This is a genomic window from Denitrobacterium sp. (assembly GCF_056180635.1).
Genome location: NZ_JAZZJS010000066.1, coordinates 1 through 43,028, shown reverse-complemented (window position 1 = coordinate 43,028; position 43,028 = coordinate 1). Strand labels below are relative to the sequence as shown.

Annotated in this window: 42 protein-coding genes and 2 pseudogenes; 26 read left to right on the top strand and 18 right to left on the bottom strand. The window is 60.3% G+C overall.

What is annotated here, in order from left to right; all coding sequences use genetic code 11:
• From AC04P6_RS05960 to AC04P6_RS05945, 4 genes and pseudogenes are all read left to right on the top strand, one after another.
• Positions 1 to 288: pseudogene (locus AC04P6_RS05960) on the top strand (ABC transporter permease); the annotation flags it as partial.
• On the top strand, positions 278 to 1,120 hold the full coding sequence (locus AC04P6_RS05955; RefSeq protein WP_475565704.1) for an ABC transporter ATP-binding protein: 843 nt from the start codon (positions 278 to 280) through the stop codon (positions 1,118 to 1,120). The pseudogene AC04P6_RS05960 and the gene AC04P6_RS05955, both read left to right, overlap by 11 nt.
• 73 nt (positions 1,121 to 1,193) lie before the next feature.
• A complete protein-coding gene (locus AC04P6_RS05950; RefSeq protein ID WP_475565703.1) occupies positions 1,194 to 1,919 on the top strand; it encodes an IspD/TarI family cytidylyltransferase in 726 nt (241 codons plus the stop codon).
• The gene (locus AC04P6_RS05945) at positions 1,912 to 2,937 is read left to right on the top strand and encodes an alcohol dehydrogenase catalytic domain-containing protein (RefSeq protein ID WP_475565702.1); all 1,026 of its coding nucleotides are present in this window, start codon (positions 1,912 to 1,914) and stop codon (positions 2,935 to 2,937) included. The genes AC04P6_RS05950 and AC04P6_RS05945 overlap by 8 nt, the downstream gene beginning before the upstream one ends.
• A gap of 15 nt (positions 2,938 to 2,952) precedes the next feature.
• On the opposite strand, the gene AC04P6_RS05940 is transcribed toward AC04P6_RS05945, so the two are convergent.
• Entirely contained in the window at positions 2,953 to 3,624 is a 672-nt protein-coding gene (locus AC04P6_RS05940) for a Crp/Fnr family transcriptional regulator (RefSeq protein WP_475565701.1), read from the bottom strand.
• A gap of 139 nt (positions 3,625 to 3,763) precedes the next feature.
• On the opposite strand from AC04P6_RS05940, the gene AC04P6_RS05935 reads away from it, so the two are divergent.
• The gene (locus tag AC04P6_RS05935; RefSeq protein ID WP_475565700.1) at positions 3,764 to 4,483 is read left to right on the top strand and encodes an ATP-binding protein; all 720 of its coding nucleotides are present in this window, start codon (positions 3,764 to 3,766) and stop codon (positions 4,481 to 4,483) included.
• 33 nt (positions 4,484 to 4,516) lie between these two features.
• Here the strand turns inward: AC04P6_RS05935 and AC04P6_RS05930 are convergent, their stop codons facing one another.
• On the bottom strand, positions 4,517 to 4,858 hold the full coding sequence (locus AC04P6_RS05930; RefSeq protein WP_475565699.1) for a winged helix-turn-helix transcriptional regulator: 342 nt from the start codon (positions 4,856 to 4,858) through the stop codon (positions 4,517 to 4,519).
• Between the two features lie 119 nt (positions 4,859 to 4,977).
• Here AC04P6_RS05930 and AC04P6_RS05925 point away from each other — a divergent pair, with 119 nt between their 5' ends.
• The 3 genes from AC04P6_RS05925 to AC04P6_RS05915 all read left to right on the top strand — a co-directional run bounded on the left by AC04P6_RS05925 (position 4,978) and on the right by AC04P6_RS05915 (position 8,069).
• On the top strand, positions 4,978 to 5,370 hold the full coding sequence (locus tag AC04P6_RS05925; RefSeq protein ID WP_475565698.1) for a pyridoxamine 5'-phosphate oxidase family protein: 393 nt from the start codon (positions 4,978 to 4,980) through the stop codon (positions 5,368 to 5,370).
• Between the two features lie 108 nt (positions 5,371 to 5,478).
• Positions 5,479 to 6,360, top strand: coding sequence for a LysR family transcriptional regulator (locus AC04P6_RS05920; RefSeq protein ID WP_475565697.1), 882 nt, complete (start codon positions 5,479 to 5,481; stop codon positions 6,358 to 6,360).
• 98 nt (positions 6,361 to 6,458) lie between these two features.
• Positions 6,459 to 8,069, top strand: a complete 1,611-nt coding sequence (locus tag AC04P6_RS05915; protein ID WP_475565696.1) for an FAD-dependent oxidoreductase — start codon at positions 6,459 to 6,461, stop codon at positions 8,067 to 8,069.
• A 114-nt stretch (positions 8,070 to 8,183) separates the two neighbouring features.
• On the opposite strand, the gene AC04P6_RS05910 is transcribed toward AC04P6_RS05915, so the two are convergent.
• The gene (locus tag AC04P6_RS05910; RefSeq protein WP_475565706.1) at positions 8,184 to 9,134 is read right to left on the bottom strand and encodes a LuxR C-terminal-related transcriptional regulator; all 951 of its coding nucleotides are present in this window, start codon (positions 9,132 to 9,134) and stop codon (positions 8,184 to 8,186) included.
• Positions 9,135 to 9,441: 307 nt separating this feature from the next.
• On the opposite strand from AC04P6_RS05910, the gene ptcA reads away from it, so the two are divergent.
• From ptcA to arcC, 4 genes are all read left to right on the top strand, one after another.
• Entirely contained in the window at positions 9,442 to 10,482 is a 1,041-nt protein-coding gene (ptcA, locus tag AC04P6_RS05905; protein WP_475565695.1) for a putrescine carbamoyltransferase, read from the top strand.
• A gap of 57 nt (positions 10,483 to 10,539) precedes the next feature.
• On the top strand, positions 10,540 to 12,000 hold the full coding sequence (locus tag AC04P6_RS05900) for an APC family permease (protein ID WP_475565694.1): 1,461 nt from the start codon (positions 10,540 to 10,542) through the stop codon (positions 11,998 to 12,000).
• A gap of 90 nt (positions 12,001 to 12,090) precedes the next feature.
• Positions 12,091 to 13,251 (top strand): agmatine deiminase, encoded by a 1,161-nt coding sequence (gene aguA, locus AC04P6_RS05895; RefSeq protein WP_475565693.1) that lies wholly within the window; start codon positions 12,091 to 12,093, stop codon positions 13,249 to 13,251.
• Between the two features lie 6 nt (positions 13,252 to 13,257).
• Complete coding sequence (gene arcC, locus AC04P6_RS05890; RefSeq protein WP_475565692.1) at positions 13,258 to 14,220, top strand: carbamate kinase; 963 nt, start codon at positions 13,258 to 13,260, stop codon at positions 14,218 to 14,220.
• 84 nt (positions 14,221 to 14,304) lie between these two features.
• Here the strand turns inward: arcC and AC04P6_RS05885 are convergent, their stop codons facing one another.
• The 7 genes from AC04P6_RS05885 to AC04P6_RS05855 all read right to left on the bottom strand — a co-directional run bounded on the left by AC04P6_RS05885 (position 14,305) and on the right by AC04P6_RS05855 (position 22,468).
• Positions 14,305 to 15,054 (bottom strand): ABC transporter ATP-binding protein, encoded by a 750-nt coding sequence (locus AC04P6_RS05885; RefSeq protein WP_475565691.1) that lies wholly within the window; start codon positions 15,052 to 15,054, stop codon positions 14,305 to 14,307.
• Positions 15,055 to 15,062: 8 nt separating this feature from the next.
• Positions 15,063 to 16,001 carry an ABC transporter ATP-binding protein gene (locus AC04P6_RS05880; protein ID WP_475565690.1) on the bottom strand — a complete coding sequence of 313 codons (939 nt, stop codon included), beginning with the start codon at positions 15,999 to 16,001 and terminating at the stop codon, positions 15,063 to 15,065.
• A 36-nt stretch (positions 16,002 to 16,037) separates the two neighbouring features.
• The gene (locus tag AC04P6_RS05875) at positions 16,038 to 17,600 is read right to left on the bottom strand and encodes an ABC transporter substrate-binding protein (protein WP_475565689.1); all 1,563 of its coding nucleotides are present in this window, start codon (positions 17,598 to 17,600) and stop codon (positions 16,038 to 16,040) included.
• Between the two features lie 78 nt (positions 17,601 to 17,678).
• Entirely contained in the window at positions 17,679 to 18,542 is an 864-nt protein-coding gene (locus AC04P6_RS05870; RefSeq protein WP_475565688.1) for an ABC transporter permease, read from the bottom strand.
• Positions 18,514 to 19,500 carry an ABC transporter permease gene (locus AC04P6_RS05865; protein WP_475565687.1) on the bottom strand — a complete coding sequence of 329 codons (987 nt, stop codon included), beginning with the start codon at positions 19,498 to 19,500 and terminating at the stop codon, positions 18,514 to 18,516. The genes AC04P6_RS05870 and AC04P6_RS05865 overlap by 29 nt, the downstream gene beginning before the upstream one ends.
• Before the next feature lie 13 nt (positions 19,501 to 19,513).
• Positions 19,514 to 21,022, bottom strand: coding sequence for a class I SAM-dependent methyltransferase (locus tag AC04P6_RS05860; protein ID WP_475565686.1), 1,509 nt, complete (start codon positions 21,020 to 21,022; stop codon positions 19,514 to 19,516).
• Between the two features lie 48 nt (positions 21,023 to 21,070).
• The gene (locus tag AC04P6_RS05855) at positions 21,071 to 22,468 is read right to left on the bottom strand and encodes an MATE family efflux transporter (protein WP_475565685.1); all 1,398 of its coding nucleotides are present in this window, start codon (positions 22,466 to 22,468) and stop codon (positions 21,071 to 21,073) included.
• A gap of 240 nt (positions 22,469 to 22,708) precedes the next feature.
• Between AC04P6_RS05855 and AC04P6_RS05850 the strand changes: the two genes are divergently transcribed.
• The 6 genes from AC04P6_RS05850 to AC04P6_RS05825 all read left to right on the top strand — a co-directional run bounded on the left by AC04P6_RS05850 (position 22,709) and on the right by AC04P6_RS05825 (position 29,463).
• The gene (locus AC04P6_RS05850; RefSeq protein ID WP_475565684.1) at positions 22,709 to 23,236 is read left to right on the top strand and encodes a cysteine hydrolase family protein; all 528 of its coding nucleotides are present in this window, start codon (positions 22,709 to 22,711) and stop codon (positions 23,234 to 23,236) included.
• Between the two features lie 192 nt (positions 23,237 to 23,428).
• A complete protein-coding gene (locus tag AC04P6_RS05845) occupies positions 23,429 to 24,049 on the top strand; it encodes an MOSC domain-containing protein (RefSeq protein WP_475565683.1) in 621 nt (206 codons plus the stop codon).
• A 203-nt stretch (positions 24,050 to 24,252) separates the two neighbouring features.
• Entirely contained in the window at positions 24,253 to 25,533 is a 1,281-nt protein-coding gene (locus AC04P6_RS05840; RefSeq protein WP_475565682.1) for an O-acetylhomoserine aminocarboxypropyltransferase/cysteine synthase family protein, read from the top strand.
• A gap of 112 nt (positions 25,534 to 25,645) precedes the next feature.
• Positions 25,646 to 26,590: a homoserine O-acetyltransferase MetA gene (gene metA / locus AC04P6_RS05835; protein ID WP_475565681.1), complete on the top strand. Its 945-nt coding sequence runs from the start codon at positions 25,646 to 25,648 to the stop codon at positions 26,588 to 26,590.
• A 249-nt stretch (positions 26,591 to 26,839) separates the two neighbouring features.
• Entirely contained in the window at positions 26,840 to 28,357 is a 1,518-nt protein-coding gene (locus AC04P6_RS05830) for a transporter substrate-binding domain-containing protein (protein WP_475565680.1), read from the top strand.
• Positions 28,354 to 29,463: an amino acid ABC transporter ATP-binding protein gene (locus AC04P6_RS05825; RefSeq protein WP_475565679.1), complete on the top strand. Its 1,110-nt coding sequence runs from the start codon at positions 28,354 to 28,356 to the stop codon at positions 29,461 to 29,463. Before AC04P6_RS05830 ends, AC04P6_RS05825 begins: the two co-directional genes overlap by 4 nt.
• A gap of 107 nt (positions 29,464 to 29,570) precedes the next feature.
• On the opposite strand, the gene AC04P6_RS05820 is transcribed toward AC04P6_RS05825, so the two are convergent.
• The 3 genes from AC04P6_RS05820 to AC04P6_RS05810 form a co-directional block, all read right to left on the bottom strand.
• A complete protein-coding gene (locus AC04P6_RS05820) occupies positions 29,571 to 30,023 on the bottom strand; it encodes a 2-thiouracil desulfurase family protein (protein ID WP_475565678.1) in 453 nt (150 codons plus the stop codon).
• Between the two features lie 68 nt (positions 30,024 to 30,091).
• Positions 30,092 to 30,502 (bottom strand): hypothetical protein, encoded by a 411-nt coding sequence (locus tag AC04P6_RS05815; RefSeq protein WP_475565677.1) that lies wholly within the window; start codon positions 30,500 to 30,502, stop codon positions 30,092 to 30,094.
• Positions 30,503 to 30,517: 15 nt separating this feature from the next.
• Positions 30,518 to 31,783, bottom strand: coding sequence for an MFS transporter (locus tag AC04P6_RS05810; RefSeq protein ID WP_475565676.1), 1,266 nt, complete (start codon positions 31,781 to 31,783; stop codon positions 30,518 to 30,520).
• Between the two features lie 213 nt (positions 31,784 to 31,996).
• On the opposite strand from AC04P6_RS05810, the gene AC04P6_RS05805 reads away from it, so the two are divergent.
• From AC04P6_RS05805 to AC04P6_RS05770, 8 genes are all read left to right on the top strand, one after another.
• Positions 31,997 to 32,932, top strand: coding sequence for an ABC transporter ATP-binding protein (locus AC04P6_RS05805; RefSeq protein ID WP_475565675.1), 936 nt, complete (start codon positions 31,997 to 31,999; stop codon positions 32,930 to 32,932).
• A 9-nt stretch (positions 32,933 to 32,941) separates the two neighbouring features.
• On the top strand, positions 32,942 to 34,129 hold the full coding sequence (locus AC04P6_RS05800) for an ABC transporter permease (protein WP_475565674.1): 1,188 nt from the start codon (positions 32,942 to 32,944) through the stop codon (positions 34,127 to 34,129).
• Entirely contained in the window at positions 34,116 to 35,342 is a 1,227-nt protein-coding gene (locus tag AC04P6_RS05795; RefSeq protein WP_475565673.1) for an ABC transporter permease, read from the top strand. Before AC04P6_RS05800 ends, AC04P6_RS05795 begins: the two co-directional genes overlap by 14 nt.
• Positions 35,297 to 36,364: a sensor histidine kinase gene (locus tag AC04P6_RS05790; RefSeq protein WP_475565672.1), complete on the top strand. Its 1,068-nt coding sequence runs from the start codon at positions 35,297 to 35,299 to the stop codon at positions 36,362 to 36,364. Before AC04P6_RS05795 ends, AC04P6_RS05790 begins: the two co-directional genes overlap by 46 nt.
• Positions 36,365 to 36,436: 72 nt before the next feature.
• Positions 36,437 to 37,063: a response regulator gene (locus tag AC04P6_RS05785; protein ID WP_475565671.1), complete on the top strand. Its 627-nt coding sequence runs from the start codon at positions 36,437 to 36,439 to the stop codon at positions 37,061 to 37,063.
• Between the two features lie 99 nt (positions 37,064 to 37,162).
• Positions 37,163 to 37,612: a zinc ribbon domain-containing protein gene (locus AC04P6_RS05780; RefSeq protein WP_475565670.1), complete on the top strand. Its 450-nt coding sequence runs from the start codon at positions 37,163 to 37,165 to the stop codon at positions 37,610 to 37,612.
• Positions 37,613 to 37,804: 192 nt separating this feature from the next.
• Positions 37,805 to 38,014 (top strand): helix-turn-helix transcriptional regulator, encoded by a 210-nt coding sequence (locus AC04P6_RS05775; RefSeq protein WP_475565669.1) that lies wholly within the window; start codon positions 37,805 to 37,807, stop codon positions 38,012 to 38,014.
• A gap of 2 nt (positions 38,015 to 38,016) precedes the next feature.
• On the top strand, positions 38,017 to 38,571 hold the full coding sequence (locus AC04P6_RS05770; RefSeq protein WP_475565668.1) for a hypothetical protein: 555 nt from the start codon (positions 38,017 to 38,019) through the stop codon (positions 38,569 to 38,571).
• 158 nt (positions 38,572 to 38,729) lie between these two features.
• On the opposite strand, the gene AC04P6_RS05765 is transcribed toward AC04P6_RS05770, so the two are convergent.
• From AC04P6_RS05765 to AC04P6_RS05745, 5 genes and pseudogenes are all read right to left on the bottom strand, one after another.
• A complete protein-coding gene (locus AC04P6_RS05765; RefSeq protein WP_475565667.1) occupies positions 38,730 to 39,254 on the bottom strand; it encodes an S-ribosylhomocysteine lyase in 525 nt (174 codons plus the stop codon).
• A gap of 143 nt (positions 39,255 to 39,397) precedes the next feature.
• Positions 39,398 to 39,772, bottom strand: coding sequence for an ATP-binding cassette domain-containing protein (locus AC04P6_RS05760; protein WP_475565705.1), 375 nt, complete (start codon positions 39,770 to 39,772; stop codon positions 39,398 to 39,400).
• A gap of 51 nt (positions 39,773 to 39,823) precedes the next feature.
• Positions 39,824 to 40,063 (bottom strand): annotated as a pseudogene (locus tag AC04P6_RS05755) (oligopeptide/dipeptide ABC transporter ATP-binding protein); the annotation flags it as partial.
• A 103-nt stretch (positions 40,064 to 40,166) separates the two neighbouring features.
• Positions 40,167 to 42,410, bottom strand: coding sequence for a DNA gyrase subunit A (locus AC04P6_RS05750; RefSeq protein ID WP_475565666.1), 2,244 nt, complete (start codon positions 42,408 to 42,410; stop codon positions 40,167 to 40,169).
• Between the two features lie 9 nt (positions 42,411 to 42,419).
• The coding region (locus AC04P6_RS05745; protein ID WP_475565665.1) for a toprim domain-containing protein at positions 42,420 to 43,028 on the bottom strand (609 nt) is incomplete at its 5' end.

The following is a 43,028-nucleotide window of genomic DNA, read 5'->3' as shown; positions in this document are numbered from 1 at the left end:
TTCGGCCAGCTCATGAAGGCGCTGAACAACCCCTTCTTCTGGCTGTCGGGCATCCTATTCAACATGGAGATTCTGGGGCCCGCGGGCTTTGGCTGGGCGGCCGACATCATGCTCTTCAATCCCATCACCTTCTTCGTCACGGCGTTTCGCGATGCCCTGTGCGAGAAGGTCTGGTTCTGGGATGACCCGGTTTTCTTCGGGTGCTTCTGCATCGTCTTCTTCGCCACGCTCGTCGTGATGCTCCTCGTGTACAAGCACTTCAACGAGGAGGTGTCCGATGCCCTCTAGCGCCGAGGAAAAGCTCCATCAGGTGCGTCTGGTACGCGATGCCCATACGGCAACCAGCAACGAGACTGCCATCCTGTTCGAGCACGTAACCAAGCAGTACAAGCTCTACAAGAACGAGCGCAGCCGCTTCCTGGGCATCTTCAACACGAAGTCGCGCTCGCTCGTAGGCGTGGTGAACGCCAATGACGACCTTTCCTTCGAAGTGAAGAAGGGCGAGGCCGTGGCCCTGGTGGGCCGCAATGGCGCTGGCAAGTCCACTGCGCTGAAGATGATCACGGGCGTGAGCCATCCCACGAGCGGAACCATCACCGTGAATGGCAGGGTGAGCGCGCTGCTCGAGCTGAACGCCGGCTTCGACGGCCAGCTCACCGGTCGCGAGAACCTCGCCCTGCGCAGCCAGGTGCTGGGTATGAAGAAGTCTGAATTCCAGGAACTGGAAGAGCAGATCGTCGACTTTGCCGAACTGGGCATCTACATCGACCAGCCCATGAAGATGTACTCGAGCGGCATGAAGGCGCGCCTTGGCTTCGCGCTGGCAGCTACGATCGAGCCCGACATCCTGGTGGTTGACGAGGCGCTTTCCGTGGGCGACCGCAAGTTCCGCGCCAAGTGCATCGAGCGCATGTCCGACATCATGTCGAACAAAGACGTCACCATCATGTTCGTGACGCACGAATCGAAGGCCGCTCAGGAGTTCTGCACGAGGGGCATCGTTCTCGAGCAGGGCAAGATGATGTACGATGGTGCCATCGAAGATGCCGTCGATTATTACAACAACGAGATTATTCAGCTACCCGACACGGGAAGTAAAGCGCCGAATGCCTCGGCGTAAATATGTTAGGGGGAGCGCGGGGTCTTGCCCGCGCTCATTATTTGCAGGTCACGTGCGATAGATAGAGGATTCAATGGTATACGCAGCTATTTTGGCGGGTGGTTCGGGGACCCGCATGGGAAACCCCAACAAGCCGAAGCAGTTTTGGATGATGGGCGACCGCCCGGTAATCGTGCATACCATCGAGAAGTTCTGCCTCGTCGATGAATTCTCGAAGATCATCGTGCTTTCCCCGGCCACGTGGCTGCAGCAGACGCACGATATCGTGAGTCGCTACCTGGGCGCGTTCCAAGATCGCATCGACATCGTGGCTGGCGGTGCCGAGCGCAACGATACCATCATGAATGCCATCGGGCATATCGAGCGCGAATACGGCCTAAGCGACGATACCATCATCGTCACGCACGATGCGGTGCGCCCGTTCGTCGATTACCGCATCATCGTCGAGAACATTGCCGCAGCGCGCGAATACGGTGCCTGCGATACCGTGGTGCCCGCAACCGACACCATCGTGCACAGCGTCGATTCCCAGATGATCGCAGCCATTCCCAATCGCGCGGAATACTACCAGGGCCAGACGCCCCAGTCGTTCAACGCCAAGCGCCTCAAGATGCTCTTCCAGGAGCTCACCGACGAGGAGAAGGCCATTCTCACCGATGCTTGCAAGGTCTTCGTGCTGAAGGGCGAGCAGGTGGCCATGGTGCGCGGCAGCGAGAGCAACATCAAGCTCACGTACACCAGCGACATGCGCATTGCCCGTGCGATGATGGAGCAGGAGGAAGAGGCGCATCATGCTTAATTGCGTGTACCGTCTTGTTTCGCCGCGCACTATCGAGCCCGTGCAGGTGGACGTATCGGTGGGCGAGGGCGATGTCGTCATTCGTCCCACGCACCTTTCCATCTGCAATGCCGATCAGCGCTACTTCCAGGGTCGTCGTTCGGCGCGCGCAATGGCGAAGAAGCTGCCCATGGCGCTTATCCACGAGGGCATCGGCCGTGTGGCCTGCGATGCGAGCGGCGCGTTCACGCCAGGCCAGCGCGTGGTGATGCTTCCGAACAATCCCGTTGAAACCGACGAGGTCATTAAAGAGAATTACCTGCGCAGCAGCCAGTTCTGCGGCAGCGGGTACGACGGCTTCATGCGCGAGCTGGTGGTTCTGCCCGCATCGCGCGTCATCGCCCTTCCCGATTCCATCTCCGACGAGGTGGCCGCGTTCACGGAGCTCGTGAGCGTTGCCGTGCATGCCGTGACGCGATTCGGCGAGATTGCCCATGCGCGCCGCCAGACGGTGGGCGTGTGGGGCGATGGCAATGTGGGCTTCATCGTGTCGCTCGTGCTGCGCGTACTGTACCCCGATATGCGCATCGTGGTATTCGGGCGCAACGCCTACAAGCTTTCCGACTTCACGTTTGTCGACCAGACGTTCCTCACCACCGATGCCGCTAACGCCCCGCTTATCGACCACGCGTTCGAATGCTGTGGCGGCGACGGTGCCGCATCCGCGATTGGCCAGATCATCGACACCATCAAGCCCGAGGGAACAATTTCCCTCATGGGCGTGTCCGAAAATCCCGTGCCCGTGAATACGCGCATGGTACTGGAAAAGGGCCTGCGCCTGTTTGGCAGCAGTCGTAGCGGCCGCGAGGATTTCGAGCGCACGCTGCAGCTGTATTGCGACCATCCGCAGGTGGCGAACTACCTGTGCTCTCTCGTGGGGTCGGTCGTGGATGTCGCTTCGATTCGCGACATCGCTCACGCATTCGATACCGACACGCGCAAGCCCATGGGCAAGACCATTATGAAATGGAATATGTAAGCGCCTGAAGCGCGCCTACAGCGTGGCGTTCGCGTTCAGCACGAAGTGGCTGCGGCTGCTTTCCAGAATGCCCTCGTCGCGCATCTTGGAAATCTCATTTGACATGGCGCTTCTGTCTACGCCCAGATAGTCGGCCAGCTGCTGCCGGTTGAAGGGGATGTCGAATTCGCTTGAACCCGCGCGTTCCGATTCGTACGACAGGTACGAGAGGAGCTTCCCGCGAATCGATTTCGGCGTGGTGTGGAAGAGCTGCTGGGAAAGCCCCAGGCTGCGTCGTGCGATGAGCGTCGTGAGCTTCAGCGAGAGACGGCGGTGATGTGGGCATGCGTGCGGGCAGGTGGAAAGCACCTTGCTTGCGTTCAGGAACATGATGCGGCAATTCTCGCGCGCGACTACGTTCACCAGAAGCGGTTCACGGGGGATGGCCGCCTGCTCCTCGCAGAAGAGCTCGCCGATCGAGCAGGTGCGCATTACGCGCGCGTCGCCCCATACGTCGACGTTTTCCACGGACACGCTTCCCTCCAGAACGAGGCCCACATCGGGCGTGATGTCGCCCATGTGCAGGATGTACTCGCCGTTGCGGTACGTTTTCACGCGCGACCCCAAGCAGCCGAGCATCGACTTGATTTCCTCTTCGGTGGTTCCCCCGAAGAGCTCGCATGTCGTCAATAGGGATGCGTCGTGCATCGTCGTCCCCTCACCGTGTCCCGTAATGGTTCGTTCACATGATGCTCTATATCGTATGGCCTGTATGTTGTTATGACAACATACGCGCGTGAATCATTTGGATAGGCTGCTTGTGGAAGCCAACGAAAAGGAGCTGGAAATGATTCGCAAGATTATTCAAATCGACGAGCAAGCGTGCAATGGATGCGGCATCTGCGTCGATGCATGTCATGAGGGCGCAATCGCGATTGTGAACGGCAAGGCGCGCCTTATGCGCGACGATTTCTGCGATGGCTTGGGCGACTGCCTGCCCGAGTGCCCGACGGGAGCCATTACGTTCGTGGAGCGCGAAGCTGCCGCATACGACGAGGCTGCGGTGGAAGCCGCCAAGGCCAAGCGGGCTGCCTCTGCTTCGGCGCATCACGCGGGAGGCGGGTGCCCGGGTGCGGCCGTGCGTAGCTTCGCGCGTTCCGCTGCTGGCGAAGCGCCCGTGAGCGCCTCTGGGGCCGCGTCCGAGTCCCGCTTGGGCAACTGGCCCGTGCAGATCAAGCTGGCGCCCGTGAATGCCCCGTATTTCGATGGGGCGCACCTGCTCATCGCCGCCGATTGCTGCGCCTATGCCTATGGCGCGTTCCATGACGAGTTCATTGGCGGGCGCGTGTGCCTCATCGGCTGCCCGAAGCTCGATATGGTGGATTACACGCAGAAGCTGCAGCAGATCATCGAAGGGAACGGCATCAAGAGCGTGACTATCGTGCGCATGGAGGTGCCTTGCTGCGGCGGGTTGGAGCAAGCGGCGGTGGAGGCCCTGAAGGCGAGCGGAAAATTCATTCCGTGGCGCGTGGCGACCATCTCCCTCGACGGGCGCATTCTCGACTAGCTCGTCGCTGCCTGGGTTCGCTTTGGGTGGGTGCTATTCGGCGCGTTCCTTCAGGTGCTCGATGTACTTGTTGCCCCATAGTTCGAGCGCGGAAAGCACAGACTTGAATTCGCGGCCGATGTCGCTGAGTTCGTATTCGACCTTCGGGGGAATGTCGGATTGCACGTTGCGCACGATGAGCCCATTGTTCACCAGGCTCTTCAGCTGGCGGGAAAGGGTGGTGTGCGTCATTTCCTCGGGCATGCGGCGCTGCAGTTCGTTGAAGCGCAGCGGGCCGTTTGCCAGCAAGTGCAGGATGAAGAGCGACCATTTCCCCGAAAGGACTTTCTGGGATGTGACGTATGGGCAAATGCCGAAGAGGTCTTTCTGTTCCACGATGCTCCTAGGTATCGTAAATGATACTGGTATCAAAAAATAACGTACTTGTTTGAGCCATCCTATATACGTTTAATACGTTGTGCAAGGGAACAGAGACACATCACGAAAGGATTCCCATGGAAAAGGTTCATGACTATCTGGTTAAGTGCGGTACGTTCTACCTGGCCACCGTCGACGGCGACGTTCCCCAGGTGCGCCCCTTCGGCGCGGTGAGCGAGTTCGAAGGCTCCCTGTACATCGTCACCGGCAATCAGAAGGACGTGTACAACCAGATGAAGGCCAATGGCCACATCGCCATCAGCGGCATGGTCGAGGGCACGTGGATTCGCCTGCGTGGCGTGGTCGAAGAGGATACGCGTCGCGAGGCCCGCGTGGCCATGCTCGAGGCCAATCCCGCGCTGACGCAGATGTATTCTGCCGACGATGGCGTCATGACCGTCTTCCGCTTCACCGAGGGCACCGCTTCCGTGTGCTCCTTCACGGAAGCTCCCGTGGAGTACGCGCTGTAGCGCATAATCCAGAGGTGCTGCGTGCGGGGTCGTCGAATAGGCGGCCCCGTTTTCGTTTGCGCGCATGCGAGGGTAGAATGCCTATGCACGATAACGAGGAGGGGTGCAATGAGGACGACGCAGCTCGAATACTTCAAGGCGGTGGCGCGCACGCTGAGCTTCACGCGCGCTTCGGAAGAATGCCACGTTGCGCAGCCGGCTATTAGCCAGCAGATCAAGGCGCTCGAAGATGAGCTGGGCTTCCCGCTGTTCGTGCGTTCTACGAAGGGCGTTCGCCTTACCGCGGCGGGACGTGCGTACTACCACGACACGCTGAACGTGATCGAGGCGCTCGACAAGTCGGCGAAACGCGCTCGCGCCATTGCCGATGGCTCGGCAGGCGAGCTAACGGTGGGCGTGGCGAATTCGGGCCAGACGACGTATTTCGATGCACTGCGCGATTTTACCTCGTGCTATCCCGAAGTCGACCTCAAGCTGCGCCGCTCGCGTTCGCGCACGCAGCTGCAGGAGCTGCAAGACGGCTACTACGACACCATGGTCACGGCGCTGGGCAGCGAGACGCGTCCTGGCGTTTCCTATACGGGCGTGGAGGGCAATCCGCTTTGCCTCATCGTGAGCGCCGACCATCCGCTTGCGAACGCGAAGGGGCTTTCCGTGCGCGACCTTCTTTCGTTTCCCCACATCATCGCCGACTGCGAGAACGACCTCTATCTGTACGAGACATACCCGTATCTGGCCGATTCCCCGGAAACGCCCATCATTCGCGCGGAGGACCAGGATATCGCGCTCGCGACGATGATGATGGGGTTTGGCGTGGAAGCCATGCCCACCGACGTTTCGCAGGCCATTGGCGGCGATTACTGCGTGCTGGATGTGCCCGACTACAAAGCCGACATCGTGGTTGGCTGGGCGTACCTCACGTCGAACGAGAACCCAGCCCTGGCGAAATTCATCGAGTTCATGGAAGAGGCCTATAACGTCGGACTATAAGTTTCCCTTATCGCTTTCCCGCAAACCGATATTTCACGTATGGCTCGCGCGGCAATAGGGTGGAGCCATATTGGTATCACGGAGGGAAAGAGGAAACTATGGCCGAAATGTCACGCCGTAATTTTCTAACGGGTGCGGGCCTTGCGCTCGCAGGTATCGCGGGCGCCGGTGCGCTTTCCGGTTGCGCGCAGTCGAAGAGCGCTTCCGATAAGGCTGCCGCAGCCAGCGAAGCCGCGGAAATCAAGACCGCCGACGAAACGCGCGAAGCCGACATCGTCATCGTCGGTTCCGGCGCAACGGGTTGCTTCGCCGCCTACGAGGCGAAGAAGCAGGGCGTTCAGAACGTGCTCGTCGTCACGAAGTCGGGCAACGCCACCGACTCGAACTTCAACGAGATTACGGGCACGTGCGCCGTGGAAACCGAGGGAACCGCGGCCATTGGCCAGACGTTCACGCTCGTCGACCTGTACAAGCACATGATCGCGTACGCCCACTGGACGGTGAACGCCAAGCTTCTGCGCAAGTGCACCATGATGCTGGCCGAGGATATCGAGATTCTGGCCAAGATGGGCGTGGAAGTGCAGCTGCTGGGCGACCGGTACAACGTGGGCTTCGTGGACGTTCACGGCTTCATGACGCCCGATAAGGGCCTGCCCGTCGAGCAGTACCTCACGGGTCAGGGCGTGGAATTCCTCTATGGCGCTCCCGCAACCCACATCCTCATGGAAGATGGCGTTGCCAAGGGCGTGCAGTGCGAGCAGAAGGGCAAGGTCATCGATGTGAAGGCCAAGGCCGTGCTGGTGTGCACGGGCGGCTACATGGCCAACGAGGACATGCTCAAGGACGTCTACGGCGCGGTCGAGATCGCCAACATGGGCTCCAAGAACAACACGGGCGACGGCCAGAAGATGGTGCTCGAGGCGGGCGGCGTGGAAGACCGCATCCATGGCCTGGGCATGAACGACATCTACGGCATGAACAAGAAGTCGACCCTTTCGGTATTCAATGCCAACCCGCTTATGCAGCTTGCGTTCTACGGCGGCCTGGTAACCGACCCGTCTGGCAAGCGCTTCCTCGACGAGTACATGCTCGCCCAGCAGCCCATGAGCGGTGGTGGCGAGGCCACGCTGCATCAGAAGAGCTACTACGCCATCTTCTCGGGTAACGTGGTGGAATCCATGGCCAACCAGAGCTACTTCGCGTCCATCGGCTCGCCCGAGGTGTGGACGTCGGCCATGACGATGTTCAACGCGCCCATTCCCGACCTGCAGGCCAACCTGGAAAAGGGCAAGGCCGAAGGCTGGATCTACGAGGGCAAGACCATCGACGAGCTGGCCAAGGCCGCGGGCCTGACCGACCTTGCCGAGACGGTGAAGACGTACGATGCCATGGTGGCTGCCAAGAACGACACGGAGTTCTTCAAGCGCGAGGAGTTCCTGTGGCCCGTGGAAGACGGCTCGAGCGTGTACTACGCCTTCGAGTACAACCCCAGCGCCTTCAATACCTTCGGCGGCGCTCGCACCGACGACGACTGCCGCGTGCTCGACGTGAACTTCGAGCCCATCCCGGGCCTGTACGTGGGCGGCGTTGAAAACGGCAGCCTGTTCTGCACGCCGTACTATGACTGCGGCGGCTCTTGCTCGGGTCTTTCCATGGCATCGGGTCGCGTTGCGGCACAGCATATGGCCGAATACATCAAGCAGGCATAGCCTGGTTCGGCCACCTTACTTTTTGGCATAACCCTCCCTTATGCAATCGGCTCGATGGGTCTGCAGCCCCGTCGAGCCGAACCATTTTTCGGGAGCGTTCCGGATGGGGAAGCGCTAGCCGCGCCAGAAGTCGCGCTTTAGGCTCTCGCGGTTTTCCTGGTTCGTCTTCTTCAGGATGTTGTGCACGTGCGCCTTGATGGTGCCCAGAGCCAGCGTGAGCTCGTTGGCGATGTTCTGGTTGTCGCGCCCCAGCAGGATGAGGTGCAGCACCTCGCCTTCGCGGTCGGACAGGTTGTAGCGCTTGCAATAGACGGGGAGCAGCTCCTCGATATGGTGCTCGATGGGCGTGTCCTCGCGTTGGGGCGGGCGTTCGAACCTGATGGCGAGCGTATGCGCCGACGAGCGAATGCTGAACCAGGCCAGCAAGATGAGCATGATGTTCTCGCTGAAGTTGCGCTCGGAAAGGTAGAGCGGGAAATCGGCGGAAATGAAACCCGGGTTGAGTGCGAGGATGACGATGGAGTCCTCGCAGAGAATGCAGAGCACCAGGATGGAGCAGATGATGAAGGGCTTCTTGAAGCGCTCGAACCTCATGCGCTCTACCGGGTCGGTTGCATGACGGTAGCGGTGGATGCAGTACAGCGACACGAAGATGAGGAACGCCTGCCTCATGGAGTAGTAGAGGAACTGCCTCCAGGCGGCGTCTTGCACGAACAGCACCGCCAGGCTTCCCGCTACGAAGGCGATTGCGGGCCCGAAGACGAGCGAGTGCTTGCGTACGTCGAGGTAGTCGCAGACAATGAGCCACAGGCATTGCAGGAAGCCCCCGCCTGCCACGATCTTCAGATAGGGGTAGTTGATCGAGTAATACAGCGATTGGTCGAATGCCAGATTCTGCGAGAGGAACTCTTCCTGGAAGATGAACGACACGTCGAAGAGGTAGAAGAGGAACATGCCCGCGGCGTAAAGGAATACCTTCCTGTGGCATACCAGATGCGCGGATACGCATACCGAAGCGCTGAGCGCGCAGATGACTAGAAGCGTAAGCGTGTATGTGAAGAACACAAGGCTCAAAACGCATCCTCCCCAAACGATGCAGCCATTGAAGCAGAGTTTATCGCATGTCCCGCACGGTAAACCCTTAGACTTTCCCGATATAACCCAGTTGAAATTGATCCCAGCTCAGCGGCTGGGTTAATTTGGTTATAGGGGTGCGTGCCGCAAATTAATCCCGATTATTTCTTTTCATCTTTGCCGCTCTTTTCGATGCTGTGCCTAGGAGGCGTGCATCGCGGGTTCGATGCGCTTGCGGCGGCGGGAGAGAACCGCCGCATGGAACGCCAGGTTCTCGGAGTAAGAAAGGGAGAACGAAATGGTTAAGGATTATCTGGATACCAACGACTTCACGAAGGAAGAGCTACTCGACATGGTCGATTTGGCTCTCGCGATGAAGAAGAGCATCAAGGAGGCCGGCACGTACCCGCAGCTGCTGAAGAACAAGACGCTCGGCATGATCTTCCAGCAGGTGTCCACCCGCACGCGCATCAGCTTCGAAACGGCCATGACCGACCTGGGCGGCCATGCTCAGTTCTACGGCCCTGGCACCATCCAGCTGGGCGGTCATGAGTCAATCGAGGATACCGCACGCGTCATGGGTAGTCTCGTAGATATCATGATGGCTCGCGTCGACCGCCATAAGGACGTCGTGAATCTGGCGAAGTACTCTGCCGCTCCCGTTATCAATGGCATGAGCGAGTACAACCATCCCACTCAGGAGCTGGGCGACCTGCTCACCATGATCGAGAACCTGCCCGAGGGCAAGAAGATCGAGGACTGCAAGCTCGCCTTCATCGGCGATGCGACGCAGGTATGCGTGTCGCTCATGTTCATCTGCTCGAAGATGGGCATGGACTTCGTGCAGTTCGGCCCCAAGGGGCATCAGATCACCGATGGCGGCCTGCAGGTGGAGAACAAGGTCGACCTGCTTGCCATCGGCCAGGCGAACTGCGAGGTTTCCGGCGGCACGATTACCATTTCCGACGACATCGAGAGCATCAAGGGTGCCGACTTCATCTACACCGACGTCTGGTACGGCCTGTACGACGAAGAGGTCGAGGGCGCGAGCTACATGGACGTCTTCTATCCGAAGTACCAGGTGACCATGGACATGATGAACTTCGCGAATCCGAATTCGAAGTTCATGCACTGCCTGCCCGCCACGCGCGGCGAGGAAGTGGTCGACGAGGTCATGGACGACCCCGAGCGCTCCCTGTGCTGGGTGGAGGCCGAGAACCGCAAGCATTCCATCCGCGCGATCCTGGCCGCGCTGTGCCCCGTAACGCCCGTCGACGAGAAGCTTGCCGCCGAGGCCGCCAAGGAAACCGAAGCGGCGCTCGCCAAGTTCGGCAAGTAGCGTAGATGCTGCCATGCGGCGGGGCGACCCGCCGCATCCTAGAGAAGGGAAGCCATCATGGCATCTGATAAGAAATTCTCATTCGCAAGCGTCATCCTCACCGTTATCTGCGTCGTGTTCGTGGCCGAGGCGGCAGCCCCCGCATCGGCTATTGGCAATCAGCAGTTCTTCTGGTGGATATTCCTCATCATCACGTTTCTCTTGCCCTATGGCCTCATTTGCGCCGAACTGGGTACGACGTACGAGGGCGACGGCGGCCTGTACGACTGGGTGCGCAACGCCTTGGGAGACAAATGGGGCGCACGCGTGAGTTGGTACTACTGGATCAACTTCCCGCTGTGGATGGCGAGTCTGGGCACGCTGTTCCCCGACATCATCACCATGTGCTTCGGCATCGAATTCGACGTGGCGGGAACGCTTGCCATCGAGCTGGCGTTCGTGTGGGTCGTCGTGTTCCTGTCGTTCTTCAAGGTGAGCGATTCGGAGTGGATCCTGAACGGCGGTGCCGTGCTGAAGGTTCTCATCGCCGTCACCGTGGGCGTGATGGGCATCTGGTTCGCGCTTACCTATGGCTTCGCGAACGACATGTCCGCCGAGACTTTCCTGCCCGATCTGACTAGTTATAACTCGATTCAGTATCTGTCGATTATCTTGTTCAATTTCATGGGTTTTGAGGTAGTTACAACGTTCGCTAGCGATATGAAGGACCCCAAGACCGACATCCCGAAGGCCATCATCTTGGGCGGTATCGCCATTGCGGCCATCTATCTGTTTGCGAGCTTCGGCATTGGCGCCGCCATTCCCGCCGAGGAAATCGACCCCGATTTCGGCATGATCGTGGCCGTCATGACGATGCTGGGCGAGAACTCCTGGCTGTTCATCGTCATCTCGCTCGTGTTCCTGGTAACCCTGTTCGCCAACATGACCAGCTGGTCGTTCGGCGTGAACTTCGTCGCCGAATACGGCGCCAAGCACAACAACATGCCTGCCGTGTTCGCCGTCGAGTCGAAGAAGACCGGCATGCCCGCCGGCGCTGCTATCGTGAATGGCATCGTGGCCACGCTTGCCCTGCTAATCCAGCTCATTCCCATCGAGGAGATTTCCGATGGCCTGTTCTGGTCGATCTTCAGCATGAACGTGTGCTTCCTGCTGCTGGCCTACATCCCCATCTTCCCGGCGTTCCTGAAGCTGCGCAAGGTCGACCCGAATCGCAAGCGCACCTATGTCGTGCCCTTTAAGGGAGCGCTCCTGAAGGCGGCTTGCATTATCCCCGCCATCGAGCTTGTTTTGGCCATTATCGCAACGGTAGTTCCCTTTGGCGCCATCGCGGAAGGCACGGTTGGATTCGTCGATCTGTTCCCGCTCATCGGCGTCGTGGTGGGCATTGCGATCGGCGAAGTGATGCGTGTCATGTGCGCCGGCAAGCGCGAGCGCGAGTTCGCTGGCCTTACGCCCGAGCTTTCGGAGGCATGGCTTGCCAATCCCGAATGCGATGACCCGGCGAAGCTGGTTGACTAGTCGCATAGCCACTGCTTTCCACTGCGCTTATTTGGCGGGGCGCGTGTATGCCCGCCCCGCCTCACCCGAAACAAGAGAGAGGGTTTCAGCATGAAAACCATTACCGAAGATATCTCCACGCCCAAGGCCGACGGCTTCCGCATGCCCGGCGAGTTCGAGCCCCACAGCCGCGTCTGGATGGGCTGGCCCCATCGCACCGACACGTGGTCGTTCGGCGCCAAGCCTGCGCAGAAGCAGTACGCTGCCGTTGCGCGTGCCATTGCCGAATTCACGCCCGTTACCATGTGCGTTAATCAGGTCGATTACGCGAACGCCAAGGCCGTGTTCGAGAACGACGAGAACGTTCAGGTCGTGGAAATGACCACCGACGACGCATGGTTCCGCGACACGTGCGCGACGTTCGTGGTGAACGACGAGGGCGAGGTGCGCGCCAACCACTGGCATTTCAACGCCTACGGTGGTTTCGAAAACGGCCTGTATTTTCCCTGGGATAAGGACGAGCAGATTGCCGTGAAGGTCGCCGAGCTGGCTGGTGCGCGCACGTATCGCCCCGAGAGCATGATTCTGGAAGGAGGCTCCATTACCGTCGACGGCGAGGGCACGGTCATCACCACCGATATGTGCCTGCTCGACCCCGGTCGCACGGCTAGCGCTACGGGCCTCGAGCCCTGGAGCGAGGAGCTGCGCGCCTACATGACCGAGCATCTGAAGGAATACCTGGGCTGCGAGAAGGTCATCTGGGTGAAGGATGGCATCGACCCCGAGGAGACCAACGGTCATATCGACGACGTGGCCACGTTCATCAAGCCTGGCGTTGTCGCCTGCATCTGGACGGACGACCCCGAGTATCCCTTCTACAACGAGTGCCATGCGGCATACGAGACGCTTTCCAACGCGACCGACGCGAAGGGGCGCAAGCTGAAGGTCTACAAGCTCCCCATGCCCGTACGCCCGCTGTTCATGACGCAGGATGCCTGCGACTCGATCGACATCGACGAGAACGCCGAACCGCGCGTGGCCGACGAGCCGCTCATCGCCTCGTACATGAATTACCTGGTTACGAATGGCGGCGTCATCGTTCCGCAGTATGGCGACGAGAACGACGAGCTTGCGGTTCGCACGCTGCAGGAAATCTACGACGCCGAGTGGGGCGCGGGCGCCTACAAGGCCATGGGCGTGCAGTCCGAGCAGGTCGTGTACGGCGGTGGTAACATTCATTGCATCACGCAACAGCAGCCTTCGGGAAGGTAGGTATCTATGGCTTTCGTCGATAACGATACGCGCGTTGTGGTGGCGCTTGGCGGTAACGCGCTGGGCGACACGCCGGAAGAGCAGATCGAACGCGTTCGCGCTGCCGCGCCCGAGCTTCTGAACCTCATCACGCAGGGCAACGAGATCATCATCACGCACGGCAACGGGCCCCAGGTGGGCATGATCCAGAAGGCGTTCACGTACGCGCATCAGGCGGATGCGAGCATTCCCATGCTCGACCTGCCCGAATGCGGAGGCATGAGCCAGGGCTACATCGGGTATCACCTGCAGCAGGCGCTTGGCGTTGCGCTGCACAAGGCCTACAAGCGCTGGCATGTTGCCTCGGTGGTGACGCAGACCGAAGTCGACCCCGACGACCCGGCGTTTTCCAATCCCACGAAGCCCATCGGCGCCTTCCTTTCGGAAGAGCAGGCGAAGGCCGAAATGGCCGCTCATCCCGAGCAGACGTTCGTGGAGGATTCTGGACGTGGCTGGCGTCGCGTGGTGGCGTCTCCCGAGCCCAAGAAGATCGTCGAGGCGGAGTCGATCCTGAATCTGCTCGACAACGACTTCATCGTCATCTGCACGGGTGGCGGCGGCGTGCCCGTCGTGCGCGATTACAACGACAAGGGCGCGTACAAGGGCGTTGCCGCGGTCATCGACAAAGACCTGGGTGGCGAGCTGCTTGCAGAGGACTGCAAGGCCGACGTTCTCATCCTCCTTACGGCCGTCGACCATGTGGCCATCAACTTCGGAAAGCCCGACCAGGAGGACCTCGAGGACATCACCGTCGAAGAAGCCGAGCGCTATCTGGCAGAAGGCCAGTTCGGCAAGGGCTCGATGGAGCCCAAGGTGCGCGCGGGCATCCGCTTTGCGAAAAGCCGACCCGGTCGCGTGTGCATCATCGGCAGCCTCGATAAGGCGGGCGATGCCATGGCAGGGAAGAGCGGCACGCGCATTCACGCGTAGCGGCGTTCGGCCCTAACGTTTCGAACATGAAAACGGGCAGGTCTCGCGACCTGCCCGTTTCGTTTGCGGCGTGTGTTTCGCGCGCTACAGCACCGCGCTAAGCAGGCGCTGCGTGTATTCGCTGCGAGGGTGTTCGACGACTTCGCTCGCCGTGCCCTCCTCGACGATCTTTCCCTCGTGCATGACCATGATGCGGCTGCACAGGCCCTGCACGAGGGCGATGTCGTGGGAGATGAACAGCACGGCGGTGTTCGTCTTCTCGCATGCGTCTGCCAGCAGCTCGACGACTTGCGCCTGAACGCTCACGTCGAGCGCGCTCGTAATCTCATCGCAGATGAGAACCTCGGGCGATACGGAAAGCGCGCGTGCGATGGCGGAACGCTGGCACTCGCCGCCGCTTAGCTGGTGCGGGTACTTCTTCGCATATGAGGCATCGAGGCCCACGCACGAAAGAAGCTCCAGCGTGCGCTGGCGCGCTTCGCCCTTGGGCGTGCCGAGGTTCCTCTGGATGGCGGTGATGCTGCCGCCAATCGTGCGTTTCGGGTCGAAGGAGTCGCGCGGCATCTGGAACACCATCTGCAGGCTGCGATACGTCTTCTTCCCGTAGGGGTAGGAGAGCGCTTGCCCCTTGAGCTCGATCGTGCCGCTATGAGGGCGTTCGAGGCCCATGATGGCGCGCGAGAGGGTGCTTTTGCCGCAGCCGCTTTCACCCACGAGCCCCAGCAGCTCGCCAGGCCTCAGGCCGAATGACACGTCGTCTACGGCGCGGAAGGGCTCGCGGCGGATGCCCTGCTTGTAGCTCACGCAGATGTTCTTGATTTCCAGGATGTTCATGACGTTCCCTACTGAACGGCCTTGATGCAGCGGGCCATGTGGTTTCCATCGACGCTTGCGAGCGGCGGGACGCTGGCCTTGCAGGCGGCTTCGCATGCGGGGCACTCGTTTTGGTACGGGCACCCCACAAGGGTGCGGTCCTGGCCGTTGGTGCGGATGTTGCGCGGCGCCTTCTTGCCCATGCGGGGAATGGCTCGGATGAGGTTCTTCGTGTAGGGGTGCGCCGGATTCTCGATGACCTGGTTGGCGGGGCCGCATTCCAGCACGCGCCCGGCGTACATCACCACCACGTCGTCGGCCAAGCTCGAGATGACGCCCATGTTGTGCGACACGACGAGGATGGCGACGTTCGCGTCTTCGCGTACGCGGGCGAGTTCGTCCACCACCTGGGCCTGCGAAACCACATCGAGCGCGCTCGTTGGCTCGTCGGCAAGGAGCAGGGCCGGGCGCAGGCACATCGCCATGGCGATGGAGACGCGCTGGCACATGCCCCCCGAAAGCTCGAACGGGCGGCTGTTCAGGATCTTGTGCGTGTCCGGCAGGCCGAAGGCGGCCATGAGCTGGCACATGCGCTCTTCGGCTTCGTCGTAGCTTGCTCCCTTATGGCAGGCTACGAGCTCCTTGAGCTGCGTGCGGATCTTGCGCGTGGGATGGAACGAGCTCTCGCTGTTCTGCGCGATGAGCGCCATGTCGCGTCCGCGGACTTGGCGCAGCTGCGAGCTGGGGAGGGTGGTGAGGTTTCGGTCTTGGTAGCGAATCGACCCAGACGTCACCTCGCCGCCCTCCAGGATGCCGAGCGTCGAGTAGATGACCGTGCTCTTGCCGCTGCCCGATTCGCCCACGATGCCGCAAATGCGGCCGGGGGAAACGGAAAGCGAGACGTCGAAGAGGATCTGCTTGTCCCCATATGCCACGTCGATGTGCGATATATCCAGCAGCGTTTTCATCGGTCCTCTATCTTGCGCTTGGTGCTCGTATCTTGGCTAGTTGTTCTTGTCGATGGCCCAGAGGTACAGCCCCACGGTCTTGTTGGCGCCAAATACGGTCTGGGTGGTGGAGATATCGGAATTCACGTACGTGTAGGTAATCGGACGCATGATGTAGATGTACTGGTTCGAGGAAAGCACCTCGGCCTGCACCGTCTGGGCGAGCTCGATGCGCTTGCTGGTGTCGGATTCGGCAGCCATCTTGGTGAGCGCGTCGTCTACCGTCGCATTGGAGTAGTTCGTGAAGTTCGAGTTGCCACCGGTCTTGAAGACGGGGGCGAGGTAGTTCAGCGCATCGCCGTAGGTGAGCGTGTTGTAGCCATAGGTGGCGATGTTGAAGTTGCCGGCCTTCAGGTCGTCCATGATGGAGTCGGAGACCGTAATCTCGCTGTCGATGCCGATGTTCTTGAACATGGCCTGCAGTGCCTCGCTGAGCTTGGGGAACTGGTTGGCGGAGTAGCAGGTGATGTTCAGCGTGAGCTTCTCGCCGTTCTTGTCCAGGAAGCCGTCGCCATCGGTGTCGGCATAACCGGCGTCAGTCAGAATCTTCTTGGCCTTGTCCGCATCGTAGTGCGGCTGGTCGTTCTTGTCGCTGTAATAGGGCGAGTAGCTGGGGAAGATGGAGTACGCGGACTCGCCGGCGCCAGCGTAGAGGCCGCTCACGATGGAGTCGCGGTCGATGGCGTAGGTGAGCGCCTCGCATACCGCGGAATCCTGGGTGAACGTGTAGCTGGGGTTCAGGTACAGGTAGTACACGCGGCCGTTGCTCGTGGAGGAGTATTCCTTGAACTCGGGATTGTTCTGGAACAGGCTTGCGTCGGTGCTGGCCACGGTGCCCCAGTCGAGTTCGCCCGACTGCAGCGCGCTTGCGATGGCCGTGGCGTCGAGGCCGCACTTGGAGTGCACCTTCTCGGCGATGGGGGTGCCGCGCCAGTAGTTGTCGTTGCGCACCATCTCGCAGTTGCCGTCGGAGTCGACGCTCTCGAGGATGTAGGCGCCGGTGCCGACGATGTGCTTCGACAGGTCGTCGGCTTCATGGGTGTCGAACACCAGCAGGTTCGTGTCGGAGAGGATCTTCGGCAGCGTGGGAACCGCGGTGCTCGTGGTGATGGTGAGCGTCTGGCCTTCGGCTTCGATGCTCGAGACGCTCAGCATGGAAGCCAGGCGCTCCACGCCATTCAGCTCGTACTCGAGCGATTCCTTCACGGCCTGCGCGTCGAGGTCGCGGCCGTTCGAGAACTTCACGTTCTCGCGGATGTTGATGGTCCAGGTCAGGCCGTCGTCGGACATCTCGTATCCGGTGGCGAGGATGCCGTTTGCGTCGGTTTCGTCTTCGGTGAGCTCGAAGAGCGTCTCGCAAATGCCCAGGGTCACCGAAGAGCCGCCCTGATACTGCACGGCGGGATCGAGGGTGAACGCGGTGGTCGTGTTGCTGGTGTTGCAGACGATGTTCAGCTCGGTGCTTCCGCTATCCGCGGTGCCGCTGCTGCAGCCTGCAAGGGCGATGCATGCCGTCATGGCGCATGCGAGTGCCGCTCCAATCAATGCCTTCTTTTTCATTACGTGAAACATTCCTTCCTTGTAACTCTCCCAGGGTTGTTGCGTAGTGCTTTTCTATCTAGTCGCGGGCCTCCCTTTCTATCGCGCTCGTTCACGTTCGCGCGGATTGAGCACCGCGTTGACGCTGTCTCCGAACATGCCCAGCACCATGACCACGATCACGATTGCCGCGCCGGGGAAGAATACGGTCCAGGGGGCTACCTGCAGCGTTGCGCGTCCGTCGTTGAGCATGTTGCCCCACTCGGGGAAGGGCGGGGTGGTGCCCAGTCCCAGGAACGACAGGCCGGCGAAGCTTAGGATCGAGCCGCCGATATGCATGCTCGCGTACACCACGAGGGGCGTGAGGGCGTTGGGCAGGATGGTTTTCACGAGGATGGAAACCCTGCTCATGCCCGAAATCTTTGCGGCTGCCACGAAGGGGCGCTCCTTCAGGCGGATGCTCTGGCTGCGTGCTAGGCGCGCATAGCCCGTCCAGCCCACGGCGCACATGGCGATGATGCAGTTCTCGATGCCGCCGCCCAGCATGGCGGCAACGGCGATGGAGAAGATGAGCGACGGGAACGCCTGCACCGCGTCGACGAAGCGCATGACGATGGTGTCGAATTTGCCGCCGATGTAGCCGCAGATGATGCCAATGGCGCTGCCGATGCAGAGCGTGATGGCCACGACGACGTAGGCGCTGATGATGGAGCGTGCGGCACCGTAGAGCAGCCTGCTCTCGATGCACCGTCCGATGTAGTCGGTGCCCATGGGGTATTCGCTCGAGGGCGCGGCGGTGACGTTCGCCAGGTTGATCTCGTACGGGTCGTGCGGCGCGAAGAACGGCGCGACGAATGCGAACACGGTCATGAGAAGGACGACGGTGAACCAGAAGAGGAAGCGCGCCTTGGCCGAGATCGTAAAGCGACGGCGTTTAGCTGTTTTGGCTGATGAACGGCGCAACGTTTCCTCCTTGTTCCTGTTCGGTCTCAATGCGTTTTGCGATTCGCGGGTCGGCGTAGGCGTTCGCGATGTCCACGACGAGGTTCACGAGCACGTACGTCGCGGCCGTGACGAGCACGAAGCCCTGCATGAGCGGGTAGTCGCGGTTCGTGATGGCGTTCACCGCGAGCCTGCCCAGGCCCTGGTACGTGCACACGATTTCGATGATGGCGGTGCCTCCCAGCAGGGCGCCCATCGTGAGGCCCACAAGCGTGAGCAGCGAGGGCAGCACGCTCTTCAGCGCGTTGCGGTACAGAATGGTGCGTTCGCGGATGCCGCGCGCCCTGAGCGTGCGGATGTAGTCTTCCGACATCTCGTCGATGATGGCCGCGCGCGTCTGGCGAATGTAGGATGGCGAGATGGTGAGCGCCAGGGTAAGGGCAGGCAGCACGATGCCGATGCTCTTGCCCGAGCTTACGGTGGGCAGCCACTGCAGCTTGATGGCGAACACGTAGAGCAGGATCATGGCCGCGAAGAAGCCAGGCAGCGAGCCGCATACGAAGGAGCATGAACGAATCAGCAGGTCGATGAACCTGTTTTCGTGCGTGGCGCAGACGATGCCAAGCGGGATGGAAATGAGCAGCGTGAGCGCCATGCCCAGCGCCGCGAGCCTGAGCGTGTTGGGGAAGTAGTTCGCGATTTCGCTTGCCACGGGATTGCCCGTGTAGAACGAAGTCCCGAAGTCGCCATGTAGCACGCCCACGATCCAATTGAAGTATTGCTCGAGGAAGGGCTTGTCGAGTCCCAGTTGTTCGTGGATGGCGGCGATCGCCTCGTCGCTGGGCGCATCGCCGTTCTGCGTGAGGTAGATGACCGCCGGGTCGCCCGGGGAAAGGTACATGAGCGCATAGGCCACGAGCGAAATGAAGAGCATGACCGGTATGAGCCAGAGTATGCGGTTGATGATGTAGCGAACCATGGAATACGACCTGCTATTCGGCGTGTTCGGATGCGGTTGCGGGCTGCTTGTTGTTGCGGGCCGCAATGAGGAAGCTCGTGTAGTACCCCATGTCGTAGACTCCCTGTTCCAGGAGCTTCTGCGGGGTGAACACCTCTTTGCCTATGATGTCGAATCCCATGGCGGGAAGCGCGACCTCGTCCCATTCGCCGGGGCGATCGAACTTCGAAAGGGGCAGGTCGCGTGCCGTTTCGTCGCACAGCGAGTAGTCGATTTTCAGCGCGCCTTCCTTGCCGTGGGGCGAACCGGTTTTCTCCTCCACGAGCTCACGTGCGCGGCGAGCCTCCTCGTCGTGGAAATACAGGTAGTGGTTGCCGTCGAGGTAGATTACCGTGCCGCCCGGCTTCACGACGCGCTGCCATTGCGAGAATGTGCGCTCGGGGTCGGGCAGGGCCCACGTGAGGTTGCGCGACACGACCACGTCGAAGGTGTCGTCATCGAAGGGCAGCTCGTCGGCGCGCGTGTTCAGGAAGCGGATGCTCAGTCCCTTGGCGGCCGCCGTCTTGCGTGCGCGCTCGACCATTTCCGAAGCCAGGTCGATGCCCGTGACGTCGTGCCCCATAAGCGCCATCGCGCAGGCAATGCTGCCCGGGCCGGTGCCCACATCCAGTACCTTGAGGGGCCTATTGGGCAGGTATCGGCAGATGCGCCTGCCAATGCCGCGCAGGTCGTCTTCGTCGCTCGTGAAGCCGAACGTGCTCGAGCGCCTGTTCCAGTACGTGCGCATGTTGTCGAGCGCGACGCCTTCGGGCTGCTTCGTGGCGCAGACCTCGAACAGGGGCGATTCGCCGTAGAGGTCCTTCTCCCATTCCTCGTACAGATGCTCGCCAACGTTTTCGCTGATCTTCACGTCGAAGCCAAGGCGCTCGAGCGTCTTGCGGTCCCATGCGGGACGATACGTGCTGGTGAGCGGCGCCGTCTTGTAGTACTCCATGTCGCCGCACGAGACCACTTCGCGGCGGCCGTATTTCTGGAAGTAGCGCTCTTCGCGTGCGCGAACCTTCTTCATGAGCTCGTCGTCGAAGAAGTGCATCTGCCAGTTGGCGTCGTATACGAGCAGCGTGCCGTATGGCTTGAGGATGCGCTTGAACTGGGCGTACGTTTCCTCGGGGTATTGAAGCGTCCAGGTTACGTTGCGCATGACCAGCACGTCGAACGTGTTGTCGGCGAAGCGTAGGTCGGTGAGGTCCATGTGGATGAAGGTGGGGGATACGCCCAGCTTGCGGGCGTTTTCGCGTGCGCATTCGAGCATGCCGTCGGAGCTGTCGATGGCGGTGACGTTGTGTCCCTCCTCGGAAAGAATGCACGAGAAGAATCCCGGTCCGCAGCCCACGTCGAGGATGTTGAGCTGCGTGCGGTTGGGGAAGTGGTCGAGAATCTGGCGCTTCCACGCCTCCTTGCGGAACGACTCGAATTCGGACGTGATGTAGCGGTTGTATCCGTCGCCGTTTGCCCAGCGCTTTGCTCTCTCCTTGTTGTTCACGTTCCTCGTCTCCTTCGAAGTTGCAATCCTGCGGTTCGTTCTTGCTGATTACTCGATGGGTTTGGCGTGGCCAGCCACGCTTGGATGGGCGCTCGTCTTCGGAAGGAACGACGATGCCCCAAGCTGGCGGATGTGGTACCAGATGTAATAGGCGAGCATGCAGACCGAGGTGAGCGTCCAGGTAATGGGGTAGGTGACGCCCACGCTTTCGATCGTGGGATTACCCGGTACGATGGCGAAGAGCAGCAACGTGCGGATGACGCAGATGTTCAGCATGATGATGGCCATGGGAACGCGCGATTGTCCCAGGCCACGCATGCTGTCGCCGGTAATCTGCAGAATGCAGTAGATGAAGTAGAACGGGAACGTGACGCCGATGAGGCGCTGGCCCTGTTCGATAACGGCGGGGTCGCCTGCGAATACGCGGAAGAGGAACCAGCCCGCCGCGAGGGCCGCAACCGAGGTGGCCGCTGCGATGGCCATGGAGATGGCGGTGCAACGGAGCGTGCCCTGGCGGATGCGCTCGTATTCGCCTGCACCGAAATTCTGCCCCGCGAAAGTCATGATGGCCTGGCCGAACGCCACGATGGGCAGGTAGATGACCAGCTCGATCTTGAAGTACGCCGCGAACGCCGAGATGGCGTCGGTGCCCAGCGAGTTGATGAACGATTGGGCGATGACGTTGGAAAGCGTGATCACGAGCGATTGCGCTCCCGCGGGCACGCCAATGGCGATGACCCTCTTCAGGATGTCGCTATCGAACGCGATGCGACTAGCCTTCAGGGCGTAGGCATCGTCGAGTTTGGTCATGCGCCATAGCACGTAGATGGCGGCGATACCCTGCGAGAAGAGCGTCGCGAACGCGATCCCCGCGATTCCCATGCCCGCCACGGCAACGGTTACGTAGTCGAGCACGACGTTCGCAAGGCCACCCGCTATTTGCGCATAGAGCGGATGCTTCGAGTCGCCGAGCGCTCGCAGCGCCCCGGCACCCAGGTTGTATGCGATAACGGGGAAGAGCGAAATCGCGTAGACGCGCAGGTAGAGCACGCCGTCGTCGAGGATGTCCGCGGGGGTGTTGATAACCTGCAGGAACCAGGGGGCCAGCAGGAAGCACGCCGTCATGAGGATGGCGCCTCCTGCGAGGCTGAGGGCGATGTTGTTATGCAGCGCCCTGCTCAGGCGTTCGCTGTTGCGCGCGCCGAACGTCTGGGCGATTATCGCCCCCGAACCAACCGACATGCCGCCGAAGAAGCCCACGAGGCACGTGATGAGCAAGCTTGACGCGCCGATGGCGGCGGAGGCCTGCGTGCCAATGAGGTTTCCCGCGAAGATGAGGTCGACGGTGTTGTAGAGCTGCTGGACGAGGGTGCCCAGGAGGAGCGGAAATGCAAAACGCAGCAATGGCCTGGTGATGGGGCCTTCTGTGAGTATTCCGCTGCTCATGTACGTCTGTCCATTTCCTACAGGTGTGTTACTAATCGCGGGATGATAACACATCAATGGAGGAATCGAGGGGCAACTAATAATTGATTGGTGTGAAAAATTTTTTTTCGGTGTGCGGCGTGCTGCGGGCGCCTTTGCGCATCGCAGGTTCTTTTGAGTGCATTTCCCGTTTCGTCGCGCCTTTCCCGCGTGCCTAGGCGTAGAGTATTCGCAATTGCAGCCTAGGCAGAGGAGTGAGGAATGAAAGCCCTGGTAGTTGTGGATGTGCAGAACGATTTCGTATCCGGTTCCCTGGGTACCGCGGAAGCGCAGGAGATGATTCCCCGTTTGGCGGGGAAGATCGAGGCGTTCGACGGCGCCCTGTTCGTGACGTACGACACCCACAATGCCGATTATCCGCAAACGCAGGAGGGCAAGATGCTTCCCGTATCCCATTGCCAGAAGGGCACGTGGGGCTGGAATCTCGTCGACGAAATCGAGTCGCTTGTGAAGGACAAGGGCGCTATCGCGTTCGAAAAGCCCTGCTTCGGCAGCGTTGAGCTGGTGGATGCGCTCGTGAAGCTCCATGGGGAAGGCAATCTGGAAAGCATCGAGCTCGTGGGCCTGTGCACCGATATCTGCGTGGTTTCGAATGCGCTCATGATCAAGGCCGCGCTTCCCGAAACGCCCGTGCTCGTCGATGCATCGTGCTGCGCGGGCGTTACGCCGCAGAAGCACGAGGCCGCGCTCGACGTCATGGAAAGCTGCCAGGTTGTAGTCGCGCGCTAGCGTGCGCTCTTTTATGCGTATATCTCATACGGGGCTTCTCTATTCCCGTATGAGTGTTATACTCAGCCAAGCCTAATTACCCGCGTGCCCCCCCCTGGGCATTCCGTAGTGCAGCGGAGCGCGGGATGTATTCCTTGCACCGGGCGCACGGGGTGGCTGCCGTCGCGTCGCCTATCAAGAAAGGTGCAACGGATGTCCGAGGCTTCTTCTTGCGCGAATACCTGCAAACGAATCAAGGAAAACGAGACCGCGAAGGCCCTCGCGAACGATTTGGGCGTAGATAACCCCCTTATGGTTTCCGACCAGGGCCCCGCTCCCGTAGAGGGCGATACGGGCGCCATCATGTCCGTGAACATCGCGCCGAAGAAGGGCATGCGCAAGACTCCCGTGGAAAGCGGCGTTATTCGCCTCGATGCCGACTACGGCGTTGAAGGCGACGCTCATGCGGGCGATTGGCATCGCCAGGTCTCCTTCCTCGCCGAGGAATCCATCCAGGTCGCGCGTGATAACGGCCTCGATGTGGGCTACGGCGACTTCGCCGAGAACATCACCACGAGTGGCATCAACATGAAGGAAATGCCCCTGGGCACGCTGCTCGAGGTGGGTAGTGCGCTGGTGGAAGTGTCGCAGATTGGTAAGATCTGCCATACGCGGTGCGCGATTTACTACCTCGCGGGCGATTGCATCTTCCCGCGCGAAGGCGTGTTTGGCTGGGTCGTGAAGCCCGGCGAGGTGCACGTGGGCGACACGGTGCGCGTGGTGAAGCTGGGCGATGGCAAGGTGAACCGCGCCCTTTCCGACAAGCCCCTGTAGACCATCACTCTTTCAATTCTAGGCATGCCCGAATGCGCGTCGACGTGCATTCGGGCATTTTGCTGTCTCATCGTGCGGTGCCGTTGCCTTTCGCTTTCATGGGGGACCGCTTATCGCATAAAGCTATTATGCGATGGTTCGCGTCACGCGTATCCTATTAACTTATTCGCAGAAGCGCTTTCCCCCCGATCGAAAGGCTTGATATGACGTATCAGAAAGAAACGGAGTGCGTGCAGGGCGGCTGGCATCCTGGAGATGCTGAGCCGCGTCAGGTTCCCATCTATCAGAACACCACGTGGCGCTATGCCACGAGCGAGCATATGGGTCGCTTGTTCGACCTGCAGGAATCGGGGTACTTCTATTCGCGCCTTCAGAACCCCACCAATGATGCCGTGGCAGATAAGATTCGCCAGCTCGAAGGTGGTGCTGCGGCAATGCTCACCAGCTCGGGGCAGGCCGCCAACTTCTTCGCGCTCTTCAACATCTGCGAGGCCGGTAGCCATATCGTCGCGAGCTCGGCCATCTATGGCGGCACGTACAATCTCATTGCCGTCACCATGGCCAAGATGGGCATTGAAAGCACGTTCGTTCCCCCGAACTGCACGAAGGAAGAGCTCGATGCGGCGTTCCGTCCGAACACGCGCGCTGTCTTCGGCGAAACCGTCTCCAACCCGTCGCTCGCCGTTCTGGATATCGAGCTGTTTGCCCAGGCTGCTCACGAGCATGGGGTTCCGCTGGTCGTGGACAATACGTTCCCCACGCCCATCAATTGTCGTCCGCTCGAATGGGGCGCCAACATCGTCACGCATTCCACCACGAAGTACATGGATGGCCATGGTGCCGCGGTGGGTGGCGCCATCGTTGACGGGGGCACGTTCGATTGGGTGGCGCATGCCGATAAGTTCCCCGGCCTGTGCACGCCCGACGACAGCTATCACGGCGTGGTGTATGCGCGGGACTTCGGCAACGAAGGCGCTTTCATTACCAAGGCCACGGCGCAGCTCATGCGCGATTTCGGTTCCATTCCTTCGCCGCAGAACGCCTTCATTTTGAATCTGGGCCTGGAAAGCCTGCACGTGCGCATGGCCCAGCATTGCAAGAATGGCGAGGCGGTGGCGCGGTACCTTCAGTCGCATCCGAAGGTTAGCTGGGTGCGTTATTGCGGCTTGCCGGGTGACCCCTATTACGCACTGGCTCAGAAGTACTTGCCGAACGGCAGCTGCGGTGTGGTGAGCTTCGGCGTTGTCGGTGGCCGTGCCGCGGCCGAAAGCGTCATGGGTCATTTGAAGATGGCGAACATCGCCACGCATGTGGCCGATGCACGCACATGTTGCCTGCATCCCGCATCCACCACTCATCGGCAGATGACCGACGCCGAGTTGGAAGCGGCTGGCGTCGCCCCCGACCTCATCCGCCTGAGTTGCGGCATCGAAGCAACCGAGGATATCATTGCTGATATCGACCAGGCGCTTGCGCTCCTGTAATCGCGCTTTCGGCCATCCCGTCGGCGTTTGTTTCCCAACGGGATGGCCTGCCGTGCGTACGCGGTGCGTTATTGCGCCTTGCTCGTTTTGCTTCATTGAAAGGTAAGCGCTTATGCCCATACGAATTCCCGATGCGTTGCCCGCAACCGACCTGCTTGCGCAGGAAAACATTTTCGTGATGACCGAGTACCGCGCCATGCATCAGGACATTCGCCCCTTGCGCGTGGTGCTGCTCAATCTCATGCCCACCAAAATCGCCACGGAAACGCAGATCCTGCGCCGTCTTTCGAACACGCCGTTGCAGGTGGAGATTACGCTGCTGCATACGGTGAGTCACGCTGCGAAGAACGTTTCGGGGCAGCATCTCGACACGTTCTACCGTACGTTCGAGCAGATTAAGCATGAGCATTTCGACGGCATGATCATCACGGGAGCCCCGGTGGAGCGCCTAGATTTCGAAGACGTTGATTACTGGCCCGAGCTTTGCCAAATCATGGAGTGGGGTACGACGCACGTGCATTCGACGCTTCACATTTGCTGGGGCGCGCAGGCGGGAATGTTCTTTCACTATGGCATCCAGAAGCACGAGCTTGATCGAAAGGTGTCGGGCGTGTTCAGACATCGTCGCATCGTGGATAAGGTCACGACGCCCCTGCTGCGCGGGTTCGACGACATGTTCTGGGCGCCTCACTCGCGCTATACCGAAGTGCGCGCAGCCGATATAGAGGCTCATCCGAGGCTCGACTTGCTTGCCGTTTCGGAAGAGGCGGGAGCGTATCTTGCGAAGAGCTCCGATGACCGCAACATCTTCGTGTTTGGGCATCCGGAATACGACCGCTATACCCTGGGCGAAGAATACGAGCGCGATGTTGCCAAGGGCATATCCCCGCAGGTGCCAGAGCACTACTATCCCAACGACGATCCCACTCAGCCACCCTATTCGTTTTGGCGCGCCCATGCTCAGCTGCTATACACCAACTGGCTGAACTACTACGTGTACCAGACCACGCCCTATGATGTTCGCTTGGCTGGTGGCAAGGAGGACCGCGCGCTGTAGGGGCCTGGGTGCATCGTGCGCTATCGAGCCGCGTCGATGCATGCCCCTTGAGGAAGCCCTTGCAAGAAAGAGGCGCTGAGGTCGCGCAAGGTCGTAACCATTGCCTTCCACTCGGTGCGTTATCGTCTCTTTTCCTGTACGATAACAGCGAGGGTTTTGCATGATGGCCGCTATAAGCGGAGACCGTAGGCGTCTACGGTTGGGCTCGGTAATCATGACGGCGGGGGTGACGGCATGGCATGTAGGGCGATGAGGGCCATTCTGGTTTCGCTGTTTGCGATGGTGGCGCTTGCGTTTGCGATTGCTCCAGCGCTTGCGTATGCAGACGAAGCAACTCCTGTGTATCAGACGCTCGACGAGCTGTCGGGCAAGCGCATTGCCTATGTGAATGGCAGCGTGTACAACCAGGCTGTTCAGGGCCGCATCGACGGCACTACTGAGGAATTCTATCCGTCGCTTGCCGAATGCGTTGCTGCCGTGGAAGCGGGCAAGGCCGATGCGGCGGTTCAGCTTTCGTATTGCTGCCAGCTTGCCGTGAACAGACGCCCGGGTACGGTGACGCTGCTGCCCGATCCGGTCGTCTCGGTGTCCGAAGGGTTCTTCTTCCCGCGAGGTTCGGCTCTTACCAGCCAGTTCAATGACATCATCAAGCGCTTTTCCGAAGATGGCACCCTGAAGGAGCTTGAGGAGAAGTGGGTCGCGGCAGACGAGTCGGGCAAGACCCTGCCCGAACAGGACTGGGACGCGCCTAACGGCACGCTGAAGTTTGCGACTTCGGGCGTTATCGAACCCTTCTCATACGTTGGCCAAGGCGGGCAACCCAAGGGCTACGACGTTGAGTTGGCCCTGCTCATCGCTCGTGAGCTTGGCTACCATTTGGAAGTGACCACCATTCCCATGGATTCCATCTTCGCTGCAGTGGACACGGGCAAGGCCGATTTCGGCGGCACCCTCACGAACACGCCCGAACGTGCCGCCGTATGCGACTTCAGCGAACCCGTCATGCCTACCACCATTTCGGTCATCGTGAAGTCCGAAGAGTCGGCTGAATCCGCGGGGCTCTTCGGCGGAATCGCGACTTCTTTCCAGCGGACCTTCATCGAGGAGGACCGCTGGATGCTCGTCCTCTCTGGCCTGGGCGTTACCATTCTCATTAGCGTGTTCTCCGGCGTGCTTGGCTTGCTGTTGGGGTACGCCACCGTGCTGGCGCGACGCAGCGGGGTGCGCTGGGTTGGCAAGCTTGTGGATGGCTACCAAGCGCTCATGGGCCGAATCCCCATCGTGGTGGTGCTCATGCTGTTCTACTACGTGGTGTTCGGCTCCGTAGACGTTGCGGGCGAGCTCGTGGCGGTTATTGCGTTTACCCTGGCGTTCGGAGCCACCGCAGGTGCAACTATGTGGACGGCCGTGAAGGGCATCGACGTCATCCAAGAGGAAACGGGACTTGCGCTGGGCTACACCCGCCGGGAAGTGTTTTCCAAGATCGTCTTCCCGCAAGCGCGTCAGCAGTTCACACCGCAGCTTATGGGGCAGTTCGTGAACTTGGTTAAGGACACTGCGATTGTGGGGTATATCTCGGTAACCGACCTTACGCGTGCGAGCGACCTCATTCGTGCCCGTACGATGGATGCGTTCTTCCCGCTCATTACGACGGCGATTGTCTATTTCTTGTTCTGCATGCTTCTAGCCTACGTGCTGCGTAAGATTACCGCGAGGCTTGATGTCACGAAACGCCCTCGCGAAATCCAAGGAGTCGATGAGAGATGAGCCTCATAGAGATAAAGCATCTGCGTAAGGAATATGGCGATGTCGTGCCTTTGAAGGACGTGAACGCCACCGTGGACGAGGGTGAGGTCATCTCCATCATCGGGCCTTCGGGTACGGGTAAGTCGACCCTCATTCGATGTCTGAATCGCTTGGAGACGCCTACTTCGGGTCAGATCATTGTCGATGGCATTGACATGTGCGCGCCCGATGTAAACCTGCCAATGATGCGCCGGAAGATGGGCATGGTGTTTCAGAATTACGCCCTGTTCAATCATAAGCTCGTCATCGAGAACCTGATGATGGCGCCCATGGACCTGCTTGGCATGTCCAAGCAGGAGGCCTACGACCAGGCGCTCGACCTACTGAAGATGGTTGGATTGGGGGATAAGGCGCTCAGCTGGCCGCATGAGCTTTCCGGAGGGCAACGCCAGCGTGTGGCCATCGCACGCGGCTTGGCCATGAATCCCAAGATCCTCCTGTTCGACGAGCCTACGAGTGCTTTGGATCCGCAGATGGTATCCGAGGTTCTCTCCGTTATCACCCGGCTTGCCGAGCGGGGGCTTACGATGCTTGTGGTCACGCATGAGATGCGCTTCGCTCGCGACGCAAGTACTCGCGTCTTCTACATGGACCAAGGTGAGCTTTGGGAATCGGGTACGCCGAAGCAGATCTTCGAGAACCCTCAGCGACGCAGAACGCGCGACTTCGTTTTCCGCGTGCGCAATTGGAATTGGGAAATACACAGCATCGACTACGACTACGCCGCCATGATGTCGTCATTCGAGGACTTCTGCGCGCGTCAGTTCCTGGGGCATCGCATTATGTATGCATGCATGCTTGTGCTAGAGGAAGCCACTTCGAGCATCCTTATTCCATTGGCGAAAGAGTATGGACTCGTCGATCCACGCATCGCCTACGAGCTTTCCGTAGGGGAGGGTGGCGAGCAAGCGGACTTGCGCGTTGACGTGGGTGAGCTTGCCGCTTGCGGTATCAGCGACGAAGAGCTTAATGCGGTTGCTGACGATATTTCGAAGCGTATTTTGGAGAGCGCGATCTCGCGTTACTACGTGGACGAGTCCGGAGCGCCTCATTATGTAATTGGCTAGAACTGGTTTGGGGCTTTCCGAACGGTCGCACCCGCGTTGTGCAATGCAATGCGGGTGCGACGTATTGGTCGCGCAAAATGGCCGCGGGAGCTTGCGTTACCTTTGGCCTAACTTTGAAGATCGGCGCAGTCGTTTTCCGAAAGGACCTCTATGCCTGCGTCTATGAGTGCTTGAGCTGTCTTGCCCATTCCGGGTACGAGCGTGCCAGAAAATGCGCCATCGTAGATGAGTCCCTTGCCGCACGAGGGGCTCTTGCTCTTCAGGATGGCTTGCGTGCAGCCGTGTTCGCACGCTATGCGTACCGCTTCAGTCGCACCTGCTTCGAAGGCTGCAGTTCTGTCGATGCCGTCTGCGTCTACGACGCGACCGCTGGGTTGCAGCTCGGCGCATGCGCGTGGCGTGGGTAGGCCCGCCATGACTTCGGGGCAGATGGGGATGAGAGTGCGCGTGTTGGCTAGCTTCCGTACGGCGGGGCAGGGGTAGTCCTTGCCGTCGTAGCGACATGGGTCGCCCATCAGGCATGCGCTTACGAGTATGGGCGGTAGGTCGTTGCTCGTCATGCGTTCGGTCGAGATCCTTTCGTGCAGGCGCTCTTATCGTTGGGTTGCCTGCTTGGCGCTCGGGCGACCTATAGCTGCTTCTTCATGCGCAGTGCTGCGACCAGCTGAAGCGCGCCCAGGATGAAGTAGATGATGGACAACCCATTGGGGATGAGCACCAGTTCCGTGATGGTCCAGATAAGCAGCATGATACCCGCAATGGCGCACCAGGCAATCCAGGCGGATTCGTTTCCTCGGGATTTCACTGCGAGCGCGATGATGTTCGGCACGCCGTTTACCAGCAGCAATGCCAGTCCCGGCCAGAAATGGCTCGTGAAGAACAGGTCGTGGAACGGCATGGGGTCGTAGATGGAAAGGGGCATCCAGTCGTTCCAGCTCAGCGGCGGGCCCACGATCGCCCCAATCGCCATCCAGGCGCCGCAGAGCGGTGCGAGGATGCCATTGAACCAGTTCATGAAGTAGCTGAATTTTCTATCCATGGTGCAGCTCCAACCCTAGTCGAGTTCGCGGACGCTTTTCGAGAGCGCGATGATGGCCCCCAAGAAGATGATAAACGCTCCGTCGATGGAAAAGAACATCGGGGTTCCCGTGGCTTCCGCGATGGCGCCGCCAAGTGCGGTGCCGATGGGGATTGCCAGACCGGTCATGGAATTGAACAGGCCCATTACGCGCCCGAGCTTTTCTTCGGGAATGCCCTTCTGCAGAAGCGTCATGAGCGGTGCGTTGAACCACGCGCAGGCGATGGCGAGCAGGCCGATACAGCCCACGAACAGCCAGTATCCGTCGCTGGGAATGCAGCCCGATGCGAAGGCGCCGATGCCCACGACGAATGCGGCCACCACGATGATGCGCGCGAGCTTGCGCTGCGGGTTCACTGCCATGAGCACGAGGGCTCCTGCGAGCATGCCCGTTCCCATTACCGCCGCAAGCAGGGAAGCTGCGAAGCCGTCACCGCCGAAATGGCTGGAAACCATGAGCGGGAGCAGGGAATCGATGGGGCCGTACGCGAGCATGCCCAGGGCGACGCTCACCGTGAGGATGAGCAACCCGCGTTTGGCGGCAAGTGCGGAGGCACCTTCCTTCAGGCCCTGCCATGCGCCAACCTGTTCGCGCTTCAGATGCTTCGGGAGCTTCGCGAGGAACATGGTGACCACGGCCGTGGCCGCACCCACGCCGCCCAGCAAGATGGATGCTTGGAGGCCGAACGAGGTGTACAGCAGGATGCCCAGCGCGGGGGCCGCAATCATGGAAACGCTGCCCAAAAGCGTGTCGGCGCCGTTGATGCGCATGAGATGGCGCTCGGGAACCAGTAGGGGCATCGTGGCGTTGAAGGCGGGGCCGCGGAAGCCCGACGTGAAGCCGAAGGTAGCGCAATAGCAGGCCACGGCAGCGATGCTGGGCCCCGCCGTGGCAATCCAAATGGCCAGCCCGATGCCGCAGAGCGCCTGGATGGCATCGCATGCGATGATGATTGCCTTGCGGTTGTGCTTGTCGGCGATTACGCCGCCCAGGGGCGAGAGCAGGCCCATGGGCAGAAACGCCAGGACGTAGATGAAGGCCAGCATCGAGGGCGAACCGGTGCTTTCCGTGACGTACCATACGCCCGAGTAGCTGGCTGCGCTTCCCGCGAACGCCGAGATGGCGTAGCCGGTCCAGATGAGGATGATGCGCGGTAGCCAGTCGCTGGGAAGCTTGTGGCCGCCGGTGGCTCGTTCCCCGTTCGTGGAATCGTCGATTTCGAGTGGCGCGGATTCGCTCATGACAGGTTCCCTCATTCCCATGATGCGCGGGTTCGTATATGGATTGCGGTGGATTATACCGAATGCTCGGTGGCTTCATAGTAGCAGTTCGACGGGCGTTTTCCTGCTCGCCGCGCAAGTCGTGACATTTGTCATGGCAGCTGATGATTGGAGTCACTGGCGGCGTTTCGCGCTCACGGCCAGAATGAGGTCAAGATACGAAAGGAGCGTGCCATGCGCATTGTGGATGTGAAGAACTTGGTTAAGCGCTATGACGAGAAGCTAGCGCTCGATCATTTCAACCTGCAGATCGAGCAGGGGGAGGTATTCGGCTTGCTGGGCCCGAACGGCTCGGGCAAGACGACCGCCATCAACTGCATTCTGCAGCTGCTTACCTACGACAAGGGCGAAATCTCGCTCTTCGGGCAGCCCATGCGGCCCGCAAGCTACGACCTGAAGCGTCGCATCGGCGTGGTTCCCCAGGATATCGCCGTGTTCGAAGAGCTTACCGTGCGCGAGAACATCGATTACTTCTGCGGTCTGTACGTGGCGAACGCCGCGGAACGCAAGGGCCTGGTAGACGATGCCATCCGCTTCGTGGGGCTCGAGGATTACGTGAAGTACCTGCCGCGCAAGCTTTCCGGTGGCCTGAAGCGCCGCCTGAACATTGCCTGCGGCATCGCCCACAAGCCCGAGCTCATCTTCTTCGATGAGCCAACCGTGGCCGTCGACCCGCAGAGCCGCAATTCCATCCTGGAGGGCATCCAGCGCCTGAACGCCGAGGGCGCCACCATCGTGTACACCTCGCATTACATGGAAGAGGTCGAGCAGATTTGCAGCCGCATCATGATCATGGACCGCGGCGAGTCGCTTGCGGCCGGCACCAAGGACGACCTGGTGCGCATGGTGTCTACGGGTGAGAAGGTGGAAGTGGAGGCTCCCGAGCTGCCCGCGGGCACACTCGACGCGCTGGGTGGCCTGTCGTTCGTGCGCCGCGTATCCCACGATGGCGCGAACATTCACCTGCTCTGCGATAACGGCCCGCATAACCTGGCGAGCATCCTGGGCGTGCTGCAGGAGCGCGGCGTGGCATTCGGACGCGTGTATTCCGAGCCGCCTACGCTCAACGACGTCTTCCTGGAAATCACTGGCAAAGAGCTGAGGGACTAGGGGCCTGCCATGTGGAATACGTTCAAATACACGACGCTTGCCATTCTGCGGGAGCGCAGCGTCGTGATCTGGGTCATCTTGTTCCCGCTCATTCTGGCCACGTTGTTCAGCGTGATGTTCCAGGGAATCGAGGATACTGCGTACGACCTGCCCGAGATTTCGGTTGCCATCGTCGATGGCTCCGAGGGGGAAACGGGGGAGTCGTTCGCCTCGACGGTGGATGCGCTTTCCGAGGGCGATGACCCGCTGCTTGCCCCCGTGTACGCGAAAACGGCCGATGAGGCGCGTGAGCTGCTTAAGAGCGGCGATGTCGTGGGCGTGGTAACGCTCGATGAGGGCGGCTGGCCCACGTTGGAGGTATCGCCGCCGGTGGGCGATGTGGGGATGTCGATGGAGCAGGTGAAGCGCACCGTGCTTTCCGATGTGATCGACGATTTCCGCCGTTCTCGTTCCGCTGCCGAGGACATCATTGCGAACGACCCCGCCGCCCTTGCGAATCCTGCCGTTGTCGAGTCGTTCTCGACCAGGGGAGATTACACGTCCGAGCTGGCGATAACGCACAGCAAGACCAAGGAGTTCGTACGCTACTTCTACGCGCTGCTCGGGTTCTCGGCGCTCATGGCCGCCATGGTGGGCCTGCGCGCTGTTGGTTCGATCCAGCCCAACGTCTCGCCGCTGGGCGCGCGCCGTGCGGTAAGCGGAACGGGCCGTGCTCGCATGCTGCTGGGCGCCATCGCCTCTAGCTGGACGGTGAGCTTCGGCGCGCTGCTGGTCGCCTTCGTCTACATCCGCTTCGTGCTGGGCGTGGAATTCGGCGGCCGCGAGGGCGCTTGCGTGCTGGGCTTGGCGGCGTCCGCGCTCATGTCCACGTCGCTCGGCGCGCTCATTGGCGCCATTCCGGCCATTCCCTTCGACGTCAAGGGCGGCATGCTTACCGGTATTACCTGCCTGCTCTCGCTGTTTGCGGGTCTCTACGGTACGCCGGCTATGCGTCTCGCCGACCAGATTGCCTTCGAGGCGCCGTGGGCCGCTGCCATCAACCCTGCCAAGCAGGTAACCAACTTGTTCTACAGCCTGTACGTGTATACGGATATGGAACCGTTCTATCAGACGCTCGGCATCCTGCTGATTATCACGGCGGTGTTCGCGCTCGTTTCCGCGATGCTCATGAGGAGGCAACGCTATGCAAGTCTTTAAAGCCGCGCTTAAAACGTTTTTCCGCCATCCCGTCTATCTGCTCGTCTATGTGGTGTGGCTGTCGTTCATGGGCCTGTTCATGGGCATGAGCGTGAACGATGTTCCCAGCGAGGAATACCTCGAGCGTCCCAATGTGGCCGTCGTCGATCGCGATGGGGGCGAAATCTCTCAGGGCCTTGCCTCGTTCGTGCTCGATAATTCCGTACCGGTGGACGTGGAGGATTCCCAGCGCGCCCTGCAGGACGCCGTCATGCAGGAACGCGCCCACTACATCGTCATCATCCCCGAGGGCTTTTCGGAGGACTTCCTGAAGGCGGCCGAAGAGGGCACGGAGGCACCTGAGGTGCAGACCGTCGTGAGCACGCAGTCGTCGAGCGTCACGATGATGGACAGCCTGGTGGACGAGTACCTGAACGTGACGCGCACCTATAGCCTCGCGCTTCCCGACGCTGGCCAGGGCGAACTGGTCGCTCGAGTCGATGCTGCCATGGATAACGCGGGCTCGGTGAACGTCGTGCAGGTTACCGAAGCAGCTCCCGTTTCGAATGCGTTCTTGCTGTATCTGCAGTTCGTAAGCTACACGATTCTGCTCTCCATTGCGGTGTGCACGGCTGTCGTAATGTCGCGCTTCGGCAGGGAGGAAATTCAGCGACGCATGGGTTCCTCGCCGGTGCCCCAGACGTCCGCGAGCCTGCAGCTTGCCGCTGCCTGCTTGGTCATCGCCCTGCTGTGCTGCGCGTTCGTCGCTGCGGTTGGTCTGATCGCGTTCTCCGGCAAGCTCGTCGACGTCGATAGGGGCGTGATCGCAGCCGCCTTGGTAACGCTGCTCTGCTACTCGCTGTTCGCGCTCTCGTTCGGCTTCTTCGTGGGTCAGCTCACGCGCAGCGAAATCGTGATGAACGCCGTCACGAATATCATCGGCCTCGTCATCTCGTTCCTTGGGGGCGTGTGGATCTCGCTCGACCTGGTGGGCGAACCCGTTGCAACCGTCGCGAAGTTCACGCCGTCGTACTACTACAACGAGGCGCTGCATTCCGCGTTCGATGTGGCCGCTGGGGGCTTCACGCAGACCATGTTCGAGTGCGATGGAATCATCTGCCTCTTTGCGGTTGCAATATTCGCCGTGGGCCTGGCCGTTTCCAGGCTGAAGGTTGGTAGAATGGGCACATGGAAAGACTCATCGACAAAGGCATCGTTGCAGCCTGCTGCCTAACGGCGTTTCTCACGCTGCCGGTAACCACGCTCACGTTCGGGGGGTTCCTCGCCGCGCTGGCCGTGTCCGCGCTTGGCGAGGCCCTTCCGCGCGTATGGCGCCTGGTTGCTGCGGTGCTCTACGCGGTAGCGGCCCTCGTATGGCCGCCGCTTGCGGCGTTTCTGCCGCTCGTGGTGTACGACTGCGTGCGTGACGAAGCGCTTGTCGTGCGGATCGCGTGGTGCGTTCCCTTCGTGGCTGCCATGCGCTCGTGGGAAGCGCTTCCCTGGGCGATTGTGGGGCTGTTCTGCATCGTGTCAGCTGCCTTGGCCATGCGCACGTCGTCCCTTGTTTCCGAGCGCGACCATTTCAGGGAGCTGCGCGATTCGGCGCATGAAGCGTCGCTGGCCCTCGAGGCGCGCAATCGCGATTTGCGAGAGGCGCGCGATTTGTCGGCCCAGGTGGCCATGATGGCCGAGCGCGGGCGCATCGCGCGCGAGATCCATGACAACGTGGGACATTTGCTCACGCGCGCGATTATGCAGGTCGAGGCTCTGAAGGTCGTTCATGCGGAAGAACCCGCCATCGTGGGCGAATACGATGCGGTTTCCTCGACGCTGAACGAGGCCATGAAGACGGTTCGCTCGAGCGTGCATGACCTGCGCGACGAGGCCGCCGACCCGCGCAACCTCATGCAATCGGCGCTCGATGGGTGCGGTGTCGAACGCGTGTCGCTTTCGTACGAAGCGGGTTCCCTGCCCGAAGACGTCGCGCGCTGCTTCGTGTCCATCGTGCGCGAGGCGGCCACGAACACGGTGCGCCACAGCGATGCGACGAGCTTGGAAGTGCAGGTGAGGGATTATCCCGGGCTGTTCCAGCTCATCGTGCAGGACAACGGCTCGCAGCCTACGGGCAAGCGCGTGCCAAGCGGCGGCATGGGCTTGCAGGCGATGGACGACCGCGTGCGCGCCCTGGGCGGTACGTTGCGTGCGGGCTTCCATGACGGCCGGGGGTTCCGCGTGTTCGCGAGCGTTCCGAAATAGCAGTTCAAACGCGCGTTTTCAGCGCTTGGCATGCTGGCGTGCAACGTGTGGCCAGCGGGGAAGGATAGATTCATGATTCGGGTGATTGTGGTCGACGACGATCCGTTCGTGTGCGCGTCGCTCAAGACGATTCTGGGCGCCCAGCAGGATATCGAGGTCGTGGCAGTGGGTTCGTCGGGTGAGGAGGCCGTTGGCCTTTTCGCGGAGCATGCTCCCGATGTGCTGCTCATGGATATCCAGATGACGGGCGGCGATGGCCTGAGCGCCGCCGAGCGCATTATCGCCGAACAACCAGACGCGCGCATCCTCTTCCTTACCACGTTCGCCGACGACGATTACATCGTGCGCGCGTTGCATTTGGGCGCGAAGGGCTATCTCATCAAGCAGAACGTCACCGACATCGCGCCTGCCGTGCGCTCGGTCGCGGCGGGGCAGAACGTGCTCGGCGACGAAGTGGTGGGGCATTTCGCGCGCGCGTCCGACGCGCATGTTCCCGCCCAGAACTTTTCGAAGCTGGGGCTCACTGAGCGCGAAATCCAAATCGTCGAGCTCGTTTCCCAGGGGCTCGACAATCACGAAATCGCATCGACGCTGTTCATGGGCGAGGGGACGGTGCGCAATCACATCAGCGCCATTCTGCAGAAGCTCAATCTGAAGAACCGCACGCAAATCGCCGTTATGTACTACCGCTGCCAGTAGTAGCGACGCGTCTCGCGCAACAGTCTGTTTCTTGAAGCGCTGCGCGGGGTGCTCGTATACTCGATACATCAGGACATTCGAGGGGAAATGGAGGCCGTAATGGCAATTGGGGAAACGCTTTCTCAGATTCGCAAGGAGCTCGGCGTTACGCAGGAGGAGCTCGCTCAGAAGGTTTTCGTGACGCGTCAGGCCGTCAGCCGTTGGGAGAATGGCGAAACGGAGCCGAACATCGACATGACGAAGCTCATCGCCTCGGCGCTGGATGTGCCCATCACGCGTTTGCTCGACGTTCCCCAGGAGCCGGTTTGCCAGTGCTGCGGCACGCCGTTTTCCGTGCCGAATATGCCCAAGGGCTCGAACGCCGATGGCTCGTCGAACGAAAGCTATTGCAAGTGGTGCTACGACAACGGCTCGTTCGCCGATGCGACGATGGACGACGTCATCGAGAAATCGGCACCGTACCTGGCCGAGGCTTCCGGCGTGAGCATCGACGAGGCCGTATCGTACATGGGCGCCGTCCTTCCCACGCTCGATCGCTGGAAGAAGTAGCCGCGCGTTTCATAACCTTGGAGAGGACGGGCTTCGGCCCGTCCTTTTTTGATTTCATGTATGCATGAAATATCGAACCCCATGCAAAATAATCTAAGCACTGTGACATATATAGTTGACAACTACAAAAAGATGCAATATATTTATGGCATCAAGAGAAATAAATCTGTCATATCGGAAGGGAGGGTCGCTATGGGAGGAGAGAAGAATCTCCGCATGAAGGCCGCGCGCGTGGGCTCAGGCCTTTCGCAGGCGGAACTCGCCGCGAAGGTGGGGGCCACGCGCCAGACCATCGGCCTCATCGAAGCCGGCGGGTACAACCCCACGCTCAATCTGTGCATTGCGATCTGCAGGGAACTGGGCGTCACGCTCAACGATTTGTTCTGGGTACAGGAGGGATAACGATGAAATTCATCGATCAGTGGAAAGAGTTCTTCAAGGTGGGCGACGAGCGCGAGGAAGCGGAAGTCAATCGCATCATGAAGCGCGGCTTCAATGCCATGTCCGTTCTGAATCTCGTTCTTGGCTACGTCCTGCTGCAGTTCAGCATCGTGGCAGAAATGCATGGTCTCGACGATACGCCCTACCGCTGCTTTGGCATCATTTCGTCGGTGGTGTGCTTCATCGTCGCCGGATGCTGCTTCTACGCCATTATCGCCATGTCAAACAGGGGCATCATGGGCTCGAAGTACTTCATGGGAGTCGATAAGTTCCCCGTCGATTTCGGGCTGAAGCTCGCCGTATTCGGCGGATTGGCCGCTGGCTTGCTCATGGCGGGTGCGCGCTGCGCCGTGGAGATCGCGCTTGCAGGCGTGAGTGAGGTGTATTGGGGCGCGAACGCCGCACTGTTCGTCGTGTTCTTCTTCCCGGTGGCGATTGGCATCTACGTGCTTCAGTATGCGGCATATCGTAGCGCGCTGAAGAAGCAGCAGCAGATTCTCGCGCAGCTCGAGGATTAGGCGTAACACGCTTATCTACCTCGCATGAATGGGCGCCCCAATGATGGGGCGCCCATGTTGCATTGCGGTTCGTCTGCCGTTTTGCCTGGGGCAACGAAAAGGCCGCATGCGCCTGTTGATGCGCGATGCGGCCTTGGATGCATGGGTGTTCGAATGGCCTACGAATCGAAGAATTCCAGACCGTTGTCGAGCGTGAGCCTTTCGGTCATGGGGTAGTCGAAGATGAGGTCCTTGTCGGCGCCTTCCAGGTACTGTACGAACTTGTCGGCTTCCCATTTGGCCATGGGCAGGTCGTGCATGAGGTAGTTACCGCAATTCTCCGCCGTGGCACCCGGTACTTCGCCCTCGAAATCGCGCATGTACTTGAACGATTCGAGGATGATGTCGAACATGTCGCGAGATGCGGGATGGCCCTTTACGATGATGTAGAAGCCGGTAAGGCAGCCCATGGGGCCCCAGTAGACGAGCTTGTCGTTCCATTCGTCATGGTTGCGCAGATACGTGGCCACCACGTGCTCGATGGTGTGCATGGCCGCGGGAGCGATGGCCGGTTCGGAATTGGGCTTCTTCACGCGAATGTCGAATGTGGTGACGGTTTCGTCGCCGAGGACGTCGACGCGGCTCTCGAAGATGCCGGGCACGATCCTCGTGTGGTCGACGGAAAAGCTGGGGATAAGATCCATGTACGTTCCTTCCTCCGAAACGCTGATTCGTTTACTAAGCATGGTAAGGCGTATCGGGGGCTAAGGGAACGTCCAGCTTAGGATTTACATCTATAATCATAGTGAAACGGTAGGTTTATACGATTCGCACCCGATATCTGCTTCTACAGCGCGGAGGAAAGAAGCGTCTTCGTGAACTCGCTTCTTGGATTTCCGAACACAGATGCGGCTGGCCCCTGTTCAACGACCTTCCCTTGATGCATTACCGTTACGTCCTGGCAGAGGTGGCGCACGACGTCCAGGTCGTGCGAGATGAAGAGCATGACTCTGTAGCGAATGTCGCCGGCATCGGGTTGCAGGAATCCCATGATCATGCGCGAAAGCGTTGTCTTGCCGTTGCCGCTGCCGCCGATGAGCCCGCATACGCTTCCTGGCTCGATGCTGAGGCTCACGTTGTCCACGGCGCGTGTTTTGTCCTTGCCCCAGAAACCGGATGCGAAGGATTTCGAGGCGCCGTTCACTTCTAGAATCGCGCTCATCGGGCATCTCCTTCCGCGCGAGTGTTCCTCAGGGGGGTGGTGGCAGTAGACGGTTCTGCCGTTCGCGATGCTAGCCTTCGGTTCGCGCTCCTTGCAGGCGTCGCTTGCAAGGGGGCAGCGTGGCCAGAACGCGCACCCGCCTGGCTGGTTGTCGAAGGAGGGCATGAACCCGTCCATGGCCTTGAACCCGTTTTCGGGGAGGGAGTCCAAGAGCCCGCGCGTGTAGGGATGGAGCGGGCGGTGCAGCACCTCGTCGCTCGTTCCCAATTCCACGATGCGACCTGCGTACATAACGGCGACTTGGTTGGCTCTTTTCGCGCAGGGAAACATGACGCGAAAAAGGCCGGCTCGCAATCGAGTCGGCCTTGGAAAAGCGCGGTATGTTCGCGTGACGTTACATGTCGAAGAGCGTCATGCGGTCGGCGTCGGAAATCACGATGCCGGGCGAGGGGAGCTTCGCCACTACGAAATGCGAGGCATCGGCGTCGGCGCCCAGGAACTCCGCGGGTTCGCCCGTGGCGATGATCTCGCGGCCGTTCTTGCAGGTGAACGCTACCAGACCCTGCGTGTTGTTGGTGGTTTTGGTCTTCAGCAGGCTCGTGTTGAACGTGATCAGGCGGTTGTCATTCGAGGCGAGCGTGATGTCGCGCTCCTCGTCGAGGATGATTGCGCCGATAAGCGGGCTACCCGTGTAGATGGCGTTCTTCAGCTTCTTGCGGTTCTGCTTCGTCTTGTAGCCTGCCAGGGCCACGCGCGCCGCACGGCCGTTGCGGAACAGGTACAGGACGTCCTTGTCGTAGTTGCCCGGGTCGAGCACGTGGATGATGTTCTCGCCATCCTCCAGCTCCAGTTCGGTGGGCAAGAACGTTCCCAGGTCGGCGGATTTCGTATCGGAAAGCGCGCTGACCTTCAGCTTATAGCACTGGCTCTGGTCGGTGAGCACCATGAGCTCGTTCTTGTTGGCCGACGGGAATTCCAGCCACAGCGCGTCGCCGTCCTTGTACTTCAAGTCGGCGCCGGAGCGCAGCACGCGGTCGGTGAGCTTCTTCAGGTAGCCTTCCTTCGAAACCATGATGGTGACGGGGTAGTCCTCGATTTCGGGCTCCAGCGACACTTCCACGATTTCCTCGGCATCGACGATGCCCGTCTTGCGGGGCGTGACGTACTTCTTGTTGATGGCGGCCAGCTCGTCGTAGATGACCTGCTTCACGTTTTCCTCGCTCGACAGAATCTCGTTCAACTCGGCGATTTCCTTGTCGAGTGATTCGATGTCCTTGGTGCGGTTGAGGATGTACTCGCGGTTGATGTTGCGCAGCCTGATGTTGGCCACGTATTCAGCCTGCACCTGGTCGATGTTGAAGCCCTTCATGAGGTTGGGCACAACGTCGACTTCCAGTTCGGTATGGCGGATGATGTCGACGGCCTTGTCGATGTCCAGCAGGATGGCTTCCAGGCCGTGCAGCAGATGCAGCTTCTCGGTCTTCTTGTTCAGGTCGAAGCGCACGCGGCGACGCGTGGATTCAACGCGCCACGCAACCCATTCGGTGAGGATCTCGCGTACGCCCATGACCTTGGGATAGCCGTCTACCAGCACGTTGAAGTTGCAGCTGAACGTATCTTGCAGCGTGGTCATCTGGAAGAGCTTCGCCATGAGCACTTCGGGGTCGGTTCCGCGCTTCACGTCGATGGCGATGCGCAAGCCGGAAAGGTCGGTCTCGTCGCGGATGTCGGAAATCTCGCGGACCTTGCCTTCCTTGGAGAGCTTCACGATGCGATCGATGATGACGTCGGTCTTCGTGGTGTACGGAATCTCGTAGATTTCGATGATGCGCTCATCGGGCAGGTAGCGCCAACGCGAGCGCAGCTGGAAGCCGCCCAGGCCCGTGTTGTACACGCGCTCCATTTCCTCGCGCTTGTAGATGAGTTCGCCGCCCGTGGAGAAGTCGGGGGCGGGCATGCTCTTGAACAGGTCGTATTCCGGGTCCTTCAGGAAGTGCATGGTGGCATCGCAGACTTCGTTCAGGTTGAAGCCGCAGATGTCGCTGGCCATGGCCACGCCGATGCCCTTGTTCGACGACACGAGCACGTTCGGGAACGCCGTGGGTAGAAGACGCGGCTCCTGCATGGCGCCGTCGTAGCTGTCCACGAAGTCGACCGGGTCCTTGTCGATGTCCTTGAACACCTCGGCGCAGATGGGGGAGAGCTTCGCCTCCGTGTAACGCGAAGCGGCGTAGCTCAGGTCGCCCGAATAGTACTTGCCGAAGTTGCCCTTGGAATCGACGAAGGGCGTGAGCAGCGCTTCGTTGCCCGTGGCAAGGCGCACCATCGTCTCGTAGATGGCGGCGTCGCCGTGGGGGTTCAGCTTCATCGTCTGGCCCACGATGTTGGCGCTCTTCTGGCGCGCGCCGTTCAGCAGGCCCATCTTGTACATGGTGTAGAGGAGCTTGCGATGCGAGGGCTTGAATCCGTCGATTTCGGGGAATGCACGCGAGACGTTGGTGCTCATCGCGTACGGCATGTAGTTCACTTCGAGCGTCTGCGTGATGGGCTGCTCGAGTACCTCGGAATGCAGTCCGATGACGTTCGGATTGTCAACGTGCTTCTTTTTGGGTGCGTGTTTCTTCTTGCTAACAGCCATGACGCCTCCTTACTGCAGGTCGAGCTGGTCGAGGTATTCTTTGCCGTGCTCGGCGATGTGGCGCTTGCGGCCCGCGTCGTCGGTGCCCAGCAGCAGGTTGAACATCTGCTCCATCTGCTCCATGTCCTCGGGGAGCACCTTGATGAGACGGCGCGTTTCCGGGTTCATGGTGGTGAGCCACATCATGTCGGGGTCGTTTTCGCCCAGACCTTTCGAGCGGTTGATCGAGCACTTCTGATCGCCAATCTCCTCGAGGATGTTGTTCTTTTCCATCTCGGTATAGGCGAAGTAGGTCTTTTCCTTGCAGTTGATTTCGTACAACGGCGATTCCGCAATGAACACGTAGCCCTCGCGGATGAGCGTGGGCACCAGGCGGTAGAGCATGGTGAGGATGAGCGTGCGGATATGGTAGCCGTCGACGTCGGCGTCCGTGCAGATGATTACCTTGCTCCAGTTCAGATTTTCCAGGTCGAACGTGCCCAGGTTCTTCAGGCGCTTGTCGTTCACTTCCACGCCGCAGCCAAGCACGCGCAGCAGGTCCATGATGATTTCCGACTTGAAGATACGCGGGTAGTCTTCCTTCAGGCAGTTCAGAATCTTACCGCGAACGGGCATGAC

Bases quoted from the DNA above. Each gene is read 5' to 3' on its own strand.
- AC04P6_RS05830 (WP_475565680.1), top strand. From the start codon at position 26,840: ATGAGGGCCATTCTGGTTTCGCTGTTTGCGATGGTGGCGCTTGCGTTT.
- AC04P6_RS05790 (WP_475565672.1), top strand. From the start codon at position 35,297: ATGGAAAGACTCATCGACAAAGGCATCGTTGCAGCCTGCTGCCTAACG.
- AC04P6_RS05915 (WP_475565696.1), top strand. From the start codon at position 6,459: ATGGCCGAAATGTCACGCCGTAATTTTCTAACGGGTGCGGGCCTTGCG.
- AC04P6_RS05855 (WP_475565685.1), bottom strand. From the start codon at position 22,468: ATGAGCAGCGGAATACTCACAGAAGGCCCCATCACCAGGCCATTGCTG.
- AC04P6_RS05940 (WP_475565701.1), bottom strand. From the start codon at position 3,624: ATGCACGACGCATCCCTATTGACGACATGCGAGCTCTTCGGGGGAACC.
- AC04P6_RS05925 (WP_475565698.1), top strand. From the start codon at position 4,978: ATGGAAAAGGTTCATGACTATCTGGTTAAGTGCGGTACGTTCTACCTG.
- AC04P6_RS05845 (WP_475565683.1), top strand. From the start codon at position 23,429: ATGTCCGAGGCTTCTTCTTGCGCGAATACCTGCAAACGAATCAAGGAA.
- metA (WP_475565681.1), top strand. From the start codon at position 25,646: ATGCCCATACGAATTCCCGATGCGTTGCCCGCAACCGACCTGCTTGCG.
- AC04P6_RS05950 (WP_475565703.1), top strand. From the start codon at position 1,194: ATGGTATACGCAGCTATTTTGGCGGGTGGTTCGGGGACCCGCATGGGA.
- AC04P6_RS05920 (WP_475565697.1), top strand. From the start codon at position 5,479: ATGAGGACGACGCAGCTCGAATACTTCAAGGCGGTGGCGCGCACGCTG.
- AC04P6_RS05750 (WP_475565666.1), bottom strand. From the start codon at position 42,410: ATGGCTGTTAGCAAGAAGAAACACGCACCCAAAAAGAAGCACGTTGAC.
- AC04P6_RS05825 (WP_475565679.1), top strand. From the start codon at position 28,354: ATGAGCCTCATAGAGATAAAGCATCTGCGTAAGGAATATGGCGATGTC.
- AC04P6_RS05900 (WP_475565694.1), top strand. From the start codon at position 10,540: ATGGCATCTGATAAGAAATTCTCATTCGCAAGCGTCATCCTCACCGTT.
- AC04P6_RS05785 (WP_475565671.1), top strand. From the start codon at position 36,437: ATGATTCGGGTGATTGTGGTCGACGACGATCCGTTCGTGTGCGCGTCG.
- AC04P6_RS05780 (WP_475565670.1), top strand. From the start codon at position 37,163: ATGGCAATTGGGGAAACGCTTTCTCAGATTCGCAAGGAGCTCGGCGTT.
- AC04P6_RS05765 (WP_475565667.1), bottom strand. From the start codon at position 39,254: ATGGATCTTATCCCCAGCTTTTCCGTCGACCACACGAGGATCGTGCCC.
- AC04P6_RS05850 (WP_475565684.1), top strand. From the start codon at position 22,709: ATGAAAGCCCTGGTAGTTGTGGATGTGCAGAACGATTTCGTATCCGGT.
- AC04P6_RS05865 (WP_475565687.1), bottom strand. From the start codon at position 19,500: ATGGTTCGCTACATCATCAACCGCATACTCTGGCTCATACCGGTCATG.
- aguA (WP_475565693.1), top strand. From the start codon at position 12,091: ATGAAAACCATTACCGAAGATATCTCCACGCCCAAGGCCGACGGCTTC.
- ptcA (WP_475565695.1), top strand. From the start codon at position 9,442: ATGGTTAAGGATTATCTGGATACCAACGACTTCACGAAGGAAGAGCTA.
- AC04P6_RS05840 (WP_475565682.1), top strand. From the start codon at position 24,253: ATGACGTATCAGAAAGAAACGGAGTGCGTGCAGGGCGGCTGGCATCCT.
- AC04P6_RS05820 (WP_475565678.1), bottom strand. From the start codon at position 30,023: ATGACGAGCAACGACCTACCGCCCATACTCGTAAGCGCATGCCTGATG.
- AC04P6_RS05875 (WP_475565689.1), bottom strand. From the start codon at position 17,600: ATGAAAAAGAAGGCATTGATTGGAGCGGCACTCGCATGCGCCATGACG.
- AC04P6_RS05805 (WP_475565675.1), top strand. From the start codon at position 31,997: ATGCGCATTGTGGATGTGAAGAACTTGGTTAAGCGCTATGACGAGAAG.
- AC04P6_RS05880 (WP_475565690.1), bottom strand. From the start codon at position 16,001: ATGAAAACGCTGCTGGATATATCGCACATCGACGTGGCATATGGGGAC.
- AC04P6_RS05810 (WP_475565676.1), bottom strand. From the start codon at position 31,783: ATGAGCGAATCCGCGCCACTCGAAATCGACGATTCCACGAACGGGGAA.
- AC04P6_RS05795 (WP_475565673.1), top strand. From the start codon at position 34,116: ATGCAAGTCTTTAAAGCCGCGCTTAAAACGTTTTTCCGCCATCCCGTC.
- AC04P6_RS05935 (WP_475565700.1), top strand. From the start codon at position 3,764: ATGATTCGCAAGATTATTCAAATCGACGAGCAAGCGTGCAATGGATGC.
- AC04P6_RS05885 (WP_475565691.1), bottom strand. From the start codon at position 15,054: ATGAACATCCTGGAAATCAAGAACATCTGCGTGAGCTACAAGCAGGGC.
- AC04P6_RS05955 (WP_475565704.1), top strand. From the start codon at position 278: ATGCCCTCTAGCGCCGAGGAAAAGCTCCATCAGGTGCGTCTGGTACGC.
- AC04P6_RS05815 (WP_475565677.1), bottom strand. From the start codon at position 30,502: ATGGATAGAAAATTCAGCTACTTCATGAACTGGTTCAATGGCATCCTC.
- AC04P6_RS05945 (WP_475565702.1), top strand. From the start codon at position 1,912: ATGCTTAATTGCGTGTACCGTCTTGTTTCGCCGCGCACTATCGAGCCC.
- AC04P6_RS05760 (WP_475565705.1), bottom strand. From the start codon at position 39,772: ATGAGCGCGATTCTAGAAGTGAACGGCGCCTCGAAATCCTTCGCATCC.
- arcC (WP_475565692.1), top strand. From the start codon at position 13,258: ATGGCTTTCGTCGATAACGATACGCGCGTTGTGGTGGCGCTTGGCGGT.
- AC04P6_RS05775 (WP_475565669.1), top strand. From the start codon at position 37,805: ATGGGAGGAGAGAAGAATCTCCGCATGAAGGCCGCGCGCGTGGGCTCA.
- AC04P6_RS05770 (WP_475565668.1), top strand. From the start codon at position 38,017: ATGAAATTCATCGATCAGTGGAAAGAGTTCTTCAAGGTGGGCGACGAG.
- AC04P6_RS05800 (WP_475565674.1), top strand. From the start codon at position 32,942: ATGTGGAATACGTTCAAATACACGACGCTTGCCATTCTGCGGGAGCGC.